Source organism: Pseudobacillus sp. 179-B 2D1 NHS (assembly GCF_045370945.1).
In the GTDB taxonomy this organism is placed as follows: domain Bacteria; phylum Bacillota; class Bacilli; order Bacillales; family Domibacillaceae; genus Pseudobacillus.
In genome coordinates this window covers 1-56,824 of sequence record NZ_JBIQDP010000025.1, presented here as the reverse complement: position 1 = coordinate 56,824, position 56,824 = coordinate 1, and the positions used below count along the sequence as shown (strand labels likewise).

Annotated in this window: 61 protein-coding genes and 1 pseudogene (1 of these 62 cut by a window edge); 42 read left to right on the top strand and 20 right to left on the bottom strand. The window is 41.9% G+C overall.

Annotated elements, in window-relative coordinates:
* Both ACH0BF_RS20060 and ACH0BF_RS20055 read left to right on the top strand, forming a co-directional pair.
* Positions 1–305, top strand: partial view of a GerAB/ArcD/ProY family transporter gene (locus tag ACH0BF_RS20060; protein ID WP_340852524.1) — the 3' end only. It extends 790 nt beyond the left edge of the window; only the last 305 of its 1,095 coding nucleotides appear in the window; its start codon lies off the left edge, out of view; its stop codon occupies positions 303–305.
* Entirely contained in the window at positions 302–1,411 is a 1,110-nt protein-coding gene (locus tag ACH0BF_RS20055; RefSeq protein WP_340852526.1) for a Ger(x)C family spore germination protein, read from the top strand. Before ACH0BF_RS20060 ends, ACH0BF_RS20055 begins: the two co-directional genes overlap by 4 nt.
* 43 nt (positions 1,412–1,454) lie before the next feature.
* On the opposite strand, the gene ACH0BF_RS20050 is transcribed toward ACH0BF_RS20055, so the two are convergent.
* On the bottom strand, positions 1,455–1,901 hold the full coding sequence (locus ACH0BF_RS20050; RefSeq protein ID WP_340852528.1) for a universal stress protein: 447 nt from the start codon (positions 1,899–1,901) through the stop codon (positions 1,455–1,457).
* Positions 1,902–2,276: 375 nt separating this feature from the next.
* The gene (locus ACH0BF_RS20045) at positions 2,277–3,314 is read right to left on the bottom strand and encodes a YeiH family protein (protein WP_406910136.1); all 1,038 of its coding nucleotides are present in this window, start codon (positions 3,312–3,314) and stop codon (positions 2,277–2,279) included.
* A gap of 133 nt (positions 3,315–3,447) precedes the next feature.
* On the opposite strand from ACH0BF_RS20045, the gene ACH0BF_RS20040 reads away from it, so the two are divergent.
* Complete coding sequence (locus tag ACH0BF_RS20040) at positions 3,448–4,353, top strand: LysR family transcriptional regulator (RefSeq protein WP_340852529.1); 906 nt, start codon at positions 3,448–3,450, stop codon at positions 4,351–4,353.
* Positions 4,354–4,421: 68 nt separating this feature from the next.
* Here ACH0BF_RS20040 and ACH0BF_RS20035 read toward each other — a convergent pair whose 3' ends face one another.
* Positions 4,422–4,964, bottom strand: coding sequence for a recombinase family protein (locus ACH0BF_RS20035; RefSeq protein ID WP_120034478.1), 543 nt, complete (start codon positions 4,962–4,964; stop codon positions 4,422–4,424).
* Positions 4,965–5,195: 231 nt separating this feature from the next.
* Between ACH0BF_RS20035 and ACH0BF_RS20030 the strand changes: the two genes are divergently transcribed.
* From ACH0BF_RS20030 to ACH0BF_RS19990, 9 genes are all read left to right on the top strand, one after another.
* Complete coding sequence (locus ACH0BF_RS20030; protein WP_340852530.1) at positions 5,196–6,653, top strand: SulP family inorganic anion transporter; 1,458 nt, start codon at positions 5,196–5,198, stop codon at positions 6,651–6,653.
* A 21-nt stretch (positions 6,654–6,674) separates the two neighbouring features.
* A complete protein-coding gene (locus ACH0BF_RS20025) occupies positions 6,675–7,094 on the top strand; it encodes a universal stress protein (RefSeq protein ID WP_340852532.1) in 420 nt (139 codons plus the stop codon).
* 265 nt (positions 7,095–7,359) lie between these two features.
* A complete protein-coding gene (locus ACH0BF_RS20020) occupies positions 7,360–7,683 on the top strand; it encodes a YnfA family protein (RefSeq protein WP_120034472.1) in 324 nt (107 codons plus the stop codon).
* Positions 7,684–7,766: 83 nt separating this feature from the next.
* Positions 7,767–7,904 (top strand): YfhE family protein, encoded by a 138-nt coding sequence (locus ACH0BF_RS20015; RefSeq protein WP_259455603.1) that lies wholly within the window; start codon positions 7,767–7,769, stop codon positions 7,902–7,904.
* A 236-nt stretch (positions 7,905–8,140) separates the two neighbouring features.
* Entirely contained in the window at positions 8,141–8,884 is a 744-nt protein-coding gene (locus ACH0BF_RS20010) for a sensor histidine kinase (protein WP_340852535.1), read from the top strand.
* Positions 8,885–8,925: 41 nt separating this feature from the next.
* Positions 8,926–9,582, top strand: coding sequence for a response regulator transcription factor (locus ACH0BF_RS20005; protein WP_406910134.1), 657 nt, complete (start codon positions 8,926–8,928; stop codon positions 9,580–9,582).
* Entirely contained in the window at positions 9,575–10,930 is a 1,356-nt protein-coding gene (locus tag ACH0BF_RS20000) for a hypothetical protein (RefSeq protein ID WP_340852536.1), read from the top strand. The genes ACH0BF_RS20005 and ACH0BF_RS20000 overlap by 8 nt, the downstream gene beginning before the upstream one ends.
* A 71-nt stretch (positions 10,931–11,001) precedes the next feature.
* Entirely contained in the window at positions 11,002–11,916 is a 915-nt protein-coding gene (locus ACH0BF_RS19995; protein ID WP_406910133.1) for an acetamidase/formamidase family protein, read from the top strand.
* 3 nt (positions 11,917–11,919) lie between these two features.
* The gene (locus tag ACH0BF_RS19990; protein WP_340852538.1) at positions 11,920–13,281 is read left to right on the top strand and encodes an APC family permease; all 1,362 of its coding nucleotides are present in this window, start codon (positions 11,920–11,922) and stop codon (positions 13,279–13,281) included.
* A 68-nt stretch (positions 13,282–13,349) separates the two neighbouring features.
* On the opposite strand, the gene ACH0BF_RS19985 is transcribed toward ACH0BF_RS19990, so the two are convergent.
* Together ACH0BF_RS19985 and ACH0BF_RS19980 are read right to left on the bottom strand one after the other, a co-directional pair.
* Positions 13,350–14,243, bottom strand: coding sequence for an alpha/beta fold hydrolase (locus ACH0BF_RS19985; protein WP_340852539.1), 894 nt, complete (start codon positions 14,241–14,243; stop codon positions 13,350–13,352).
* An 85-nt stretch (positions 14,244–14,328) separates the two neighbouring features.
* Complete coding sequence (locus tag ACH0BF_RS19980) at positions 14,329–15,207, bottom strand: alpha/beta fold hydrolase (protein ID WP_120034449.1); 879 nt, start codon at positions 15,205–15,207, stop codon at positions 14,329–14,331.
* 117 nt (positions 15,208–15,324) lie between these two features.
* On the opposite strand from ACH0BF_RS19980, the gene ACH0BF_RS19975 reads away from it, so the two are divergent.
* Positions 15,325–15,702 (top strand): hypothetical protein, encoded by a 378-nt coding sequence (locus ACH0BF_RS19975; protein ID WP_406910132.1) that lies wholly within the window; start codon positions 15,325–15,327, stop codon positions 15,700–15,702.
* Between the two features lie 284 nt (positions 15,703–15,986).
* Here the strand turns inward: ACH0BF_RS19975 and ACH0BF_RS19970 are convergent, their stop codons facing one another.
* Positions 15,987–16,445, bottom strand: coding sequence for an OsmC family protein (locus tag ACH0BF_RS19970; protein WP_340852540.1), 459 nt, complete (start codon positions 16,443–16,445; stop codon positions 15,987–15,989).
* Between the two features lie 543 nt (positions 16,446–16,988).
* Between ACH0BF_RS19970 and ACH0BF_RS19965 the strand changes: the two genes are divergently transcribed.
* Complete coding sequence (locus tag ACH0BF_RS19965; RefSeq protein ID WP_120034442.1) at positions 16,989–17,123, top strand: FbpB family small basic protein; 135 nt, start codon at positions 16,989–16,991, stop codon at positions 17,121–17,123.
* 21 nt (positions 17,124–17,144) lie between these two features.
* Here ACH0BF_RS19965 and ACH0BF_RS19960 read toward each other — a convergent pair whose 3' ends face one another.
* Positions 17,145–17,597 carry a nucleoside deaminase gene (locus ACH0BF_RS19960; RefSeq protein ID WP_340852541.1) on the bottom strand — a complete coding sequence of 151 codons (453 nt, stop codon included), beginning with the start codon at positions 17,595–17,597 and terminating at the stop codon, positions 17,145–17,147.
* A 175-nt stretch (positions 17,598–17,772) separates the two neighbouring features.
* Here ACH0BF_RS19960 and ACH0BF_RS19955 point away from each other — a divergent pair, with 175 nt between their 5' ends.
* Positions 17,773–19,059 carry a glycoside hydrolase family 18 protein gene (locus ACH0BF_RS19955; protein ID WP_120034438.1) on the top strand — a complete coding sequence of 429 codons (1,287 nt, stop codon included), beginning with the start codon at positions 17,773–17,775 and terminating at the stop codon, positions 19,057–19,059.
* 50 nt (positions 19,060–19,109) lie between these two features.
* On the opposite strand, the gene ACH0BF_RS19950 is transcribed toward ACH0BF_RS19955, so the two are convergent.
* Positions 19,110–19,736, bottom strand: coding sequence for an FMN-dependent NADH-azoreductase (locus ACH0BF_RS19950; protein WP_120034436.1), 627 nt, complete (start codon positions 19,734–19,736; stop codon positions 19,110–19,112).
* A 216-nt stretch (positions 19,737–19,952) separates the two neighbouring features.
* Positions 19,953–20,171: a helix-turn-helix domain-containing protein gene (locus ACH0BF_RS19945; protein WP_120034434.1), complete on the bottom strand. Its 219-nt coding sequence runs from the start codon at positions 20,169–20,171 to the stop codon at positions 19,953–19,955.
* A 165-nt stretch (positions 20,172–20,336) separates the two neighbouring features.
* Between ACH0BF_RS19945 and ACH0BF_RS19940 the strand changes: the two genes are divergently transcribed.
* From ACH0BF_RS19940 to ACH0BF_RS19920, 5 genes are read left to right on the top strand one after another with little or no spacing between them, the layout of a single operon-like run.
* Positions 20,337–21,140 carry a formate/nitrite transporter family protein gene (locus ACH0BF_RS19940; RefSeq protein WP_340852543.1) on the top strand — a complete coding sequence of 268 codons (804 nt, stop codon included), beginning with the start codon at positions 20,337–20,339 and terminating at the stop codon, positions 21,138–21,140.
* 3 nt (positions 21,141–21,143) lie between these two features.
* Positions 21,144–24,125, top strand: a complete 2,982-nt coding sequence (gene fdhF, locus ACH0BF_RS19935; RefSeq protein ID WP_406910131.1) for a formate dehydrogenase subunit alpha — start codon at positions 21,144–21,146, stop codon at positions 24,123–24,125.
* Positions 24,100–24,597, top strand: coding sequence for a helical membrane plugin domain-containing protein (locus tag ACH0BF_RS19930; protein ID WP_182917013.1), 498 nt, complete (start codon positions 24,100–24,102; stop codon positions 24,595–24,597). Before fdhF ends, ACH0BF_RS19930 begins: the two co-directional genes overlap by 26 nt.
* A gap of 18 nt (positions 24,598–24,615) precedes the next feature.
* A complete protein-coding gene (locus ACH0BF_RS19925) occupies positions 24,616–24,837 on the top strand; it encodes a heavy-metal-associated domain-containing protein (protein WP_120034428.1) in 222 nt (73 codons plus the stop codon).
* Between the two features lie 47 nt (positions 24,838–24,884).
* Entirely contained in the window at positions 24,885–25,025 is a 141-nt protein-coding gene (locus ACH0BF_RS19920) for a hypothetical protein (protein ID WP_182917012.1), read from the top strand.
* Between the two features lie 186 nt (positions 25,026–25,211).
* On the opposite strand, the gene ACH0BF_RS19915 is transcribed toward ACH0BF_RS19920, so the two are convergent.
* A complete protein-coding gene (locus ACH0BF_RS19915; protein ID WP_406910130.1) occupies positions 25,212–25,994 on the bottom strand; it encodes a DUF7225 domain-containing protein in 783 nt (260 codons plus the stop codon).
* 177 nt (positions 25,995–26,171) lie between these two features.
* Between ACH0BF_RS19915 and ACH0BF_RS19910 the strand changes: the two genes are divergently transcribed.
* The 5 genes from ACH0BF_RS19910 (at position 26,172) to ACH0BF_RS19890 (ending at position 30,222) form a co-directional block, all read left to right on the top strand.
* A complete protein-coding gene (locus tag ACH0BF_RS19910; RefSeq protein WP_406910129.1) occupies positions 26,172–26,915 on the top strand; it encodes an NADPH-dependent oxidoreductase in 744 nt (247 codons plus the stop codon).
* Positions 26,916–26,950: 35 nt separating this feature from the next.
* Positions 26,951–27,346 (top strand): secondary thiamine-phosphate synthase enzyme YjbQ, encoded by a 396-nt coding sequence (locus tag ACH0BF_RS19905; RefSeq protein ID WP_340852550.1) that lies wholly within the window; start codon positions 26,951–26,953, stop codon positions 27,344–27,346.
* A gap of 593 nt (positions 27,347–27,939) precedes the next feature.
* A complete protein-coding gene (locus ACH0BF_RS19900) occupies positions 27,940–28,233 on the top strand; it encodes an SAV0927 family protein (protein ID WP_120034424.1) in 294 nt (97 codons plus the stop codon).
* 330 nt (positions 28,234–28,563) lie between these two features.
* Positions 28,564–29,244 carry a type 1 glutamine amidotransferase domain-containing protein gene (locus tag ACH0BF_RS19895; protein WP_120034421.1) on the top strand — a complete coding sequence of 227 codons (681 nt, stop codon included), beginning with the start codon at positions 28,564–28,566 and terminating at the stop codon, positions 29,242–29,244.
* 45 nt (positions 29,245–29,289) lie between these two features.
* On the top strand, positions 29,290–30,222 hold the full coding sequence (locus ACH0BF_RS19890; protein WP_406910128.1) for an NADP-dependent oxidoreductase: 933 nt from the start codon (positions 29,290–29,292) through the stop codon (positions 30,220–30,222).
* Between the two features lie 57 nt (positions 30,223–30,279).
* On the opposite strand, the gene ACH0BF_RS19885 is transcribed toward ACH0BF_RS19890, so the two are convergent.
* Genes ACH0BF_RS19885 through ACH0BF_RS19865 form a run of 5 tightly spaced genes read right to left on the bottom strand, consistent with a single transcriptional unit; the run spans position 30,280 to position 33,792 of the window.
* Positions 30,280–30,627, bottom strand: coding sequence for an antibiotic biosynthesis monooxygenase (locus tag ACH0BF_RS19885; RefSeq protein ID WP_259455602.1), 348 nt, complete (start codon positions 30,625–30,627; stop codon positions 30,280–30,282).
* A complete protein-coding gene (locus tag ACH0BF_RS19880; RefSeq protein WP_406910127.1) occupies positions 30,624–31,034 on the bottom strand; it encodes an ankyrin repeat domain-containing protein in 411 nt (136 codons plus the stop codon). Before ACH0BF_RS19880 ends, ACH0BF_RS19885 begins: the two co-directional genes overlap by 4 nt.
* Positions 31,031–31,816 carry an ABC transporter ATP-binding protein gene (locus tag ACH0BF_RS19875; RefSeq protein ID WP_120034415.1) on the bottom strand — a complete coding sequence of 262 codons (786 nt, stop codon included), beginning with the start codon at positions 31,814–31,816 and terminating at the stop codon, positions 31,031–31,033. Before ACH0BF_RS19875 ends, ACH0BF_RS19880 begins: the two co-directional genes overlap by 4 nt.
* Positions 31,803–32,837 (bottom strand): FecCD family ABC transporter permease, encoded by a 1,035-nt coding sequence (locus tag ACH0BF_RS19870; protein WP_340852564.1) that lies wholly within the window; start codon positions 32,835–32,837, stop codon positions 31,803–31,805. Before ACH0BF_RS19870 ends, ACH0BF_RS19875 begins: the two co-directional genes overlap by 14 nt.
* Position 32,838: 1 nt before the next feature.
* Positions 32,839–33,792, bottom strand: coding sequence for an ABC transporter substrate-binding protein (locus ACH0BF_RS19865; protein WP_340852567.1), 954 nt, complete (start codon positions 33,790–33,792; stop codon positions 32,839–32,841).
* Between the two features lie 469 nt (positions 33,793–34,261).
* Here ACH0BF_RS19865 and ACH0BF_RS19860 point away from each other — a divergent pair, with 469 nt between their 5' ends.
* A complete protein-coding gene (locus ACH0BF_RS19860) occupies positions 34,262–34,717 on the top strand; it encodes a GNAT family N-acetyltransferase (protein WP_120034409.1) in 456 nt (151 codons plus the stop codon).
* A gap of 140 nt (positions 34,718–34,857) precedes the next feature.
* The gene (locus ACH0BF_RS19855) at positions 34,858–35,298 is read left to right on the top strand and encodes a GNAT family N-acetyltransferase (protein ID WP_340852570.1); all 441 of its coding nucleotides are present in this window, start codon (positions 34,858–34,860) and stop codon (positions 35,296–35,298) included.
* 7 nt (positions 35,299–35,305) lie between these two features.
* On the opposite strand, the gene ACH0BF_RS19850 is transcribed toward ACH0BF_RS19855, so the two are convergent.
* The 4 genes from ACH0BF_RS19850 to hutG all read right to left on the bottom strand — a co-directional run bounded on the left by ACH0BF_RS19850 (position 35,306) and on the right by hutG (position 38,446).
* Positions 35,306–35,710: a (deoxy)nucleoside triphosphate pyrophosphohydrolase gene (locus tag ACH0BF_RS19850; RefSeq protein ID WP_340852572.1), complete on the bottom strand. Its 405-nt coding sequence runs from the start codon at positions 35,708–35,710 to the stop codon at positions 35,306–35,308.
* Positions 35,711–35,890: 180 nt separating this feature from the next.
* Positions 35,891–36,019 carry a protein YhfH gene (gene yhfH / locus ACH0BF_RS19845; protein WP_120034405.1) on the bottom strand — a complete coding sequence of 43 codons (129 nt, stop codon included), beginning with the start codon at positions 36,017–36,019 and terminating at the stop codon, positions 35,891–35,893.
* A gap of 265 nt (positions 36,020–36,284) precedes the next feature.
* Positions 36,285–37,481 carry a sodium/glutamate symporter gene (gene gltS, locus ACH0BF_RS19840; RefSeq protein WP_120034403.1) on the bottom strand — a complete coding sequence of 399 codons (1,197 nt, stop codon included), beginning with the start codon at positions 37,479–37,481 and terminating at the stop codon, positions 36,285–36,287.
* A 14-nt stretch (positions 37,482–37,495) separates the two neighbouring features.
* Positions 37,496–38,446 carry a formimidoylglutamase gene (gene hutG, locus ACH0BF_RS19835; RefSeq protein ID WP_120037903.1) on the bottom strand — a complete coding sequence of 317 codons (951 nt, stop codon included), beginning with the start codon at positions 38,444–38,446 and terminating at the stop codon, positions 37,496–37,498.
* Positions 38,447–38,578: 132 nt separating this feature from the next.
* Between hutG and ACH0BF_RS19830 the strand changes: the two genes are divergently transcribed.
* The gene (locus ACH0BF_RS19830) at positions 38,579–39,466 is read left to right on the top strand and encodes a LysR family transcriptional regulator (RefSeq protein ID WP_120034401.1); all 888 of its coding nucleotides are present in this window, start codon (positions 38,579–38,581) and stop codon (positions 39,464–39,466) included.
* A gap of 132 nt (positions 39,467–39,598) precedes the next feature.
* Here ACH0BF_RS19830 and ACH0BF_RS19825 read toward each other — a convergent pair whose 3' ends face one another.
* Positions 39,599–40,663 (bottom strand): TDT family transporter, encoded by a 1,065-nt coding sequence (locus tag ACH0BF_RS19825; protein WP_406910126.1) that lies wholly within the window; start codon positions 40,661–40,663, stop codon positions 39,599–39,601.
* Between the two features lie 209 nt (positions 40,664–40,872).
* Between ACH0BF_RS19825 and ACH0BF_RS19820 the strand changes: the two genes are divergently transcribed.
* The 14 genes and pseudogenes from ACH0BF_RS19820 to ACH0BF_RS19755 all read left to right on the top strand — a co-directional run.
* On the top strand, positions 40,873–41,754 hold the full coding sequence (locus ACH0BF_RS19820) for a DUF6612 family protein (protein ID WP_120034397.1): 882 nt from the start codon (positions 40,873–40,875) through the stop codon (positions 41,752–41,754).
* Between the two features lie 346 nt (positions 41,755–42,100).
* Positions 42,101–42,487 (top strand): fluoride efflux transporter CrcB, encoded by a 387-nt coding sequence (crcB, locus tag ACH0BF_RS19815; protein WP_120037901.1) that lies wholly within the window; start codon positions 42,101–42,103, stop codon positions 42,485–42,487.
* Positions 42,484–42,831 carry a fluoride efflux transporter CrcB gene (crcB, locus tag ACH0BF_RS19810; RefSeq protein WP_406910125.1) on the top strand — a complete coding sequence of 116 codons (348 nt, stop codon included), beginning with the start codon at positions 42,484–42,486 and terminating at the stop codon, positions 42,829–42,831. The genes crcB (ACH0BF_RS19815) and crcB (ACH0BF_RS19810) overlap by 4 nt, the downstream gene beginning before the upstream one ends.
* Before the next feature lie 567 nt (positions 42,832–43,398).
* Positions 43,399–44,598 carry an MFS transporter gene (locus tag ACH0BF_RS19805; protein ID WP_406910124.1) on the top strand — a complete coding sequence of 400 codons (1,200 nt, stop codon included), beginning with the start codon at positions 43,399–43,401 and terminating at the stop codon, positions 44,596–44,598.
* A gap of 88 nt (positions 44,599–44,686) precedes the next feature.
* Positions 44,687–46,618 carry a sigma 54-interacting transcriptional regulator gene (locus ACH0BF_RS19800; RefSeq protein WP_406910123.1) on the top strand — a complete coding sequence of 644 codons (1,932 nt, stop codon included), beginning with the start codon at positions 44,687–44,689 and terminating at the stop codon, positions 46,616–46,618.
* 199 nt (positions 46,619–46,817) lie between these two features.
* Complete coding sequence (locus ACH0BF_RS19795; protein WP_120034387.1) at positions 46,818–47,792, top strand: hydroxyacid dehydrogenase; 975 nt, start codon at positions 46,818–46,820, stop codon at positions 47,790–47,792.
* A 67-nt stretch (positions 47,793–47,859) separates the two neighbouring features.
* The gene (locus ACH0BF_RS19790; RefSeq protein WP_120037899.1) at positions 47,860–48,048 is read left to right on the top strand and encodes a DUF3311 domain-containing protein; all 189 of its coding nucleotides are present in this window, start codon (positions 47,860–47,862) and stop codon (positions 48,046–48,048) included.
* A 2-nt stretch (positions 48,049–48,050) separates the two neighbouring features.
* Positions 48,051–49,535, top strand: a complete 1,485-nt coding sequence (locus ACH0BF_RS19785) for a sodium:solute symporter family protein (protein ID WP_406910122.1) — start codon at positions 48,051–48,053, stop codon at positions 49,533–49,535.
* A 62-nt stretch (positions 49,536–49,597) separates the two neighbouring features.
* Positions 49,598–51,262, top strand: a complete 1,665-nt coding sequence (locus tag ACH0BF_RS19780) for a thiamine pyrophosphate-dependent enzyme (RefSeq protein ID WP_406910121.1) — start codon at positions 49,598–49,600, stop codon at positions 51,260–51,262.
* 66 nt (positions 51,263–51,328) lie between these two features.
* The gene (locus ACH0BF_RS19775; protein ID WP_406910120.1) at positions 51,329–52,507 is read left to right on the top strand and encodes a Glu/Leu/Phe/Val family dehydrogenase; all 1,179 of its coding nucleotides are present in this window, start codon (positions 51,329–51,331) and stop codon (positions 52,505–52,507) included.
* Between the two features lie 92 nt (positions 52,508–52,599).
* On the top strand, positions 52,600–54,033 hold the full coding sequence (locus tag ACH0BF_RS19770) for an amino acid permease (RefSeq protein ID WP_120034381.1): 1,434 nt from the start codon (positions 52,600–52,602) through the stop codon (positions 54,031–54,033).
* Positions 54,034–54,134: 101 nt separating this feature from the next.
* On the top strand, positions 54,135–55,577 hold the full coding sequence (locus ACH0BF_RS19765) for an aldehyde dehydrogenase family protein (RefSeq protein WP_406910119.1): 1,443 nt from the start codon (positions 54,135–54,137) through the stop codon (positions 55,575–55,577).
* A gap of 56 nt (positions 55,578–55,633) precedes the next feature.
* Complete coding sequence (locus ACH0BF_RS19760) at positions 55,634–56,671, top strand: aromatic ring-hydroxylating oxygenase subunit alpha (RefSeq protein ID WP_406910118.1); 1,038 nt, start codon at positions 55,634–55,636, stop codon at positions 56,669–56,671.
* Positions 56,672–56,714: 43 nt separating this feature from the next.
* Positions 56,715–56,824, top strand: a pseudogene (locus ACH0BF_RS19755) (ferredoxin--NADP(+) reductase); the annotation flags it as partial.

Genomic DNA, 56,824 nt, shown 5'->3' with positions numbered 1-56,824 from the left:
GCGTTCTTTTTATGTTCGCCCTATTAAGCTTATCGATTGCCTTTTTAAGTATACTCATTCATTGGCATGTCGCCATAGAGTTACTCAAAAATATTATTTGGTTTAAGAAATTGCAATGGAAAGGTTACAATCTTACTCCTTGGCTGTTTGTGGCTGTTTTTTGGGTTTGCAGTCTGATTGTTATTCCTTATTTAACGGAATTCCAACTGTATACGTATACAGAATACGCGCTTGACTTGGTCTTTCCTTTTATCTTTGTCCTATTGCTTAGTCTTCTGTGGATAAGAAGGAGGGCGAAGGCATGAGCAGAAAAACACTTTTTCTTGTTATTTCTATGCTTGCCTGTCTGGCAATCTTATCGGGGTGTGGATTTAAAGACATTGATAAGAGGGGGTTTGTTGTTGCGGTTGGTGTAGATGGGACAAAAGACAAAAAGAAACCCTATCGTATTACCTTAAAGTTAGTAGTGCCGACAGGAGCATTCAAGCAAGCTCCAAAACCAACGTATGATTATTTGTCTATCGAGTCCGCTACTCTGGCAGAAGGGGTTCGAATGTTAAAAACACATACCGATAAAGAATTGGACTTTTCGCATGCAAAAGTAATTCTCTTAGGAAAAAACATCCTTGAACATGACGCGAGACAAACATTTGATATTTTCTTAAGAAGAAGAGATTTTCAGGGAATTGCCTGGGTAGCGGTCGGCGACCCTTCAGCGGAAAAAGTTTTAAAAACAAATCCGACTACTGACGTGCCGGGCTCCAACGCCTTGTTCAACATCTTCTCTGATGAAGGGACAGAAAGCGTCTATATTGTGACAACCTACGTGTACGACTTTGCCCGCCGGCTATTTGAGACTGGTCTTGATCCGATTTTGCCGATTATTCGAGCAACAGATAAGGGGCAAGAATATCGAACGAACGAGACCATTGTTTTCAAGGAGGGCAGGAAAAAGGTAAAGTTAACCCCAGAAAAAACGAAATACTACAACCTTATATCGGGCAGGGAGGAAAGGGCAGACATTGTTGTAAAAAAGAAGGGAGTGCATATTACGATTGCAGCTGGCAAAGTACAGGCAAAGTATAAAATACTGACACCCGCCAATCAAGCACCTGTTTTAAAAATGACCGTGGATATTGACGGGATCATAGAAGAATCACAACATCCCGTACCGCCTGAAAAGCTAAGCCTTTACAGTAAATACGCGAGCGAGGCAGTGAAGAGGCGAGCGCTTCATCTCCTGGAATTCTTGCAAGAAAATGAGGTGGATCCTTTAGGATTTGGTCTTCGTTATAAGGCTACAAGGCTTCATAACCGAGATCTTGAAGCAGAATGGCAACGGATTTATCCGCGGCTAAAATTTGATGTAGAGGCTAAAGTGACGATAAAAAGCACCGGGGTTATTAAATAAAAATCCAGCCAGGAAAACGTGTGGCTGGATTTTTCATTTAGTGTTAATGTACGTCGTTACTGCGAATGATAAGAACGTCACATTTAGCTGTGCGGGTAATACGCTCAGAAACACTCCCGAGGAAAAGACGTTCTACTCCGTGAATGCCGGTTGCTCCACAAATAATCAAATCCGCTTCCACCTGATCGGCAATCTGATTTGGAATCAATGACTTTGGCGAGCCGACTTCCATTACTGTATAAACTTTCGGAGCGCCTGCTGCTTCTGCTGCTTGCTTGCACCTAGCGAGAAGCTCCTGCCCTTGTTTTTCATTATAATCAGGAATAGAAGCATGGGCCAGTGCTTCCACTGAAGCGAAATAGCCATTATCAACAATATGTACAATATGAAGGGAGGACTCGTTACGCTTGGCAATTTCTATCGCTTTTTGAAGCCCTTGTTCTGCTTCATCCGAACCGTCTACTGCAATTAAAATATTTTTATAATTCATCGTTATTCTTCCTCCTTTTCTTTATTGTACCTAATCGATGGAAGAGAATCAGTAGAAAATAGACAAGATTTGCGAATAATTTCCAAACAAATAGAAAATATATAGCATTTCAGAGCATTTTGAATGAAATTGTTCAATCAGTCAGCAAGCATAAGAGATCCATTTTAAGAAATATGAATAAAAGCCTTTTTAGTGACGGGGTTAGCGGAAGAACATCTGCGGGTTAGTATAGAAATTGCCCTGGGCGAGTCAGTTTTTCGTACAGGGCAGTTTCTGAGTGAGAATAAGCTGTTAGCTAAAGAAGCAGAATAAACTGCATCATGTGATGAATGAAAAAAGATACAGATGACGAATATACGAACATGAGCGGCTTCACTAAATGATAAAGTAAGCAAGGATGGATAAGCAAACAGAGGTAAGGACCATAGCGATTAAAGGCCTGAACGCTTTTGTACGTAAGTCCCGCAGATTCACATTTAACCCGAGACCCACCATAGCTGCTGTCAGAAGCCAAGTTGTCATATTAGCTACTCCGTTCATTGTCTCGTCTGAAACGTGAATAGAGTGGCCGAGAATATAGCTCCCAAAAAGGCTCATCACAAGAAATCCAATTAAAAACCACGGGAATTCCACTTTTGCTTCGGAGTGATTCTCCGCTGATTTGCGCTTCATCAAATACATAGCAATAAAGCATAACGGAACGAGTAGAAAGACACGCCCCAATTTGGCGAGCAAGGCCATAGCTAACCCTTCTTGGCCGGCCAGTGCTCCTGCTAAGGCTACATGGGCAATTTCATGCAGGCTGATGCCTGACCAGATGCCATAGTCAACCGCTGATAAAGGAAGAAACGGCCGTAAGATGGTATAGGCAATAGCAAATATTGTGCCGACCAATGCAATGATTCCGACACTAATGGCCGTATCGTCATCGTCTGATTTGACGATAGGAGCCACCGCTGCAATAGCAGCTGCTCCGCAAACACCCGTACCGACACCGAGAAGGAGAGAAATCATTTGATCAGCTTTAAGCAATTTAGCGATTCCTAACGTTAAGAAGATAGCAAAAATGATGACTCCCGCATCCCGTACGAGCAGCCCAAGACCCTCATGCAGAACCATACTAATATTTAGTTTCAATCCATATAAAATAATTGCCAGTCTTAGCAGTCTTTTAGAGGAGAAAGCAATACCGGAACGAATGACTTCTGGATATCCGAGTAATTGCCGATACGCAACAGCAATTATGATAGCGCAGGCTAACTGGCCGACATGATCAAACCCAGGCACCTGAGCTAATAAGTATCCCAGCAAAGCAATCAGAAACGTAAAGGAGATCCCGCCGATCCATGGAAGAAGAAAAGCTGTCTTGCCCTTTGGCTGGACAAGCTTTTTTTTGAGTTGAACATTCTGCATAGACATTTCAATCCCTCCACAAAAATAGATTGTAATTTTATCTTAAAGGATGATTTGCTATAAGAAAAATAAATCATTATGATAGTGATAATAAGCAAAATGCATAATAAAATGAGAAAGGAGAAACATATGTATGGATCAACTTTTGCTTGTTTTTATTACAGTGGCAGAAAAAAAGAATTTTTCTCGGGCAGCAGAGGAATTGCATATGACGCAGCCAGCGATCAGCCAGTGCATCCAAGCGCTTGAGCGTGCAGTTGGATCGCGGCTGTTAGATCGCACGAATAAATATGTCCGCTTAAATAAAGCAGGGGAGATCGTTTACCATCACGCGAAGGAAATCACAGGGTTATATACTAAAATGAAGTGTTTAGTAGACGATTTAACGAACAAGGCAAGCGGGGAGTTATCGATAGGGGCCAGTTATTCATTTGGTGAATATGTGCTGCCTCATATTATTGCTTATTTGAGTAAGTATTATCCGCTCATTAAGCCAGCTATTAAGATTGGCAATACAAAGGAAATTGAACATTTAGTCGCCAGGCATCAATTAGATGTTGGGATTGTAGAAGGAGAATTCAAGCATGAAAGGCTGAATTTTGAACCATTCGCTGAAGACAAAATGTATGTGGTGGCCGCTGCTCAACATAAACTCGCTCGTAGAAAGTCCATTAAGCTGGCCGAGTTAGAGAAGGAGACATGGATTGTTCGAGAAAAGGGATCAGGTACACGGGAAGCAACAGAAAAAATGTTTCAGCTATTTGAACAACCGCCTGAACAATTAATGGAGTTTGGCAGCACACAAATTATAAAAGAATCCGTTGAAGCCGGTTTGGGCATCTCATTGTTGTCACAATGGGCAATCAGAAAAGAAGCAATGGCTGGTTCACTTGTCATTTTAAAAGTAAAAGAAGCGCCGGTAAAAAGAAAATTTTCCTTAGTGACAACAACGGACCCATTCCAGCCGAAGGTCGTTGAAATCTTGAGCCAGTTGCTACGAGAGGATTTAGCCAATGCTATCCCAAAGGTAGAGATATAACCATTCGAATAGGGGAAAAGGGCGGCCGTCTTATTGTTTGGGCCGCCCTTTTGAGGATAGGAAAGCCGCTAGCTTTCCAAGTATCGATATAATGTGGATTTGCTAATCCCTGTTTCTTCCTTTATATCACTTAGGCTATATTTTTTGCTTTGATACATTCGGATAGCCTTCTTGACATTTTCATCCGGCTTTCTCGGTCTCCCGGTTGCAATCCCTTTTTGCCTCGCTTCATGGACACCGCTTTTAGTCTTTTCGCTTATCACATCACTTTGAAACTCAACAAGGTGCTTAACAATATCACTGAACCGGTAGCCGCTTTCGTGGCTAGTATCAATTTCCTCTTTTAGTGATTGAATAAATGCTCCCTTCATCTCCAATGTCTCCAAGAGCTCAACTAAATGGCGAGTGGAGTCAGCTAATGCAAAAAGTTTTGCCACGATAATTTTATCTCCGGGATGAAGTTCCTTAATCATCTGCTCAAGGGCCTTTCTCTTTTTGGCAGATGAATGTTCTTCTTTAATGATTTTTTCACATGACCAGTCTGCTAAAAGCTGTGCTTGGCTGTCGCAATTTTGATCTTCATAATATGGCCTCATATATCCGATTAACATAACGATTCCCCTAACTAGTGTAAAAGTTTCAGGCTGTTTACCTGAGAGTATGTAAAGTAACTTTTGCCTGCATTTTTACTTCCTCTATAACCAGGTTGGTGTGCAAAAAAAGGCACCAAAAGGGTTCCTTTTTGGGAAGAAAGATGATAGACTGTTTTTTGTTCCTATCGGCCCGGCTTTCATGAGAGTGAAAAGCCAAAACATCCTACTATAAATGAGGGGTAAAACAAGATGATAGAAAAAATAAAAAAAGATTGGTTTTCTAATATAAGAGCAGATGTTCTTGCCGGTATCGTTGTGGCATTAGCGCTTATTCCAGAGGCGATTGCTTTCTCCATTATCGCTGGAGTGGATCCGATGATAGGACTATATGCTTCCTTTACGATGGCTGTTGTTATCTCATTTGCTGGCGGCCGTCCGGCTATGATTTCAGCAGCAACTGGGGCCATGGCGCTATTAATGGGGCCGCTCGTGAGAGAATACGGGCTTAATTATTTGCTGGCCGCCACGATTTTGACAGGTATCATTCAGATATTATTTGGTGTATTTAAAATCGCGAGGCTCATGAAGTTTATTCCACGAGCCGTGATGATCGGATTTGTTAATGCGCTGGCTATTTTAATTTTTATGGCCCAAGTGCCGAATTTCATTGGCATTTCAACTCTAACGTATATTTTTGTTGCTATTACTTTAGTTATTGTGTATGTTGTTCCTCGATTTGTCAAAATCATTCCGGCACCATTAATCGCGATCCTCGTTTTGACGGTGGCAGCTATTTATACACAAGCAGATGTGCGAACAGTAGGAGACTTGGGAAACATTAGTCAACAACTGCCGCAGTTTCTCATTCCAGATGTGCCTTTCACATTTGAAACATTCGCTATTATCTTTCCTTATTCTATTGCTCTTGCCATCGTTGGCCTACTCGAATCATTGTTAACTGCTTCGATTGTTGATGATATGACAGGAACCGAAAGCAGCAAAAATCGGGAAGCGAGAGGCCAGGGAGTAGCCAATATTGTAACAGGCTTCTTTGGCGGAATGGCTGGCTGTGCGATGATTGGCCAGTCTGTTATCAATGTCAAATCAGGCGGCCGCGGCCGGTTATCTACTTTAGTGGCAGGATCATTTTTAATGTTTCTAATTATAGTATTAGGGGATCTTGTTGTACAGATTCCGATGCCGGTCCTTGTGGGAATTATGATTATGGTATCTGTCGGAACGTTTGATTGGTCATCGTTCTCTTACTTAAGGAAAGCACCGAAAACAGATGCAGTTGTGATGCTCGTCACTGTGGCGATTGTTGTTACAACTCATGACTTATCTAAGGGAGTAATTGCTGGAGTGATCTTAAGCGCAATCTTTTTTACAGCTAAAATCTCTAAAATAAAAATCAATAAACAAGCAGAAAAAGAGCATACATTGTTTACAGTGGAAGGTCAATTATTCTTTGCCTCTGCGGATAACTTTGTAGATATTTTTGATTTTACGGTGGAGAATAAAAAGATTGTCATTGATTTTTCAGGTGCTCATATTTGGGATGACTCCGCCGTTGGAGCAATTGATAAGGTCATGATGAAATACAATGAGAGAAATAATAAAGTGGCGATTAAAGGATTGAACTCGTCCAGTCAAAGAATCGTTGACAAGCTAGCTGTACACAAAAACGCTAGATTAATGCCTCATTAATTTAGCGAATGAGGTGACAATATGTATAAAAAGATTTTACTAGCTGCAGATGGGTCAGAGAATTCCCTGCGAGCAGCGCGGGAAGCTGCTACAATTGCTTTCCTCGTAAAAGATTGCAAAATTGAGGTTGTTTATGTGGCTGACTATTCAAAATCAAAAAGCGCTATCCTTCATTCCCAAGGAAAAGAAGAGCTGGAGCTCTCCCGGCGGGAAAAGCTTCGTCAGGTGGAAAAAGAATTACAATCACAGCATATAGCGTATGAAGTGAAAATTTTGCATGGAGAGCCAGGACCCGTTATTGTTGAATATGCAAATAAAGAGAACTTTGACCTCGTCATTATTGGCAGCCGCGGGCTTAATTCATTCCAAGAGATGGTGTTAGGTAGCGTCAGTCATAAAGTCATGAAAAGAGTAAATTGCCCGGCATTAATCGTCAAATAGTTTCCCTGTTTAAACAGCTTGCTTGAAGAGTGGCTATTCTCCAAGCAAGCTATTTTATTTGCATAAAAGAGAAAGAAGAGTAACGAATGAAAAAGTGAAGCATTGTACATAGAAGTATATTGTTATAAGCTAATGAGAAAATTGGTAGCCTGTTAAAAAGCCGCTGGTTTGAAGGGGGCAAGCGAAAAAATTGGAGAGAATCAAGCGAGTGGAAAATAATCTGGACTTAACATTATAGATACCTATTCGAGAAGGAGTTATGTAAGTGATAAAAGCAATAGTTTTATTTATTTTAGCAGGTGTAGCTGAAATCGGGGGAGGATATTTAATATGGCAGTGGCTGCGCGAAGGGCGTCCAGGATGGTTCGGTTTTCTCGGGGGAACAGCGCTGTTTTTATATGGAATAATTGCGACTTGGCAACTGTTTCCTAGCTTCGGTCGAGTATATGCTGCCTATGGTGGAATATTTGTGGTATTAAGTCTGTTATGGGGCTGGTGGATAGATAAGAAAACGCCGGATTCCTTTGATTGGATTGGCGGTTTGATTTGCCTAGCGGGTGTAATTGTAATTTTATGGCCGCGTGGCTGACACAAACCGTTCGTTTAAAGCACCTCTCCTCTGGGAACAGTAATGAATAGAACATGACCTAAAAGAGGAAGGGAGAATAAACAGTGGCTAGAAAAGAACCGCATGAGAAAATGACGGATAAAAGCAATGGGCTAAGCAACACACAAGAGGTGCTGTACCAGAGTGAATTTAACCGTGCAGACGCTGCAAACAAAGAGAAAAATAAGAAAAATAAGAAGTAAAACGAGTGGAGCTGTTTTGAAAGTCAGTGTGATGCTGATCTTCGAAACAGCTCTTTATTTGTGATAGCTCCCTTGCGCTACGTTCGTTTGAATGTAAGAGCGCCATAAATTTTTCAAGGGGAAGCGATCTTAAGCTCTGATGGCTTCAAAAATTATTCATAGAAGGGGCTCTAGAAAAAGTGTTAAACTAAATTAAAACGTTACTAAACAGGAAATTAAAAATGGAGGGCTTCAAGGTGAGCTCATTGCTATTCACTTCCATCGTCTTTCTTTGCCTCGGGTTGCCCATTGCCAGCCTTGTTATTTTACTTTTACTTGGATTTTTTGAGAGGGAATTTGACTATTTACAGCTGGAGAATAAACAGATTCGTATGGAGAAGGAACTGCAAAGCATGGAATATTTGCAGTTGAGCCAGCAAATTCAGCCTCACTTTCTGTTCAACTCTTTGAATGCGATGTTGTCGCTCGGGCGTTTAGGACGAACAAAAGATATAGTGGAGGCGATGGAGCAATTTTCTCAATTTTTGCGCTACAAATATATCGAGAAAGATGCGCTCGTCTCATTTGAAAAGGAACTAGAATACACCAATCACTATTTGTCTGTACAGAAGATTAGATTTGGTGAAAAGTTAAGTGTTGAATTTGATCTTGATGACCGAGCCTTGCCAACTTATCTTCCGCCCTATATGCTGCAAACATTTGTAGAAAATGCTTTTAAACATGGCCTTGAAAAAAAGGCAGGGGAGAAGACATTGTTGATTCGCTTAAAAAGAGAAGGAAGCTGGGTCGTCCTAACGGTCATAGATAATGGCCCAGAAACGATGGTAAAGACCCATGAACAGAAAGGAATCGGCTTGGATAATATAAGGAAGCGCCTTCGCTTATTATTTGATTTACATACAGATGTCAACATAAGGAGATATCAAGACAGAACCGTTGTGACTGCGCAGTGGCCATATACACCAGGGGGGAGAGCATGAACATATTACTGGTAGATGATGAACCGTTAGAATTAGAGTAATTGGCGTTTCTCATTGGTGAAAGGTATCCGCTATGGTCGGTTTTTACAGCAGAAGACGCCGCTCAAGCGAGGAAAGTTTTAATCAGCCAATCTATCCATTTGGCTTTAGTCGATATTCATATGCCGGGAGAATCAGGACTTGATCTTTGCGCATATATACGCAACGAACACGAGGCTGAATGCATATTAATCACAGCATTCCAAGAGTTTGATTATGCTAAGCAGGCGATCCGCTTGCAGGTGCTTGACTATATTGTTAAACCAGTGATCAGCAAAGAGCTTTATCATGTGTTGGATGCTTTCAAAGAAAAGCACCGTTACCTAGAAGGTTCACCGCCCATCCAAGAAGCGCTCGCTATTATTCATCAACATTATCAGACCAAGTTAAATTTATCTGAGTTGGCAGAGAGGATTCATGTAGCGCCAACCTACTTAAGTCGTAAATTCTCCGAAGAGCTAGGTGTCAGCTTTCAGGAATATCTGGTCAAGTATCGAATTGAAAAAGCCAAAAAGCTTTTAAAAGAGGAGCCTCATTGGAGCATGAGTAAAATTGCAGAAGAGACCGGGTTTTCGAGCCAAAACCACTTCAATTATACATTTAAAAAACTCGTCCATTTTTCGCCGAGGCAATACAAGGAGAGTTTGATCGATGATTGACTGGTATGTCATCTTATTTTTAGGGACAGCTATTGTGATGGCTAACATTGATCGGGTAGCTGAACATCAAAGTGCATGGGATTACCTTTCTACGGGGAAAGCTCTTGGCATTCAAAAAGGCACGGTTTTACTGTGGCTTTCTTTTTTTAGTAGCTGGGCTGTATGGTTGCCGATCTTTCTTACTTATCATTTTGGGATATTTATCGGGATAGCTCTTCTTGCAGGAACAATAATAGCCCTGTACTTCTTTTTAAAAGAGATAATAAAAAGAATTAGCCACCAGCTTGACCACAAATCAGGAATTTTGTCTTACTATCAAAAAAAGTTTTCTGCAAATGGGTATCGTTTCTTTCTATTATTAATGGTTATCGCAAATTTAGAAGGGGCGTTGCTGGAGCCAGCATTTGCAAATATTCTGCTGAATGAAGGCTTCGGGAAGAATGCTTTTTTCTTTATCATGTTGCTTTTTATGTTTGGCCTAATTATAGCAGGACTTGGCGGGATGACTACCATTTATAAGGCGGGAACGCAGCTTCTATGGATAAGCAGTGCATCGGTGATCCTTATTTCCCTGCTTCTTTACTTAGGGGAGGGCACAAATGCGATATTCAATGATTACAAAAGAGTGGCCCAATCATTGACCTATGAAAGAAAATGGCTATGGATAACAGCCTGTGTGATAGCTTTTGCCGGAAAGCTTTCTATGAACGTCTTCTTTTGGCAGGTTATTTCTTCAATTAAAGAGAAGCATTTAGCCTCCTCTATTAAGCTTTCCCTCTTTTGTTCAGCAGCTGTTCCTTTTTCGTTATGTTTGTATGCGGTTTATCTATTGGGAAAGGGGGTAACACCTACTTTTCCGGTGATTTTAAATAAGATAATGGAAGCTCACAATGAAGCCGCTTCTATACTGATGATTATTATTTGGCTAGTAGGTCTCGTACACTCTGTTGGTCTCTCTCTTTTCTCGGTGACAGCTATTTTTATTCATTGGATGGAAACGGCAGACAAACAGGTAACAACAAAGAAAATCTATTATTTTGCCATCGGGATAGCTGTTGCTTGTCTAAGTCTGCAAGTTCTCTTGCCAAGCTTCTTTTTTTGGTTTCTGTTCATGTATATCTTATTTTATTTATCTTTTTCTATCCCGCTATGGGCGTCTTTAAGAAAGAGCGGGCGTATAAATATCAGCGCTCCTTTGGCGATGGCTTTCATTTGGGCCGTAGGGGTTACTGTTTATACTCTGACGAAGAGTACGAGCCTTTCGCTTCAATGGGGGATTATTCTGGCCTTTACGTTGGGAGGAAGCATCTTTTTATCTAATTTTTCAGAAAAGGATAACTTTTCATAAAATATGGGCAAGATTTCGAAAATCAACCTCCTTCGCTTTTTTTATAATGAATAAAAAGGAGGATGACAATCGTGGCTGAAACACTTACACGTCAAAAGTATATTTATGAAATGAGTCATACACATGCGCCTGTTTTAAGAGTAGCCTCTGGCACAGAGGTAGTGATTGACACTTATGACTGTTTTCTTAATCAAATTACTTCTGCTGATACTGCATTCAATGCAATTGATTGGTCGCAAATTAATCCAGCGACAGGTCCTATTTATATAGAAGATGCAGAGCCGGGAGATATTTTGTCCGTGACAATCCATAAGATTGAGCTTGAAAAACAGGGAGTGATGGCAACGGGACCGCAATTAGGAACTATGGGTCACCGTATAGAAGAGTTTTCTGTGAAAGTGGTGCCGATTGAAAATGGAAAAGCCATTTTTAATAAAGATATAGCACTGCCTTTGAACCCGATGATTGGGGTCATCGGTGTGGCTCCTAAAGAGGGAGAGGTGCCCTGCGGAACACCAGGGGATCATGGAGGCAACATGGATACAACGTTAATCGCCGAGGGGGCAACGGTTTATTTTCCTGTTTTCCATCCAGGAGCTCTCTTTTCTTTGGGGGATGTCCATGCGGCTATGGGAGACGGAGAAGTTGGCGTATCAGGGATAGAAATTCCCGCAAAGGTCACAGTAACCTTACGAGTCATTAAAGGTTCATCGATCGAGACGCCCCTTGTTGAAAATGAGGAAGGAATTGCTTTTCTCGTTTCTAAAGAAACACTTGATGAAGCTGCTGATCAATCAGTAGAACACCTAGTTGATTATTTATTGCAACGTACAAGTATGAAGATTGACGAAGTGACGATGCTGTTAAGCGCGACTGGCCATGTGCAGGTAAGCCAGATTGTTGATCCGTTAAAAACAGCTCGTTGTTTTCTTTCTAAAGATATTTTGAAGAAGCTTGGCATCAAAGAAATTTTTCAGGAGGGATAAGGGATGGCACTTAAAGCGGCACAATCATCATTACCTCCAAACTCGGGTAAGCCAGGTCTGAAGCGTTCTTTGTCCTTTTGGGATTTATTGATTTACGGAATGGTTTTTATGGTCCCCATTGCGCCTTTTGGAATCTATGGTGTGGTGGCTCAAGGGTCGAATGGGATGGTGGCCCTTGCTTATCTAATCGGAATGGCTGGCATGATTTTTACTGCATTTAGTTATGCTCGCATGTCAGAAGCTTTTCCGATTGCCGGATCTGTCTATGCTTATGCCCAGCGAGGAATCAACGAATCGGTAGGATTTATCGCTGGCTGGCTCATTCTTCTAGATTACGTTTTCATTCCGTCTTTGCTCTATTTAGTCAGCGCAGCAGCCTTGAGCGATGTTGTTCCGCAAGTTCCGATGCTCGTATGGGTAGTAGCCTTTATTGCGATTAATACATTAATCAATATTTTAGGCATTGAATTCACCGCTAAGGCAAATAAAATTATTGTTGTGATTGAGTTGCTCATCTTAGCTATCTTTATCACAGTAGGTGTACTCGCTATTGTAAAAGGAGTCAACGGGGCGGAGTTCAACATTAAACCGCTTTACGATGAGAGTAAATTTAGTATGAGCGTAGTTATGGGGGCTGTTTCAATCGCCGTGTTGAGCTTTCTCGGCTTTGATGGTATTTCTACCCTTGCGGAAGAATCAAAAGAAGGAAGCAAGGCAATTGGCAAAGCATGTGTGTATGCTCTGTTAACCGTCGGCATTCTATTCATTATTCAAACATGGGTTGCAGCATTAATTTGGCCTGATTATGAAACATTTAAAAATCCGGACGTCGCTTTTTACCAAGTTGCCGAAGTTGTCGGCGGACCCTGGCTGAAAATGTTGACTTTGTTGGCCACAGTCTTTTCCTGGGGAATCGCCAATGCACTTGTGGCCCAAGCCGCCATTTCGCGCATTCTTTATAGCATGGCGCGTGACCGCAAGCTGCCGGTATTCTTAGCGAAAATTCACCCTAAATATAATACACCTTACACGAGCACCATAGTCATTGCAGTTATTTCTATTATTGTAACATTCTTTTTCTCTTCGCAGCTGGATAAGCTGGCGTCTGTAGTAAACTTTGGGGCATTGTCATCTTTCTTGTTTTTGCATCTATCTGTGATCAACTATTACATGGGTAAGCAGAAGAGCAGAGATTATGTGCGCCATCTAATTTTACCTTTGATTGGGTTCATTATTATTGGCTATGTGTGGTTCAATCTCGATCCGCTTTCCAAGCAACTTGGCTTTTCTTGGCTTGGCATCGGTATCCTTTATCTGCTTTTTTTAAAGATCAAGAAGAGAGACATGTCACTGGATATTGAATGATAAAACTAAGAAGGCAGCCTGAGAATGGGCTGCCTTCTTAGCTTATGGACGTAAGAATCAGTAGCACCTCAGTTCTCGACAGATGAATAGTGTGCAGCCAGAAAAGCGACGATATCACGGTTGATGATCTCAATATGTGAAGAGGAAGGGAAATGCCCCATATCATACGCCCGCCACTCCAGCAGGTTCCCAAAAAGGGGAACCGCTTTTTTTAATAAGGCATCCTCCGGGAAGAAAATATCAGTCTTTCCGGCAATCAGCAAAGTCGGAGAATGGTAATGCTTTAATTCACTTTTCGTTGTTAATTTTGGCATGTCCTGCTCAAGAGAAACATACTTAAAAATCATCCCAATGATCTTTCTATCCATTGCTTTCATGCTGCCCCAAGACATCGTATTGGCAATGGAGGCAAGGTGTTTTTTTGAACCGCTCATTTTGTAAAGAAGTAAAGGCATCATAATCTCTTTGATCATTTTTGTTTTTGAACCAAGGCTGATGCCTGCTGGAGCAGCAAGTATAGCACAGGCAATTCGTTGGGGACGAAAAGCTGCCAGCCGCAAAATAACCCCGCCCCCATATGAAGGGCCGATAAAGGCACAGCGCTCAATGTGGTAATGATCAAGAAGATCAGTGATCCACAACGCGAAGCTCTCATCTTTGGCTGATATCCTCGTTTCATCACTATAACCTGGATGTCCGATTGTATCGGGAGCATATACTTTATATTTACTGAGCAAGTGTTCAAACCAGGACAAGGTGACCGGGTTAATACAATTGCCACCTTGAAGGATAAATAATGGTTTTCCATCTTCTTTTCCCATCGTTAAGACATGTGTCCGGCCGAATCTTGTCGGCACATATTCTCTCTGTATTTTACAGCTGAATGATTGCAGGTACTCTTCATACTTTCCAAGAATAAGCTGTTTTCCTCGCTCACTCCTGTAGATGGATTTATTTTTCATGCATCCCGCCCCTGTATAAAATAACTGTTTTGTAATCAGTATTTTAACAGAAAACACCATAAAAATATGAAAATCCAGGGAGGGATCAGTCGGTTAAATGGTAATGACGAACTAAAAAATCAGACATGTCCTTATTCATTCTCTCGATATGTTTTCTTGAAGGAAAATGTCCCATGTTGTAAGCTCGCCATTCAAGAAGGTCTCCAAAGAGAGGGGCTGCCCTCTGAAATAGCTTATTCTCAGGAAAGAAAACATCCTGCATGCCGGCAATCACCATTGTGGGTGAGTGATAACGTTGAAGTTCTTGTGTTGTCGTTAATTTGGGCAAATCATGCTCAAGCTTGACATGTTGAAAGATTGTGGCGATGATTTCTCTGTCTATCGTTTTCATTTCACCCGCAGACATGGCATCAGCCACCGCTTCAATTTGCTTCGTTGAATCGTTCAATTGGTAAAGTGTAAATGGAAGGAGCATTTTCTTTATCGTCCACCATTTAGAGAAAGGGCTGATCCCGGCCGGAACAACGAGGATAGCGCAGTTTATTTTCTCCGGATAAAAAGCGGCAAGCCGTAAAACGATGCCGCCTCCGTAAGACACACCGGCAAAGGCACAGGATTCAATCCCATAATAGTCCAACAAGTCGTTCGCCCATAAGGCAAAGCTGTCATCTTCAGGATTGATTCGTCTTTCATCGCTGAAACCGGGATGACCGACTGTATCCGGCGCATAAATTTTATAATCAGCAAACAATCCCTCAAACCAGGAAAGTGTCATGGGATTCAGGCAATTGGCGCCGTGGAAAATGAATAACGGTTTGCCGTCCTCTTTGCCGAGTTTCAATACATGTGTTCGTCCAAACCTTGTCTGTACGTATTCTCTTTCTACTTTATCTTTAAATAACCGCAAGTAATCCTCATATTGTTGCATTACGTGGTGTTTAATATGAGAGTGCTCATAAATCATGTGTCCGCCTCCTATCCGTCTTTCTTTTAGAATAGCCACACTTTGCAAGTGGTATAAGTTAACGCTTATGAATAGAAACCATTAGGGAAAGTTAAAGAAGAAAGAAAGGTGAGTCTCTTGAAAAAAATAGCTTATTCTCTGTCTTTGTTTGTTGTTATCTTCTTAGGCAGCAGCATGATGAATGTAACTGCTCAAGGCGTCAGTAATGAGGACATGGAGGAAGTGCTGGTTGCCCAATTTCATGCCCAAATATCGCAATCCATAAAAAGTGCCTACAATGTTAGGTTCCCGCAATTTGAACATGCACGTATTCTTTCAATAAAAAAAGCGGCTTTACCCGAGCCATCAGAAGAAATGAAGCCGGGGGTAGAGTATGAAATTATCCTCAAAGTAAAAGTGCTGAATGTTCCGAGAGAGACAAATTCACTTATTATTACCATTGATAACAGTCAGTCAAACGGGGAATTTGTTGTGAAAGATGTAAAGAAGGAGTAAGCAAAGTGATCTCAACATATACGTGACGCATATTTGGAATCAACTGGTTCGCCCGTAAACGATAAAATTACAGCCATCATCGACAAAACTCTGCTCGCAACAGGCTTATGTCTGCTTATAAATAAGGCTCTGTTAAAGAGTTGGTTGTAGCGATAGACGGGTGAACCCGGCAATTCTGGTGAGACCCCGCAGGAGCGCATGCAACGAGGAGGCTTGGACCGCCCCCAGCAGACATCAACAACCGAGTATAACATAGTCTCATAAATAAAAAAACTGTCCGATAGCTAGCTATCGGACAGTCCCAATTCAATAGAGGGTTCCAGTTGGATATCAACATTTCCTTTAAGCGCTCGACTGATCATGCAAGATTTTTCCGCTTTTTCAGCAAGTTTTTTTGCTAATGACACCTCTCTGTCGGTAGCCTGGGAATTCAATACAATAATTGGACGATGAATGATTGTTTTGTAGGTAATGATCCCATTTATAACTTCCACTATGCCTTCCGACTCCATCGTCAAGCTGTCTTTTTCGAGATGGCTGCGCTCCATCATGGCAGCTAAGGTAATAATGTAGCAGGTAGCTGCAGCACCAAGCAGCATCTCATCCGGGTTTGTGCCGATACCGGGGCCGTCCATTTCGGGTGGAATGGATACTTTTGTTTGTAAATTGCCCGTTTCAATTTTGCCTACATCATTGCGCAGGCCGGGCCAGTGTGCTTTTAAATGAAAACTGTGTAATGTCATCGATTTTCTCTCCTTTTTTATAAGGTAAAATAACCACTCAAAGCCATTCAACCATTTCTTATTCTTTTATAAAATGGTGATTTGCATAAGCGGCAAAAGGTGTGTACAAACCTGGCTTTATTAAAGTACTTCGTTAAATTGGTCCGCTTGCTCGCAATGGCTGTTATTTTAGAAATTTTTCTTTTCTCAATTAGCGGTGATTTGGAAGAGTGAATGAAATCATCAACTATAACAATGTGAACAGCAAACGTGTGAAAAATAGTTAGGCTTCTTTTTTCTTGAAAAAGAGGTTCTTGTTTTTCTTTTGTTTAGTGAAAAAAAGAAATGGCCAAGAAGGCTCTTTTTCTTTAGGACAAAGCCTCTGTTTCGCAGGAAATAATTTTACATAAAAATCCTTCATATAATTGTCAAAATCCGAACGTTTATTAAGATGTGATGTGGTATATATTAAGGGTAGATGGAATTTTTCAGAAAATTCTATTACAAATAATTTTTCTAATTAAAGTCTATGGAGACAAATGACATATAAAGGAGTGTAAAATTATGCGCATCAAGCACAAGAAATCTCTTGAAGAGCTTATTCAAGAGAATAAGGAACAATTGCTTAATGATAAACAAGCGATTGAAAAGATTGAAAAGCGTATCGAAGAGCGCCATGAGTTAAAAAAGCTAGCTTAACAAAAGCTAGCTTTTGTTACTTTAGGAACGCTTTCCCCACAGTTCCATAGGATTGGCTTGTCCCTCATTAAGGGGCATGTGAACCATCGAAAGGGTTCGTTCTTCTCTCGATTTTTTTAAATCGTCATAAATCTTTCCAGAGGTGGTCAGTCCGACTGCTGCTGCTTCCTCAACAGCCGCGCAATAAAAAACTTCTTTAATGCCCGCAAAATACATAGCTGCAAAGCACATCGGACAAGGCTCCCCACTTGCGTATATCGTATAACCCGATAAGTCATTTGTCTGTAGCTGTTCTTGTGCACGCCGGATTGCCAGCATTTCCGCATGACCGCTCACATCATATTTTTTATGGAGTTCATTGACTCCCTCAGAGATGATGCTGCCGTCTTTCACGAGTACTGCTCCAAATGGCTGGCCACCGCTTTGAACATTTTCCACAGCTAATTCTAACGCTCGCTTCATAAATGAATCCAATCTAACAACCTCCTCTGAAAACTCTTCACCATCATTATAAGGCATTTATCATTATTTTTCCTAAATGGACCACAGTATACTAAGAGAGAAGAAGTGATTTTGCTGAATAATAGGCTTGAACGGCAAATATATTGGATTGTGAAGGAGTCTTTTATTCAGAAAGGCGGTGTTTATTGTGCAGATCCATGTTGTCCAGCAGGGCCAAAGTGTATACCGGATTGCTCAAATTTACGGAACTACTGTGCAAGCGATTGCTCAGGCAAATGAATTGCCTGATCCTTCACGTCTCGTTGTCGGGCAGGCATTGGTTATTCCGGTTACAGGGCGATACCATCGGGTAAGGCAAGGAGAGTCGCTCTCCGTCATCGCAAGAACGTATGGCACAACTGTTAGCGAGCTTGCGCGTGTTAATAATATATCCGTGTCCGCTCCTCTTCAGATAGGGCAACGTCTATATATCCCTCCCCGGCCGAAGTCTACAATTGATGTGCTGCTTTATGTTGAACCACAAGCATCGGTGAGCGAAGCGATCATCAATGAAGTGCGCAATCGAGTTGGCTCTTTAACATATCTCGCCATGTTCAGCTATCAGGTCAATCGCGACGGATCGCTCAATGCCCCTACAATTGACAACATCCCTGCCATTGCTCGCGCTGCAAGGACGATCAATGCAATGGTTATCAGTAATATAGAAGAGTTCCAGTTTAGTGCTGATCTCGCGCATGCTATATTTACGAATGATGCCGCTCAAAATCAGCTATTTGGAAATATTATCCAAGTGGCTAATGATGTTGGTTATGAAGACATCCATTTTGACTTTGAATTGATGAGGCCTGAAGATCGCGAACTGTATAATACATTTTTGCGAAAAGCGAGAGACAGGCTTCACGCGGCCGGTTTAATGATATCGGCCGCTGTTGCACCGAAAGCGAGCGATGTGACAACTGGGATTTACGGCGCTCATGACTATGAAGCCATTGGGCAAATTGTTGATTTTGTGGCTCTGATGACTTATGAATGGGGATACACGTACAGTGAACCGCAAGCGGTTAGCCCGATTGGGCCAGTTAGAAATGTTGTGCGCTATGCCGTGAGCGTTATTCCGAGGAATAAAATATTGTTGGGGCAAAATTTGTATGGCTATAATTGGGCAGCTCCTTATCCACCAGCAGGAGGTCCGCCAGCAAGAGCTGTCAGTCCCCAGCAGGCAATCGCCATCGCATTAAGGGAAAATGCTCAAATTCAATATGATTACCAGGCGCAAGCGCCTTTCTTTCAGTACATCGATGATGCCGGAGTACAGCATGAAGTATGGTTTGAAGATGCGCGCAGCATTCAGGCAAAATTTGACCTGATCAAGCAATTTGGCTTAAGGGGGATTATGTATTGGAAACTTGGTCTCTCTTTTCCACAAAATTGGCTGCTGTTGGAGGATAACTTTACTATTAGAAAAAGAGCATAAAGACGATCAGATAAGGGGCTTCCGACAGGAAAGCCCCTTGTGATGTTTATTTAAAATGTGTTGGCCGCTGTTGCGGCCTTCCTTACGCCTTCTTCAATAATTTCTTCGGCTCTGTCAGGGAATTGATTATGGCCTTCAACAATAACGGTTGTGATATCATTTACTCCCCAGAAGCCAAGAATGGTTCTTACATAATTCATGGACATTTCTGTTGCTTGTGCAGGTCCTTCAGAGTAAACACCACCACGTGCTTGCAGAAGGGCCACTTTTTTATCAGTGAGTAAACCAACTGGACCTTCAGGTGTATACTTGAACGTTTTGCCAGCTTGCGACAAATAATCTAAATACGTATGTAGCGCTGCAGGCACAGTAAAGTTCCAGAGTGGGAAGGCGATGACGACTTTGTCTGCTTCCAGAAATGGATTCAAGTATTTATTGACAGTAACGGTAGCTGCTTCTTCCTCAGTTGTTAATTCTAAGCCTTTTGCTAATTTAAACATGCCGTTAATCATATCTGTGCCATAGTACGGCAAGTTTTCTTGAAACAAATCAAGCTCAGTGATTTCATCGTGCGGATGAGTTTCTTTGTAGCTCTCAAGGAACGCATAATATAACTTTACACTTACAGACTGATCGATTGGTCGTGGATTAGCTTTGATAAATAAAACTTTAGACATGCAAATTCCTCCATAATATGTAATTTATTATATTTATAAGATAAGGCGGTATTGTAGTCATTGTCTTTACTAGTTTAAAGTAAGAAAAAAGTTATTGTCAATCATTGACCCTCCTGGCTTTTAATAAGGAAGCCTGATAGAAAGGAGGGGGATAAGCTGTCAACAGAGGCTGTCCGGCCTTTTTGCCTGACAGCCTTTCTTTCGTATGTTGACGATTTAAGGCAATGAATAAATTTCACTATTCGGCGCTTCCTCTATCTTTGATCTGATTAGTTTGCCTTCATGAACCAGTTTCTGTAATCCCTGTTCGACATCAGCAGGTTTTACGCCTAATATTTCTGCAACTTTTACTGTTGATATAGCCATATATTTCGGCTTCTTGGATGAAGATAAAATCATCCCCTTGACCCTCTCAAATAATGGATCTCTCTCCATGTCTAATGACCTCCTTACCATAGAGTCCTTTAAAGTATTTCTTATGTAAAAAGGTATCCTACCTTTCTTCTTTATATACCAAATCCATTAGAAGAAAATTTATTGTTGAAATCTCCATTATTAGGGAAGGTATATAAAAGAATGTCAGCAAAGGAGGAGAGAGAATTGGCTTATCACAGTCCACAGCAAATTGCACAACTAGCAGTAGAGACTGGAGCGAGAAAAGTTCATTTGCCACTTCACAGTATGTTGTTATTGGGTTTTTTGGGAGGAGCCTTTATCTCACTCGGCTATCTTTTAGATATACGAGTAGTTGCCAGTTTGCCTCACGAGTGGGGATCATTTTCAGCCTTTTTAGGCGCCGCTGTATTTCCTGTGGGATTAATGCTAATTATTATCGCGGGAGGAGAATTATTAACGGGGAACATGATGGCTGTTTCGATGGCCTGCTTAGCTAAGAGGGTTACTGCAGCTCAGCTTGCCAAAAACTGGTTTTGGATCACCATTAGCAATTTTATTGGAGCACTCTTCGTCGCTTATTTTTTCGGCCACGTAGCCGAACTGACGGCATCTGGCCCTTATCTCGAAAAAACGGTTGCAACAGCACAAGCTAAGCTGGAAGCTAATCCGCTGGCAGCGATATTTTCTGCTATCGGGTGTAACTGGCTCGTTGGATTGGCTGTTTGGATGGCCTATGGAGCAGAGGATATCGGTGGGAAAATATTAGCGATCTGGTTCCCTATTATGGCATTCGTTGCTATCGGGTTTCAGCACGTGGTCGCCAATATGTTTGTTATTCCTGCAGCTATCTTTGCAGGCTATTTTAATTGGGGAGATTATTTTTATAATTTTATTCTTGTATTTATTGGGAATGCTATAGGAGGAAGTCTATTTGTTTCAGCTTTTTATTGGATTGCTTACCGGCGGGAACTTGCGCCAGTCAGCAATACTGAAAGCAAGGAGGAATAAAGAATGGAAGAATCCGCATTCTCAATCCGGATAAATGACAAGGAATTCACGGCAAAGCCGGGACAGACTATCCTGCAGGCTGCTCAATCAGGGGGATTTTTCATCCCTAGTATCTGCTATCATCCAAATCTAGGAACAATTCAAACATGTGACACCTGTTTCGTCAATGTAGGAGGAGAAATGGTACGAGCCTGCTCTACAAAAGCGGAAGCAGGTATGCAGGTAGACACGCTGTCATCACCTGTACGGGAAGCCCAATACGAAGCGATGTCACGAATATTGAAAAACCATGAGCTTTATTGTACGGTTTGTGACAATAATAACGGCAATTGTACCGTTCACAATACGGCAGAGTATTTGGAGATTGAGCATCAAAAGTATGAATTCAAAGCTAAGCCGTATCCTCCTGATCATTCCCATCCTTTTTACCGATATGAGCCTGATCAGTGCATATTATGTGGAAGATGCGTGGAGGCTTGCCAAGACTTACAGGTGAACGAAACGTTAACAATCGATTGGAGCAGGGAAGCCCCTCGGGTCATCTGGGATAACGATGTTCCGATTGATGATTCTTCATGTGTATCATGCGGACATTGTGTTACTGTTTGTCCATGCAACGCCTTAATGGAGAAATCCATGCTCGGGGAAGCTGGCTATTTAACATCCATTCCTCCAAAAATTTTGGAGCCGATGATTGACTTAACGAAAGAAGTAGAACCTGGCTATAAAGAGATTTTTGCTATTTCAGAAGTAGAGGCAGCCATGAGAAAATCACGCATTAAGCGGACGAAAACGGTTTGTACATATTGTGGTGTTGGCTGCAGCTTTGAGATGTGGACAAAGGGCCGTGAAATTTTAAAAATTGAACCTACAGAGGAGGCACCTGTCAACGGCATTTCAACCTGCGTGAAAGGAAAATGGGGGTGGGATTTCGTGAACAGCGAGAAGCGGTTAACGACCCCTCTAATCCGCAAGGGAGATGAGTTTATAGAAGCAACATGGGAGGAAGCGCTAAACCTTGTTGCCAGCAAACTCACAGCTATTAAAGAACAGCATGGTCCACACTCTATCGGCTATATTGCCTCCTCTAAATGTACGAATGAAGAAAACTTCTTATTTCAAAAACTGGCACGCGCTGTGATGGGGACCAACAATGTAGATAATTGTTCACGGTATTGTCAGTCTCCAGCTACTGCGGGGCTTATGCGGACGGTTGGCATCGGCGGGGACTCAGGAACGATGAGAGACATTGAGCAATCAGAATTAGTCATCGTGATCGGAGCAAATGCAGCCGAGTCTCATCCAGTGCTTGCGACAAGGGTAAAAAGGGCGCATAAATTACATGGCCAAAAGCTGATCGTAGCTGATTTAAGAGAAAATGAGCTGGCACAACGAGCTAATCTTTTTCTGCATCCAAAGCCGAGCTCGGATCTGATTTGGATCTCTGCCGTGACCAAATATATATTGGATCAAGGTTGGGAGGATAAAGAGTTTTTAAACAAGCGAGTGAATGGATTAGATGAATATATCACTTCTTTAGAAAAATTCACATTGGATTATGCAGAGGAAGCAACCGGGCTCACGAAAGAACAGCTGATTGAGACAGCGACAATGATTCATGAAGCTAAATCAGTGTGTGCGCTGTGGGCGATGGGAATTACCCAGCATACAGGAGCGACTGATGCCAGTACAGCTATTGCTAATTTATTATTGATTACCGGGAATTTTGGTCGTCCCGGAACAGGAGCTTATCCGCTGAGAGGGCATAACAACGTACAGGGAGCTTGTGATTTTGGAACAATGCCAGCTTGGTTGCCTGGATACGAACCTGTCCAAGATCAAGAAGCCAGAGAGCGCTATGAAAAAGAATGGGGTGTGACTCTGCCGGCAGAACCAGGATTCAACAATCACCAAATGGTGGAAGGTATTCAGACGGGGCAAATCAAAGCGATGTACCTTTTCGGAGAAGAAATGGCGCTTGTCGATTCAAATTCAAACCATGTAGAAGCGCACTTTGAAAAGCTTGATTTCTTCGTTGTTCAGGACATTTTCTTCAGCAGAACGGCTCAGTATGCAGATGTGATCTTGCCAGCTGCTCCAAGTCCTGAAAAAGAAGGGACGTTCACGAACACAGAACGGAGAATTCAAAGGTTCTATCAGGTAATGGAACCGCTTGGAGATTCTAAACCGGACTGGATGATTTTTCAAGAGTTGGCCAACAGGCTGGGTGCCAATTGGGATTATAAACATCCGAGCGAGATCATGGATGAAGCAGCCCGGCTTGCACCTATCTTTGCAGGGGTCAGCTATGATCGTCTGGAAGAGTGGAACAGTCTCATATGGCCGGTCGCTGCCGATGGAACAGATACGCCCCTTCTATACAAAGACCGTTTTGCGTTTCCGGACGGAAAGGCAAGGCTTTATCCAGTTGACTTCACACCGCCGTATGAAGCAGGGGAAGAATATGACTTGCATTTAAATAATGGCCGGTTGTTGGAGCATTTCCATGAAGGAAACATGACTTACCGGTCGGAGGGATTAACTCATAAAGTTCCACACCCGTGGCTTGAAATATCGCCAGAGCTTGCTAGCCAAAGGAGCATTGAAGATGGATCTTTGGTACGGTTGACTTCTCCTTATGGCCATGTGGAAGTAAGAACGATTGTCACGGAACGTGTAAGAGGCAACGAGCTGTATTTAACTATGAACACGACTGAGGAAATCGAAGCGGTAAACCGTTTAACGAGCAGCTATCATGACAAGATTACTCATACGCCAAACTATAAGGAAATGGGCGTCAAGATGGAAGTTCTTGAAGAAAAAGGTGAACCTCCACTTCCACCGGTGAATCACCGGTTTGGAAACCGTGTTCCTCAGATCAGCGTGAGAGTAGAGGAAAAATGGAAACGGCCGGATTTCATACCGATTGAAGAAATTATTGAAATAAGGGGGGATGAGTATGGCCAAGGCAGTCAGGCAAATTAGCAGAAACATTCCAAATCAGCAGGAAGAACAAACTGAGGCAGTAACAGCCATCATCAAAGAGCTAGCCGATAATCGGGAAGCGATCGTCAGCACCATCGCAATTTTAAAGAACCTTCATGAAATGGGAGTTTTGAACATCGTTAAAGGCTTGCTTGAGCAGCGCACGGATGTGGGGGCCATTGCTATCCAGCAGATGAATCAGCCAGCGATGTACAACATTATTAAAAATGGAATGAATACGGCCAAATTTTTAGGAGCTGTAAATCCAGAGCAGTTGGCGAATATTCTAGAAGGTGTAAATCAAGGGATGCAAAGGGTCTCAGAAAGTGTAGAAAGAAAAGAAGATCCAGGGATTTGGAAGCTAGGAAAGAGCATTCGTACTCCTGAAGCCCGGGCCTCGTTGGCAGTCATGACGGAATTTCTACAAGGAATGGGCCAGGCATTTCAGCAGGATAAAAGGGAGACTCATTAATAGAAGGAGGAGTTTGCCGTGCCAAAGGGAGTCATCAGGTTGAAAAATAAGCTGACCCAGCAGGAGGCAGAAAAAGCTTCACAAGCATTGGAATCCGTGTGGGGAGTGCGAAGAACAGAAGTAAACCCGGCCAGCGGAGAAGCCGTCTTCAGCTACAATGAAGAGGCGGCTTCTTATACGGACTTTCAACAAGCTCTACTGGATAGCGGGTTTGAAATAGAAGAAGATCAAAATCATTAAAAAAGTATCGTTAGAAAGCATTTCTCTTGAGAAAAGGAGGAATAGAGATGAAAGTTTGCGAAGTGTGCGGAAGCGAGGAAGAAATGGAAATGAGCCAAAATGGAGAATGGCAATTGCAGGCGGGGTTACTGCACGTTTGTGAAAAATGCCGAACGGACCGTCAATTGCCCTCCTTCGATGAGGAATAACAAATAATCTGATGCTTGAAGGAACACCGTGCAAAGCGGACGAGCTGCAATCGTCTTTTGTCCGGTGTTTTTTGTTAAGTGGAAAAGGAATATGAAGCTATGAAAAAGAATCGATTAGTTGTATGTTAAAAAGGGCCTATATGGAATAAAAAGCTAGTCGATTCTATCTAAACAGCAGGATAGCCACTAACGAACAGATACCGTCTTTAATTTCTTTATGTCGATTTCATATTTATTTTCATATCTTCTCGCTACGTCAAGTATCCCTTCCTTTGGCCCGTAATAGATAACTTTAAATTCATCATGGATATATTGAACAACGAAGAAGTCATCAAATTCTGCAAATGTGTTCTGATTAACGGTAATAAATCCGCTCGTTTGTGCAGTGGTTTTAACGCTGATTCTCCTTCCCTTACTTATGACATCAAAGCCGTGCTGGTTCGTTTGTCTGGCTAGACTTCCATTTGTGTGGATCGCGCAAAGGAATTCGCCAATCCTTCCGATTAGATGCCGGAGTTCTGTCGGCTTACAATTTAGTAAGCTCATTTCATACTTTAGCATTTGGTTGTACTCTTCATAAAGTTTGCTGATCTGCTCTTTGCCAATGGAGGGAATCTGACTTCGGTTACCAATGGGAAAGTCCTCTTTTTTTTCATAAAAGCTGCTTACTCCGTTTCTCCACTCTCCGATCACTATTTCTTCATCAGATCCTTTAGGTTTGTGAAAAATAAGGCCAGTATACGGATAATGTTCTTCTAAGTATTTATACGTATTTCTATTTATGTATAGAAATAAATGCTTATTAAAGGGGGTTCCATTATTAAAGCGGTTATAACAGTAATCAGAAAGGATCACGCTGTCCGGATTCGTCCCAAATTGATTCATTAAAGCAGATTTCACATGTGAAGAGGTGATCAGTTCATTTAACTTACCTTGTAAGACAATCTTCATTTGTTCATAAATAGTCATTTTATGGCTGCTCTCCTTCTATTGTGCACTCAGCTATTCTATCGGCCAAATGTGGGTAAAGTGAATGCTAGCTGATGCATCTCTCTGCTGTGGAGTGTGTTTTTTGAAATCTTCAGACCATTGCGTTACGATGAAAAAGAAGAAATGTAAAAGAGAATTATGAGGAGGCAACCATTGGTGAATGAAGTAATTCAAACATTATTATCCCATCGCTCGTTCCGGTCGTTTGAAAACAAACCGGTAGATGAGGAACAATTAGATCAAATTATTCAGGCCGTGCAGGCCGCTCCAAACTGGATTAACGGACAGCAGCTATCTATTATCGCAATCAAGGATACGGAGCGCAAGAAACGATTTGCCGAGCTGTGCGGCGGACAGAAACATGTAGAGGAAGCAGCCGTCTTTCTCATATTCTGTGCAGATTTTTATCGGACACATTTGGCAAGCGAGATGGAAGGTATGCCGATGGAGGCTATTGAAGATATTGATACATTAATTGTTGGAGTGACAGATGTCGGGATTGCTCTTGGAACGGCTGTGGCTGCAGCTGAATCCTTTGGGCTTGGTACGGTACCGATCGGAGGCATCCGCCGCCATTCTTTAGAGGTGGTAAAAGAGCTCGCTCTTCCGCCTTATGTGATCCCGATCACCGGTCTATGTATTGGTCATCCCGGAAAGGACACCGGACAAAAGCCGCGCTTGCCGAAAGAAGCAGTCTATCACGAGAATACTTATCAGCAAGAACAAAAGCCGTTGCTTGAAAAGTATAATGACGATTACGCTAATTATTTAGCTGAAAGAAGCGGAGCGCAGCGGGCGGGCACGTGGACAAAAACAGTGGCCTCTTTTTACCGCCAGCCTTATTATGAGGGCATTGCTGACATGCTGAAGCAGCAGAAATTTCCTGGAGGAAAAGAATAGAAGCTATCATTCAATTTTTTTTAGGAGAGGAAGCCATGCTCAAAAAATTTACATTAAACACGAACAGTCGTGATCAAATGATCGACGTGACTCAGGAAGTGAAGAATTTCATTAAGGAGCAGGGGATACAGGATGGGGCTGTTGTTGTGTATTGTCCCCATACAACAGCAGGCATAACGATCAATGAAAATGCAGATCCAGATGTAAAGCGGGATATGATTCGGCGCTTTGATGAAGTGTATCCGTGGGAGCACTCATTGGATCGGCATGCGGAGGGCAATACAGCGGCCCATATGAAATCTAGCACAGTCGGGTCATCCCAGCATGTCATTGTTGCGGAAGGCCGTCTGCTTCTTGGAACGTGGCAGGGCATTTATTTTTGTGAGTTTGATGGGCCACGCACACGTAATTTTTACGTAAAAACTCTGTAGCTAGCAACTTGTAGAACGCTTAAGGATATTTTTTATCCATCCCGAGCCTTGGGTATGGAGATTACCAAAGAACGGAAGCTGTATAACACAGCTTCCGTTTTTTGTATGCATTTATCGGAAAAGTACAGGGATGGGAGGGATTCAGCCGGTTCCTAAGCACTATCGTCTGCTTTGTATGATAAAAAGAGGCAAGGTTATAGGATGCAAGGTGATTCAGCCGGCATCGTGTCTCTGTGAGAAGAGAAGACAGACCGGGTGACGGTTAGGAGAAGTTTTTTAGATTGATACCAAGTAACAATAGTTGTTCATTCAATCGTTCTACCAAGAGAAAAGAGGGCTCCTTTATTCAAAATAGAGTTAAGAACCCAAAAATGAATAAAAGTTTGGTCGCCTTGTTCTCTTTCTTATTCCGGAATGGTTCATCCAGGCTATTTGCGCTGTGTTGTATCGGGGCTCTATTTTATTTCGATCGCATTTTAAAGGTGGCATGAATCTTGCTTTTCTATTATTAAAAGGAAAAAAGAGCGATTCTTGAGCTAAGGAATAGTATTTAATTCTTTAGGCCGCTAAATCGAGTGAAAGGATGGGGTAAAATGGATATAACTTTTTTGTTAGATGAGACTGAACTGCAATCCAATCGTTTCGTATGTTGTATTACGGATCACCATCGTTACGACTTAGCGATTATTGATACAAAGCAGTTTTTAGGTAACAGCATTGTTCTTTCTCTTCAAAACGGCCAAATGGTACTCATGTGTGAAGAGGACATTGAAAACAGCCCATACTGGGCCCAGAGGCTAGGGGTTGAAGAAGAAGACATAAAAGCCATCCAAGATTTTCTTTATACGGCGTTAGGAACATACGAACCAGCTAAGCCTTCTTATTAAATAGGAAGTCTGCTTTCTTATTGGTTTACTGAGATGTACTAGAAATGTAAGAGATAAATAACGGCCTTTTCTTGATCATTAATCAGGGAAAGGCCGTTAAATTTTTCCTCGAATGTGGAACAGCAATGAAATGAATCGACCTGCTTGAGAAAGCAGCAAGCTCTTGGATACAAGAAATGTAGAGAATATCTTGTCAAGCTTGGTGCAAACTAGAAATAGTTTTGCCCAATCCTTGAAAGGGTACTTTTCAATAGCTGGTGGAAACCGGGTGAATGATGACGATCCGTGCAGGGTTGACTTGTTTTAAATGTAAATAAAGGAGAGATGGAAATGGGAAAAGTATTAGCAGTTTTGTCTAGCGGATATAAAGATGAAAAAAATAATTACGAAACAGGCTGGTGGGGGGAAGAATTATTTGCTCCATTGCAGATTTTAGAAAACGCTGGCCATCACGTAGACCTTGCTTCTCCATTAGGTGGTAAGCCAACTGTTGATCTGGCAAGCCTTTCTCCGGAGTATGATCCCGAAGGAACGTATAAAGCCCTGTATGAATCTGGAAGAGCAGATGATACAAAAAAGCTCTCAGATGTACAGGCGAATGACTATGATGTCATTTTGATTGTTGGCGGGCATGGAGCGATGTATGACTTGGCAAAAAATGAAGATTTACACCGTATTATTAATCAAGTGTATGATCAGGGCGGCATTGTTGCTGCAGAGTGTCATGGCCCGGCTCCGCTTATTTGGACATTGCGTCCTAATGGAAAAAGTATTATTGCCGGCAAGAGAGTAACGGGATACCCGGATGAAATTGAACCGGAAGGCTTGTTGGATATTTTGCCGTTTAGTCTGGAGCAGGAACTCACTCACATTGCTTCATATGATAAAGGGAATTTAAGCGAAAAAGCGCATGCTGTCTGGGCGAGTGAGCAAATTGTTACGAGCCGTGATCCATTCTCTTCTGAACGAATGGGAGAAGAGCTAGTTAAAGCGCTTGAAAAAAGAAAATAAAGGCCAGTGTAAGAAAAATGATATTGGAAAAGAGGGTGAGCGACTGTGAAGGCAATTGTCATTGAGCAATATGGCGGCAGCGAGCAATTAAAGGAAATGAACATCCAAAAGCCGAGCGCCGGGAAGAATGAGGTCATTGTGAAGCTCCATGCAACTTCGATTAACCCGATTGACTGGAAGCTCCGGGAAGGCTATCTACAAACAATGATGCCATTTGAATTCCCGATTATTTTAGGATGGGATGCTTCAGGCATAATCGAAGAAGTTGGTGAAAACGTTGAAGGGTTCAAAGCGGGTGACAGAGTGTTTGCACGTCCAGAAACAACGAATAGAGGAACATATGCAGAATACACTGCGGTCGATTCACACTTGCTTGCCAAGATTCCGGATAATATTAGCTTTGAAGAAGCAGCCTGTGTGCCTCTTGCTGGACTGACCGCATGGCAATGTTTGTTCGATTTTGGAGAAGTGAAAGCGGGAGATAAAGTGCTTATTCACGCAGGGGCCGGCGGAGTCGGAACCTTTGCTATTCAGCTGGCTAAACATGCTGGTGCCTATGTCGCTGCGACAGCGAGTACCCACAACGTTGAATTACTGCAATCTCTTGGAGCCGATCAGGTGATTGATTATAAGAAACAAGATTTCGAAACAGCCCTTGCCGATTTCGATTTTGTGCTCGATTCATTGGGAGGAGAAAATCAAGAAAAGAGCTTTACAGTTTTGAGAGAGGGAGGCAGAATGGCGTCTATCGTTTCTGAACCGGATCAAGAAAAAGCAGCGCTTAGGAATATTAAAGCGAAGAACATTTGGCTCGTTCCAAATGGAGAGCAGCTGGCAAAAATGGCCGATCTTTTAGCGCAAGGTAAATTAAAGGTCATAATCGGACACCGGTTTCCGCTGACGGCTGAAGGGATAAAAGAAGCCCATGCCTTAAGTGAAACCCACCATGCAAAGGGAAAAATCGTGATTGAAATGTAAGCGGACTGTTTCATATCAAGAAAAAGGCGAGCAGATAAAAGGCTCGCCTTTGATTTTTTATAAGCTTTGGCTCGCTTCTGCAGCCGGCTTATGCTGGTAGATGACTTCAAAGGTTATTAGGTGGGAGCCAATGATTGGACTATCCTCAGGATTTTGCTCGCGGCTTTGCTGATGGGCATTCTTTGCTCCTCTTCCTTCTACCCAGTTATCAAAGAATTGACGGTCTTCCCATGTAGTGCAGATCTTTAACTCATCATAATCGGACAAGCTTTCTGTTTTTAGTACTTCCATCAATACAAATCCCTCAAATGTATGAACAGCTTTCGGCCTGGCGAAACGGGATAAAACCTCTTCTGCTCTTCCTTTTTTGATTTTAATCGTATTCACAGCTTTCATCATTCTCATAGAACTGCCTCCTCAGACAATAATTTATCTATATATTCATACACAGGAAAAGCCGGCTCTCCGCCCATCTCTGCATGGCGGAGTAGTGGAATGCCGTGTGCCCCTTTAGCATGAAGCAAAGAGGGGCAAGCACTAAGCATGGCCTGAATGATAGGCAGCTCGCCAAGCATAGCGGCGGCAAAAATGTCCATTCGCGCTCCTCGGTCAAGAAGAAATTGGGCAATATCTCTTCTGCCTGTGTGTGCTGCTGCGCCGAGCGCACTTTCCCAATCATCGCCTCCCCAGTTGATAGAGGAGTGAAGAAGTGCAGGTTCGGCTGCTAACAGCTTCTTTACCTCATCGAAATTCCCATGGGCCGCCACAATAAATTCTCTCACTGAATCCTGATTAAGAGGTTCTCTTTTCATGCATACTCTTCCTTTCTTAATTTAATCGGAGTAAAAAAGGCTTTGCCATTTTCCTGATATATATGGGCATCAATTTCAAAGATCGAGCGGAACATTTCCTTGCATAATACGCATTGGGGAAGGCCTTCATATTCGATTTTGCCATTTTTTAAAACAATTAGCCGATCGCTGTAGCGCGCTGCCTGATTGATATCATGCAGCACCATGACCACAGTCATATTAAATTGATCATTAAGCTCTTTCACCAGTTCCATGACTTCCAGCTGGTGAGAGATATCAAGGAAAGTAGTGGGCTCATCTAACAACAAAACATCTGGACGCTGGGCAATCGCCATCGCAATCCAAGCTCTTTGTCGCTCGCCGCCGGAAAGTGTCTGCAGCATACGGTTTTGTAGAGGGCCAAGTTGTGTAACATCAAGGGCCCATTGAATAATATGCTTGTCCTCTTCTTTCAGTTTGCTGTAAGCTCCCCGATAGGGATATCGACCAAATTCAACGAGTTCTCCTACGGTTAAATCTAGTTGATGATCCTGCATTTGCGGAAGCATGGCTAGTTTTTTGGCTACCTCCATGCTTTTCATTGACCGGATGTTTTTACCGTCAAGGATCACTTCACCGCTTTTGGGAGAAATAAGCCGGGAAATGATGCGCAGAAGTGTAGATTTCCCTGAACCGTTTGGGCCGATTAAGCTGACAATTTCACCTTTTTCAATATGAATATCTGTATCTTTCAATTGAAAGGAAGAAGCATGCTCGAATGACAGATCTTTAGTGAGAAGCAAATGAATCCCTCCGTCTTTGAATCATATATAAGAAAAATGGCCCGCCTAGAAAGGCAAGTAAAATGCCGACAGGTAGCTCAATCGGATTAAAAGCACTCCGGGCCACTGTATCAGCGACAACAACAAGCAGACCGCCGCCAAGTGCTGAGGCAGGGAGTAAGTACCGATAATCACCGCCGATAGTGGTTCTTAGTATATGAGGGACGACCAATCCGACAAAACCGATGAGCCCTGATACGCTGACAGCAATACCAGCAAGGAGCGTGCTAAGCACAATCAGCAGAAACCGGCTCCATTCTACATTGTGTCCAAGCAGTTTGGCCACTTCATCGCCAAGCCGCAAAATACGAATATGCTTAATTGAAAACAGAGATAAAATCAGAGCGGCAGCTGTATAATAAACAATCATGTTGAACTGTACCCAGCCGGTTCCGCCAATTCCCCCGGCAAGCCAGGGAAGAACAGATTGCACCCGATCGCTATACAGGATCATGAGCGCGCTCATGATGGCGCCAAGAATAGCGTTAATAGCAACACCGACCAAAATGATCCGGACAGGGGACGTGCCGCCTTTCCACGACAAAATGTAAATAACGAGTGCTGTAATAAGGGCTCCGAGAAAAGCGGCGAGTGGCAGAAACATAAGATAAGCCGGGAAAATAATCATAGTAGTTACTGCAGCTAAGCCAGCCCCTGATGAAACTCCAATAATTCCCGGATCAGCGAGCGGATTCTTCATCACTCCCTGCAAAATGGCTCCCGAGGCGGAGAGACACATGCCAACCATCATGCCAACAAGCATCCGCGGAAGTCGAAGCTCCCATACAATCCTTCTTTCAAGCGTGTCAGCTGTATGAAAAATGCCATTCCAGATGTCACTAACTGAAAAAGAAACCGTTCCAATCATCAAGCTTGATAAACAAGATAGACACAGCAATAAGCCAAGAGTCCAGATGAACCAGGTTCTTTTCTTGGAGAATGGGTGGGCCTTTGCAAATTCTTTTACTTCTATGGCTTCCACTTTATTTCACCTTTTCGAGACTTTCCTTCATTACTTCCAACGCTTCGGTTACTTTTGTTCCAGGGTTAGTGCCAAATAAGTGAGAAGGCAGAACAACAACATTGCCGTTTTTCACTGCATCAAGGTTTTTCCAGGCAGCACTTTTCATCATTTCTTTTTCAAACGCTGATTTGACTGCTTCAGGATCGCCATGGGTAATGAGCATAACAGCCTGTGGGTTTCTTTCGATGATCTTTTCTACACTTAAGCTGGCATACTGAGGGAACTTTTCCTCCTTTGGAAAGTCAGAGGCGATGTTTTTTCCGCCGGCTTTTTCTAGTAAATCTCCAGAAAGGGAGTTTGGCAAGGCAGCGAGATAGGTGCCAGGAGCTCCATACACTAGGAGCGTATCGACCGGGTTGCTTTGACTTTTTTCCACACTTTCTTTCTTTTCGTCAATAACTTTATTCAACTCTTTCGCTTCAGCTTCTTTTTGCAATAGCTTTCCGTACATCGTAATGGTTTCTTGAATGTCTTTTACCGAGTTGGCTTGTGTGTAAAGAACCTTTGTTCCTTGCTGTTCAATATTTGCTGCCTGTTGTTTGAAACTTACAGGAGCGGCTAAAACAGCGGGATGGACTTCACTAATTTTTTCAAAATTCGGCTGGTGTAAATTACCAATTTCAGGAATGTTTTTCATTTCTTTAACTACATGTCCATTGGCTGTCGGCCGTCCCGTTACATTCGCGCCTAAAGCTAACAAAATATCTAAATCTCCTGAACTCAGGGTAGCGACAGACTCGGGAGCGGAATCAAATGTAATCGTCTGTCCAGAGTCATCCGTTATTTCGATTCCAGCTGATTCTTTCGCTTGTGCTTCGCTATCCTTTCCAGCTGATTGCTGTTCACTGGCACTGCAGGCAGCTAACATAAACAGCAAGGTCAAGCCAGTAAAAAATAGAAATGCTTTTCTCATTATGCAATCCTCCTAAATAAAAATGATAATCATTATCATTAGTTTTAATAATATTGATAATGATTATCAATGTCAATGATGTTTTGGAAAATAAAACTAATTTTTCGTCTATCTGGGAGGTTAAAATAGGAAAAATATCTTGCTGAAAGGGACGGAATACAGCAAGATTTGACCGTTATTCATTGAAGAGAGGCGGCAAAAGATCGGTTTCTGCAGCTTTAGGATAGCTAAGTATTCAGATATAATCTTGATCTTCAAAGGTGTCTGATTTTCCGAGTGGTAAAGTCAAAAAGTTTTTCCTCTAATTTCAAAACACTGTATCTTTTTCTTCATTTATGAGTGCTTCAACTGCCTGGCTAACATAAGAAATACAAAAAATAACGTCTTCCATATAAGAGGAATTCTATCCTTGACGGCATACAACTTGCATAAAGTACAATGACATTTCATAAATTGGGGGGAAGGAAATATGGAACATATAAGCATTCGACCTGTTGTTGAAAGTGACATACCACAGCTGATGGATTTGATGTATGAATACATCGTCGATTTTTATAACTGTGATCGTCCGGATGAAGGCTCACTTGAAAAATTAATTGTACATTTAATTGCCAATCCTTATGAGGGCATTCAATTTGTGGCAGAAAAAAGTCCTCGCCAAATCGTCGGGTTTTCTACGCTATACTTCACTTTTAACACACTGGAAGTAAAGCGTATGGCTATCCTCTACGATTTATATGTAACATCGGCCGCAAGGGGACAACAAATTGGCGAAAAGCTGCTTCAGCATAGCATTGATTATATAAGAGAAAATAATTATTCCCATATGATTTGGGAAACAGCACACGATAACCTGGCGGCTCAGGCCTTGTATGATAAGGTAGGAGCGGATAAGGCTGTGTGGCTGAACTATGAAATCAAATAACAGAACAAAATGATTATGCAAGCATGAATAATCTATTTAAAATAAATTAGAAATAGAAAGAAAAATGCGAAAAATTTTTTTGTTTTCCGCAAAGATGATATATTCTGTAATTATAAAGAAACTGGAATGGGGGAAGCGAGATGGAGATTTATCAGGCAACACAAGAGGATATCAATGGAGTGGCTAATCTGTTTAACTCATACAGAGTTTTTTACAAACAGGCCTCAAACATACAGGCAGCAGAGGACTTCGTACGCGAACGAATGGAAAAGAAGGAATCTGTTATTTTTACAGCAGTTGAAAATGGCGAGTATATTGGATTCACTCAATTGTATCCCGCTTTTTCGTCTGTTTCAATGAAGCGGATCTGGATTTTAAATGATCTATTCGTAACAGCGGAAAGTAGAAATAAAGGTGCAGGGAGACAGCTGTTACACGCTGCCAAACAATTTGCAAAAGAAACAGATGCGAAAGGATTGAAGCTACAAACAGCAGTAGACAATATCTCCGCACAACATTTATATGAATCAGATGGATGGATAAAGGATGAGCAGTTTTTCTATTACGAGCTAAACGTCTAATAAGATCTTAAACGCTCAGTTCGTCTGTCAGAAGCTTATCCACTGTCGGAATATCAGCGGGTGCCCATTTTAACGAGCGTAGCTCTTGAAGGGGCACCCATTTGATTTGTGCATGTTCTTTTGCTTTTGGAGCTCCTTCTACGATGGTTGCTCGATAGGTAAGCAAGTTCACAATAACATGAGGATACTCATGAGACACATCTTCGATCAATTCATGAACTTGTACTAGGCAGCCTAGTTCCTCCTGAATTTCTCTCACGAGTGATTCCTCAGGAGTTTCTCCCTTTTCAACTTTTCCTCCTGCAAATTCCCATAAATTCGGTAAAGGCATGATCGGTGAGCGTAAAGCGCATAATACACAATCATGTTCATCAATACAGACAGCAGCGACGACTTTGATCGTTTTTCTCATTAGAGCCCCCTTAGCAGATCCAACTTTTAATAATGGCTGATAAGTATATTTGATATTCTGCCGACAGATTGATTTGTTATGCGTTAGCAGTCAACCATTCCAAACAGTTTTTATATAAGGTTATAAAAGAATCCGCTCTGTTGTTCTTCATAACAGGCGGATTCATACAAAATGAACGGCTTATTCTTCTATCTTACTTAGACAATATTCACATTCATTATGATAAGACTCATGTTGTTCAATGATTTGTGCTCCGCACTGGCAGCATTCTTTTCCTGGAATATTGCGATAAAATTCTAATGGCATCATAATGACGACCTCCTATTTTTTAATTATTCTGACTTATTTATCTTTGAAACCATTGTATTATAACAGATTTTAAAAGTCAACATCTGTTATACAATTGTTTCGCTTTTTTTACAAGTAGCTTTACTAAAAAGAAATGTTGTTTTTTCAATCTGGATTATAGCGAAAAACGTCCGTCTGCAGTGAAAATCAACAAACAAATATAACAGGGCCTTACGAATAAAAAACTGTTGCTAAAGCCTACTATTCTAGACTTTAGCAACAGTTTCTAGCTAAACATATTTATGGTTGTAATAATAATTGGCATGGCAAATACATCAATTAAGAAGGCGCCAACAATCGGAACAATCAAGAAAGCTTTTTGAGAAGGGCCAAATTTGTTTACAACAGCGCTCATATTAGCGATGGCATTAGGGGTGGCCCCGAGACCGTGCCCCGTAAATCCGGCGACCATAACAGCTGCATCATAATCCTTGCCCAGTAGCTTGAAGAGAACGAAGATGCCAAACAGTGCGATGAATAATACTTGAATAAGTACAATAATGATCAGAGGAAGAGCAAGGTCGGCGATCTCCCACAGCTTGATGCTCATTAGGGCCATGGACAAAAAGACACCCAGTGTAATGTCGCCAATGAGCGAGATGCTTTTCATTTGGATAATGCCTTTATCGAATTGATCAAGAATATTACGTACAATAACAGCAACAAACATCGCACTTACGTAATCAGGTAGAGAAAAATCGGTGAGGCTTGTGAATAAATTCCCGAGATAGGACCCTAAAGCCATACATAACGTAATGATGAATACCTGCATCATAAACGATTGGGATGTGACAGGTGATTCTGCTGCTTCCTCCAAGCCGGTTGATGTTGGATTCAGCTCTGTTTCGGAAGGCTTTAAATGATATTTACTTACTAAATATTTAACAATTGGTCCGCCGACTAAGCCGCCAGCAACCAGTCCCAGGGTAGCAGCGGCAAGGCCAACGGATAAAGCGGAGTCGATGCCCGACTTTTCAATGGTTGTGCCGAATGCTGTGGCGGCCCCATGGCCACCTTCCATTGATACAGAGCCGACCATGACACCAATGAGCGGATGGATATCGAGTAATTTCGCGAAGGAGACACCGATCACATTCTGCATAAGTGCTAAAAAGCCGCATGACAGCCAGTAGATAATGAGTAATTTTCCACCGAGCTTAATTAAAGCGAAACTCGCTCCCAAGCCTACAGTTGTAAAGAAAGTCAGCATGAAAAGTCCTTGAAGGGAAGTATCTAAATTAATGCTTAAAAGATTGGTGCTTTTTAATACGGTTGCAATGATGGCAAATAAAAGCCCGCCGACTACCGGGGCAGGAATACAAAACCTATCCAGGAATGTAAGTTTTTTATTTAAAAATGTTCCAATCATAAAGACAGCGACCGCTAAGAAGATCGTAGTTACCTGGTTGATTTCGACTGTCATAGTTTCACTCCTTATTATGTGTGATTCTGGTTGAAATGACGCATGACTTCTGCGATAAGATAAGCAGCAAGCCGGACGGTTCGGTCTCCTTCATCGTATAACGGATTGACTTCTGAGATGTCGAAGCTAAGCAAGTTGTTTTTTGCAGCTATGTATCTCAAAAGTGTTTTAACTGTTTTCGGGTCCAACCCAAAAGGGGAAGGAGCGCTGACTCCAGGAGCTGCATATGAAATAATGGAGTCTGTACACAAAGTTAAAATAAGAAAATCATGTTGGGCAGCAAACTGATCAATTTTTTTAAAGGTTTGCAGAAAATCATTAGCCGCCACGTCTTCCTCGTAAATATAAGTGCAGCCTAGCTTGTCCGCCGTTTGGAAAAGGGCTTCTGTATTTCCAAGCTCTTGGATGCCAATACATAAATAGCCTGCATTTGTATCATGTTCAAGAATTTGTCTGAACATTGTACCGGAGGAAGGGAGAGGATCCTCTCTCATATCAAAGTGAGCATCAATATTGATTATGCCTAATGAAGCATCTGGTCCGATATGGCCCCGGGCTCCTAAATAGTGTCCATATAAGGTTTCATGCCCTCCTCCTAAAATGATCGGAACAGAGGAGCTGTTATATAGCTTGCCGATAGATTCGCCAAGCTCTTTCTGGGCTTTTTCGAGTGCTTCTCCCTCACAAGAAATGTTTCCTATGTCTATTATTTTTTTTTCTAGACGGTATGGAAGGCTTGATAAAAATTGTCTGATCTTATTAGGAGCAAGAGCCGCTCCAAGCCTGCCTTTATTGCGTCTAACTCCTTCCTCACACTCAAAGCCAACAAATCCAAAAGCGCTTTCATTTTCCGCTAATTTTTGGGCATCTTTTAGCGCCACTATCTGATGAAGACGAAAAGAATTCTGATCCTTCTCACTATCAATTCTGCCGTCCCAATATTTTTTATCTGGCAACGTGTAAATAATAATCACCTCATATCTGTATTATCGTTAAATTCTGAAATTATTTACTTTTTTATTATAAAGCAGGCCTATATATAATTACTAATATAGAAAATGTATGTTTCTATAGTTTTTGTCTATAGGAGGATAGAAATGGAAATTCGCCATCTTCAATATTTTATTGCAGTTGCTGAAAAAAACACGTTTACTCATGCAGCCTCCGCTTTGCATATCTCTCAGCCCTCGTTAAGTGCCGCCATAAAAAAATTGGAAAACGAGCTGGGTTTAGTTTTATTGGATCGCAGCAGCAGAGAGGTACAGCTGACGAAAGAGGGGAGAGTGCTGTATCAGGAAGCGAAAAAACTCGTTAATCATTTTGAACATGTGACTGGTGAAATGGAAAGGCTGAAAGAGCATGGCCCTCTTGAATTATCTATTGGGGTGATCGAGTCAACTAAGTATTGGGTACCTAAAGTGCTATCACGTTTTAAAGCGGAGCAGAAAGATGTACGCATTAAATTAATGGACACGTTAAGCCTAACGGATGTCGAAAAAGCTTTAAATAACTTTGATATTCATTTAGCGATAACGAATCAGTACATTAATAATGACGAGATTGAAATGGTGCCTATATATGAAGAAAAGCTGGTTGCATTGCTGCCGGAAAAACACCCTTTGCGGCATCAGTCTTCTCTTGCTGTCGAGAACTTGGACAAACAACCTTTCATTGTGTGCAAAGAAGGATTTCAGACAAGGACGGATGTTTTGCATGCTTTTCAAAAAGCCGGAATTCGGCCGAATATACAATTTGAAATTGAGCGTTTTGAAACAGCTTGTCGGCTCGTTGAAGAAGGATTGGGGATGACGGTTCTTCCAGAGAATTATGTAAAACATTCAGAGAAAACTCTTTTTCATATTAAGCCGTTGGAGGACACGGATTTGTCACGAACCGTCTACTTGGCGTTCGATAAAAATAGATATTTGCCCCCTTTAGTCCTGCAGTTTATTTCTTTAGTGAAAGAGTTTTTTGCAAAGGATTGATTCCATTCTCAAGTAATAGAGCCACCAGTAAGTATCTATTTTTGTCTTTAGTTATGTATTTACGGTTATACAAAAGTAGGAGAACAAAAATTAGATTGGTTATAGAAAAGCTGCCTTTTTAGAGGCAGCTTCTTACAACCGTTGGCCTTGTGGCTGTTTTAAAATTTGAAGAAGAAAGGAGCTATAAAGCAATAGTTCAATAATAAATAATGCAAAGATTAGCGGTGCACCTGCTGTAAGAATCGCAGTTTTCGCATTGACAAGCCAATTCGTCTGCGGCTTCACGAGAGAAGTAAACGTATAAAACATACCAAAGGTGAACAACCTGCTCCATTGGGTGACATGATATGTCCAGATCCCCTTCTTGACTCCATCATATCTTAAGCGTTGAACAAGCCTGCAAATTTCAAGGGATTCAACGAAAAGAAAAACGATACTGACGAATATCCACCATAAGACAGCCGAACCTCCGTTAATAGCACCTGAGGAAATACCGGCAAATCCGGTAATAGATAAAGCGCCATGTAAGATGCAATTAGTATTAGCCCAGTGCTCTTTCATATTCCAGCCAGCTGTGAAAAGATGCCGGATGATCAAGAAGGTGCCAACAGCATAAAAAACAATTCCAATAATAAGGAGCGTCCAGTTAAACAATGAAGGAATCTCCCTGTAGATTTCATTCAACAACAAGACGAGAGATTGAGTGCTAACGGTAGTGAGCAGTAAAATCCCGTGTATATTTACTTTTTGGCTTCCTCTTAATTCGTAAAAAGACCGGCTGGCCTGCCATAGATAGTAGGGCCAAAGGAAAATGGAAATATATAAAAGAAGCCATGTAGCCCATTGCCAATAGCTGAATTGCTCAAAAATAAGAATGGCGCAGATGGAAGTACCAGCGATCCAGGTACCAATACCGAACCGGTTCAACGGGTCGACGATATGCAAAGGGATAAATCGCTTATAAATAAACGATAGAATAATGGAAAAAGAAAATGTGAGCCATAGAGCGATGATCACTGCGCTTAGCAGCTGAACAAGGAAAGAATGGGAACCTGCCATGTGAGAAAGCACGCCGCGGATTATAATGCCAAGAGCCATAACGATTGCTGGGGTAGAGGTCTTAATGAAAATTTTTTTGAGAAAAATAAAAGTCATTAAACAAATAGAAATGACTATAAATAATATCAAGTAGAACATTGCTTTCACCACTTTTATAGAGTATTTTCATAGAATAACATGACCTCTAAAGAAAAGGGAGAGGATAAATAGTAGGGAATTACTCCTCCTTCTATAGTATTTCCTAGGATTTTACTACCAAAAATAACAAAAAAACCTATTTATCGAAACTTTTCGACCTGCAATTCGTATAGAATAGGTAGAAGACATATATAAGGGAGGAACCATCTATGAAGAAATGGACAGGATGGATAGCAGCAGGAGTATTGACTCTTGGTCTTGCTGCTTGTGGAGAAACGGCAAAGCCAACGCCGGAAACACCAAAGGAAGAGACGAGCGAGAAGACGTTAGGAGAAGTGTTTAATGAGGCGGTTAAAGTTTCTAATGAAACAAAAAGTGTAAGCGCCAAGATGGATATGAAGCAAAAGATCAGTTATCCAAAAGAAGAACAATCCATGGATACAGCGATGAATATGGATATGAACATAACGATGAAGCCGCTTGCAGTTTATCAAAAGGGTACGATGGCAGTTCCAGGTGAAGGCGGCGAGCAAGCAAAGCCGATGAATATTGAGTCATATATGACAGAAGAAGGATTTTACATAAACGAGCCTGAGAGCGGGCAATGGATTAAGATGCCAAAAGAAATGTACGATCAAATGATGAATATGTCTCAGCAGCAAGTGGAGCCTGCAGAACAGCTGAAGCAGCTCGAACAGTTTAAGGATGATTTTAAATTCGAGCAGACGAAAGATGAGTACGTATTAAAACTAGATGCTGCAGGAGAAAAGTTTAATAAACTCATAGAAACACAAATGTCTCAAATGACGCAAGGGGCAAACGGTGAAGAAGCAAAGGCAATGATGGAGCAAATGATGAAGGCAATGAAAGTTGAAAAGGTAAATTACACTATTTATATTGATAAAGACTCGTTCCAGACGAACAAAATGGATGTAGACATGGATATGTCTATGGATATAGAAGGAAATGCAATGAAAACGTCTCAAGTGATGCATATTGTTTATAGCGATTACAATAAGGTAGCACCAATTACAGTTCCAGAAGAGGTTAAGAATAAAGCTCAGGAAATGCCAATGCCAGCTATGGAATAATAATGGGGCCCTGCTTTTATAAGCGGGGTTTTTTTATGTACAAGTAGGTAACACTATCTAGCCCATGATTTACATGCTTATTTTTTATGATAAAGAAGATTCTTTTCAGATAAACTACTAGTGATTCAAGATAACCTGCTTTTCATTCATGATAGAATCCTAAATCTCATGAAAAATACGGCCTGGTTTCAAATCGTCCTTCAATCATATTTTTGAGTGAAGGACTTTTACTTGCAGCTAATAGCCATGGATCATGATTATAAAAATGCATACGTATACCGCATGGTATCTGTCTAGACGGCAGTGTAAAATGATAGGAAGCTTAAATGAAAGAAAGGTGATTTTGATGAATGTATTATTCGTCATGATCGGCGGGTTTTTAGGCGCTATATGCAGATACTTATTGGGAGAATGGATTCATACAGCGCATGGTTTTCCGGTGGGTACTTTATTGATTAATCTGATTGGCTGTTTATTTCTTGGTTGGTTTCTAACGTATGTCAGTCAAAACAAGAAAATAAAGCCTGAAATTACTTTATTAATAGGAACAGGTTTTGTCGGCTCCTTCACTACTTTTTCGACATTTTCAGTGGAAGTGATGCAATTATTTGGGGAGGGGCGCTTTCTTATCGCATTGTTTTATATTCTATCCAGCCTGTTACTTGGCTTACTGTTGGCTGGAGTGGGGCGCAGATGGGCATTATCCAATGAAAAAGAAGGTGTAAAAAGATGATTTGGCTAATTGGGTTGGGTGGGGCTTTAGGTGCGGCTGCTAGGTTTTTTATAGGTGGGATTCTCAATAAAAAATCATTATTTCCAATCGGCACGTTGCTGATAAACCTTATTGGTTCTTTCCTGCTTGGCTGGCTCGCTGGCCTTCATTCATCCAGCCGTATTAGTGATGAACTGTGGTTTTTAGGAGGTGTCGGCTTTTGTGGAGCGTATACAACCTTCTCTACATTTGGTTATGAAACGATTACGCTGGCTGAAGCAGGGAGAACTAAATCAGCCGCTGTTTATGTAGCTGTTTCTGTGATAGGTGGCTGTATCGCAGCGGCGATCGGATTGATCATGTAAAGAGAAATGACAAAGTACAAATCATTCCAATAGCTCATTGAGGTATTGTCACGTGTCTTTATAAAGACATTAATAAACAAAGCCGGTTAACACCAGTTATTAAAAAGGGGTTAACTGGCTTTTTTGATTGCTTCGGAATAAAAGAGAGTCAAGAACAGAGGGTGAGCATAATTTTATGATGGATAATCTAGAGTGACAATCAAATCGTTACATATTGTCATAATTCATGAGCTGTATTCATACCGTACCATTTGGTGGGAAAAGCATGATTTTTTTCACGTGAACGCAAAAGAGAGGCAGATGTCTTAGGAAGATACTGAATGGGGGAAAGAGAAGTTAGGCATTGTCGATGAAGACGTTGAAGAGGTTTAGGCTCTGTATGAGGAGAACCAGAGTAAGTGAGTGCAGGTTGCTGCCAGCTAGTAAAGGGTGGTTTAGCCAGGTCATTTTTTTATAAGGGAAAGGTAAGACAGAAGAAAAATTGCTATTAGACACAGAGACCTATTGGCTCTTATAATTAAAATTAAAATATTTTAAATAATTTAACAATAGGTAAAGGAGAATTTAATGGAACAGTTGGCAGCGGAAACAAATAAGGGAATGCCAAAAAAGAGTTATTCGCTTATGACGCTTGTCTTTTTTTGCAGCGGGCTATTCATTGTATCAGCTCTTTTTGTAACCATCCCACTTAATCCGGTGTTTATGGCTGAATTTCATCTTACGGCAGAAAGAGCCGCATTAGCGACGAGTGTGTGTTCGTTATGCTATGCACTTGGGACAGTTTTCTTCGCGCCTTTTTCTGATCGGTACGGGCGAAAACGAGTGATTTTGTTTGGCTTATTTGCACTGGTGATTATTTCACCAGTGATAGGCCTGCTAAATAACTATGAAAGTATTCTTTTATTTCGAGGCATTCAAGGGTTTATGGCTGCTTCGTTTGCACCAACTGCGTTAACTTTCATTACAGAGCTGTATCCTTCTAAAAAAAGGGTAACGGCTATTGGTTTTATCAGTGCTGGATTTTTAATGGCAGGAATTATCGGGCAAATATACAGTAGCGTGATCAATGACCTGTTTAGCTGGAATTACGTGTTTTATATATTTGGATTAGTGTATGTCGTAATGGCGCTGGCATTTTATACGGTTGTTCCAGAAGGCACTGCTTTCCCATCTGGGAAAAAGAAATCTATTGGCGGGGCTTTTGCTAGTGTATTATCTCAACACTTCTTTCGTCTTTGCTATTTTATTACCATTCTGTTGTTATTAAGCTTTGTAGGGATGTATACCACACTGGAGAACTATTTGCGCGAAGCTTATGCGCTGGAGGCTACACAGATTTTACTCGTTAGGTCAGCTGGAGTCATCGGCATGATGCTCGCGCCGTTTGGTGGCAGACTTGCTTCGCGATTCGGAACGTTTCCATTGATGCGGAGCGGTCTCATTTCAGCAGCGCTAGGCCTTTTTTGTATGGGGATTTCAGGAAATCTCTTCCTGATGATAATAATGAGCATTGTCTTTACAGCAGGAATTTCCGTTACCGTTCCTGCACTGATTTCGCTGCTCGGCCAACATGGAGGCAGAGAAAAGGCAGCGGCCATGTCATTATATTCTTTCTTTTTATTTATCGGATCAACGATCGGGCCGATAATTGCCGTGTTGCTTATGAAAACAGAGAATTACGTGCTGGCATTTGAAATGCTAGCTGTTTTACTAGCCAGTGGTTTTTGTATTACATTTCCGCTTGCTAAACAGGCAGCAAAGCGATAGGGACTGCTTGTTTTGCTGTTACAAAAATAAACAGTTTCGCGCAGGCCTTGTAGTGTGCCTGCGCGAAGCTTTTTTAGGGGGGAGTATTTTGATTAAAATAAAACTGGTTGTTCCGCGTAAAGGCTACATTAAAGAGGCATTTGAGCGATTTGAGGAATTTAACCAGCTGGAGGAAAGAGAAAATCAACATGGGAAAATGGCAGAAATTGAGCTGGAAGAGGTAGTAGTGGCTGCCCACAAGATTGCAGAATTAGAATTGGATGCTGATGTTATCATATCAAGGGGATTAATGACAAAGCTTTTAAAAGAACATAATGAATTTATGCCAATTGTGGACATTCCAGTGCAAGGGATCGACTTGATTCGCTGTTTGTCCGACTGCAAGGCACGCTTCGGGAGAAAGAAAGTGGCTGTGATCGGTGCTCTTAATATGATTTACGGAGTGGAAAATCTGGCGGATATCGTTGACTTGCCGATTCAGTCTTATATTTTGGAAGACATAGAAAAATCAGCGAGTTTAGTAGACTTAGCTGTCAATGAAGGCTGTGAGATCGTAGTGAGCGGATTGAGCACTACTGAATATGCAGAAGCCATTGGTTTGGGGGCCGCTATTGTAGAGACAGGAAAGGAGTCCTTCCGGCAGGCTTTAATTGAGGCAAAGAGGCTGGCACTCGTCAGTTTGAGGGAGCAGGAAAAAGCTGAACGCTACCAGACCATTCTTAACCATGCATATGAAGGGGTAGTAGCCATCGATTTAAAAGGAGAAATTTCTGTTTTCAACACGGCAGCCCGTGAAATTCTGGCCATCTCCGAGAAAAATTTAATTGGACAGTCTATCTACGAGGTTTTGCAGAAAGGAAAGTTCAGGGATTTGCTGCTCAATGAAGGCGATTATCATGAGGAGATTGTTTCTTATCAGTCTGTACAATTGTCGGTAAAAAAAGTTGGAAACTTTCTAAAAGGAAAGAAAGTCGGTAATATGGTTGCTTTTCAAGACGTGACCGGCATTCAGGAAATGGAAGGGAAAATCCGTAAAAAAATTTATTCCCGTGGACACGTAGCAAAGTACACATTTGCAGATATTCTGTTTTGCAGCACGGAAATTGAAAAAACAATTGAGACGGCGAAGCGTTACAGTGAAGTGGACTCCAATATTTTAATCATCGGGGAAACAGGTACAGGAAAAGAAATATTTGCTCAAAGTATCCATAATCACAGCAGGCGGAAGGGCAATCCGTTTGTAGCGATTAACTGTGCAGCTCTCCCTGAAGATTTGCTGGAAAGTGAGCTGTTTGGTTATGCAGAGGGTGCTTTTACAGGAGCAATGAAAGGCGGAAAGCAAGGTTTTTTTGAACTGGCCCATCGGGGAACGATCTTTTTGGATGAGATTGGAGAAATTTCCCCAAAGCTTCAAAGCCGGCTGCTCCGCGTGCTTCAGGAAAGGGAGATTATGCGTATCGGAGACGACAAAATTATTCCGGTCGATGTGAGGATCATTGCAGCTACGAATAAAAATCTTATTCATATGGTCAAAGCTAGTGACTTTCGCGAAGACCTCTATTATCGCTTAAGTGTATTGGATCTTAACCTTCCGCCTCTTCGAGAGCGCAGGGAAGATATTCCGGTGCTAGTCAATGCTTTTATCGGCAAATCCTTTCCAGGTCATACACATCCTATGATCACTGAGGCAGCTTGTCAAAGGTTAAGCGAAGCAAGCTGGGAAGGAAACGTGCGCCAATTGCAAAACTTTTGTGAGAGGTTAATGGTTCTTTGCAAAGGAAGAATCATTGATATATACGACATTGAAAAATACCTGCCGGATACAAATGAGGAAAGAGAACGTCCATTCCAGGAATCAAAGAGAAATGTTGCGAGGGCATCCTCGGTGTCTGAGCGTGAACAAATTATGCAGGTATTGAAAAATTGTCATTATAACAAAGGGAAAGCGGCAGACGAATTGGGAATGAGCCGTACAACTTTGTGGAGAAAGATAAAACAGTGGAACATTGAAACGAAATGAAACATTTTGAAACGAAATGATTCGCAGTGAAACATTTTGTTAAAAAGTTATATGAGGCATCAATCATACAAAACGGCTTTCTATCAAAAAAAATGGATTTTTGAAAATTGGCACAATTTTTGCAAATACATATATAAAAGGGTGAACAAGATGTTAATAAAAAAATGAATCATCATCTCAACATGAAAGAGGGGAAAATGTGAGCTATCTAGTGTATATTCCTCAAGATATTGAAGAAGCGGGAAAAAATTATTTACTCGAAAGGGGATACAAGCTTAGAATAGGTTCTAATTTGTCACAACAAACCCTTGAAGAAGAAATTAAAGATTGTGATGCCTTGTTAACAAGATCAATCGCTATCATTAACAAAGAGGTCATTCAGTCAGGGAAGAAGTTGAAAGTGATTGCTAAGTATGGAGTAGGCTTGGACAATATTGACGTAAAGACAGCTACAGAGAGAGGGATTTATGTAACGAATACTCCAGAGGCAAATGCAAATACAGTTGCTGAGCATGTGATGGCATTTATTCTAACTCTGTCCAAACAATTGTTATCAGCCGATAAAGAATTAAGAACTGGCAACTATGGAGTTCGTCATCTGCTGTCCAGCATGGATCTTGAGGGGAAGACATTAGGGATTATTGGCTTGGGAAGAATAGGAAAACTATTGGCACAAAAGGCAGCCAAAGGTTTTGGCATGAAGGTTATCGGTTATGATCCTTATTTAGCTGCAAGTACGAGTTCGGATTTGGACATTGTGACAGACTTGGAATGGGTATTTCGAAATGCTGATGTGATTAGCTTACACCTGCCATTAAGTGAAACAACAAAAGAAACGATAGGAAGCCGGGAGTTTTCCTGGATGAAGCCGTCTGCTTATTTTGTTAACGCTTCCAGAGGAGGCATCGTAAGGGAGAAGGACTTAATCGAGGCTTTAACAACTGGTAAGATTGCCGGAGCAGGAATAGACGTATTTGAAATAGAACCGCCTGATAGAGACAATCCGCTTTTTCAGCTGGAAAATGTAATTGTGAGCCCGCATAGCGCGGCACTGACGAAAGAAGCCTCTGTACGGATGGCCGTTCATGCGGCAATGCAAGTAGATCAAGTACTTAGAGGAGAAAGGCCCGACTGGGCCGTTAATGATTTACTAAATAAGGAGATATCAATATAACGGACGAAAATAGTTTCTTCGCAGCGGCTAAGTAAATAATTTTATGGACAATAAGGACGGTGAGCAGATGAAAAAGCTGGTTTATTTAACAAGTACGATACCGGCACTTGGTTCGCTTGTTGTAATTAATCGGGTAGAACCCTACGTACTTGGAATGCCGTTTGTACTTTTTTGGGCCATTTGCTGGGTCTGCCTGACATCGTTGTTCTTAATTATTACGAACAAACTGGATCCTGCCAATAAGGAGGAAGAATAAATATGAATACAGCCCTTTTGGTTATTCTTTTCTTTCTCATTTTATGTATCTGGCTGGGGCTTCGAGCGCGTAAGGGAAAGAATATGAGCCTAGAGCAGTGGGCTGTCGGCGGACGCGGCTTTGGAGGCATTATCGTTTTTTTCTTAATAGCAGGCGAAATGTTTACAACCTATACATTTTTAGGAGCGAGCGGCGGTGCTTATAGGTCAGGTATTCCACCCGCTTTATATGCTTTCAATTGTTTTTACTTTGTAATCGCTTACTGGTTGCTGCCGCCAATCTGGAAATATGCTAAGGAAAATAATGTGATATCCCAATCTGATTTTTACGACAAAAAGTACACCAGTCCGGCATTAGGTGTTCTTGTAGCCATCATTAGTGTAATTTCTATCATTCCTTATTTAATTATGCAACTAAAAGGATTAGGGATTATTGTATCGGAAACTTCTTATGGCTCTATCTCCCCGAATATGGCCATCATGGTAGGCGTGATTGCGATCACGATTTATGTCACCGCTTCAGGTATGCATGGTGTAGCCTGGACGGCCGTTATCAAGGATATTATGATTTTGGCAGTTGTGGTCTTTATGGGAGTGTACTTTCCGCTTCATTATTACGGAGGCTTGCAGCCAATGTTTGAAGCGATCGATACAGCTAAAGATGGGTTTCTAGTCTTTCCAGAGGAAGGGTTGAGCGTTTCGTGGTTTATTTCTGCCACGATCATGACGGCGCTGGCATTCTATATGTTTCCTCATATGCTGGCGGGAGTGTTTTCTGCCAAAAGTCCAAAATCACTTCGCTGGAATGCCGGAATCATGCCAATTTATCAGGTAATCATCATTTTTTCACTACTTATCGGTTTTTCAGCCATTCTGCAAGCTCCAAATCTGCAGGGGGCCGAAGCAGACTTGGCTTTATTTAAAATGGCAAAGATGTCGTTTGATCCCTGGTTTGTCGGTGTCATTGGAGCTTCGGGAGCAATGGCAGCGCTAATTCCAAGCTCGTTAGTACTAACAGCAACAGCTACTATTCTTTCTAAAAATATTTATAAAGTATGGAAGCCGGATACATCGGATGTCCAGCTGGCAAGGTTAAGTCGAATATTGGTGCCGATCATTGCATTGGTGACTCTTTACTTTACCTTTAATGGCGGAAACTCAATTTTTACATTGTATTTAATGGCTTACAGCTTCATGGCACAATTATTCCCGGCATTGTTTTTCAGTTTGTGGAAAAAGAACCCGGTTACTGTACAAGGAGCTTTTGCTGGAATGATTGTTGGGATTTTGATTGTCGTCTATTCCACAATCTCGGGCACAACGCTAGCTACACTATTTCCAACATCCCCGCAAGTAATTAAAGATCTTGACGTAGGATTGGCTGTGCTGCTCATTAATGTCGCGATTACACTTGGGGTAAGCGCTATCACAAGAAAGCCCTTCATTAAGAAAGAAACAAATAACGATGTAACTGATGTAGCAAACTGATCAACTACCTTTAAAAATTTAATCATTATCATTTACTAGAGATAGAAACAGGAGGAGTACCTATGAAAGTTAGTGGAGGCAAAGCAGTTGTAGATGTCATGGTGAAAGAAGGAGTAAAGAAAGCTTTTTGTGTACCGGGAGAAAGTTATCTCGGTGTTATGGATGCACTATATGAGCATCCTGAAATTGAGCTGATCTCCACTCGTCACGAGGGAGGGGCCTCTTTCATGGCAGAAGGGTATGCCAAAGCATCCGGCACGATAGGCGTTTGTATGGCAACAAGAGGAGTAGGAGCTACAAATTTGGCGATTGGCATTCATACAGCTGCCCAAGACTCTACACCATTAGTGGCACTTATTGGCCAGGTAGAACGGCCTTTTAAAGAAAAGGAAGCTTTTCAAGAGGTGGATCTGGCCGGTTTTTTCAGTCACCTATGCAAATGGACAGTAGAGATTGACCGAGTGGAAAGAATTCCTGAATTGCTGCACCGGGCATTTCATATGGCACGCTCAGGACGACCAGGGCCGGTTTTAGTGGCGCTGCCGCATGATATGTTGGAAGACGAAGCCATCATGGCTGAATATTCAACTTACCTTTCCAGCCGACCGCGTGCACATGTAGATGAAGTGGAACGAGTAGTAGAAGAAATAAGCCAAGCAAAGCGACCGATTTTAATGGCAGGAGGCGGTGTTATCCATGCCAAAGCACAGTCGCTGCTCGTACAGTTTGCTGAAAAAATGAATCTTCCTGTAGTAACGGCTTTCCGCCGATTTGATGCCTTTCCTAATACGAATGCCTGCTATGCAGGATGGCTCGGATTCGGAACACCAAGCAGCTTGCTTGATGAAATACGGGATGCGGATGTGGTCATCGCTTTAGGAACACGCTTTTCTCAGGTAGGCACTCAGGATTATACATTGCTGTCAGAACAGACAAAATTGATTCATATCGATATTTGTCCGGATATCTTTGGAAAGGTGTATCTTCCTTCTATAGCCATCGAAGCAGATGCAAAAAGCTTCCTGGAGATAGCATTAGAGGCTGCTGAATCAAAAACGATCCGTACAGATAAAGAAAGAGTTGAACAATTGCATGTGGCCTATATGGACTTTTCGGAAACAAAAGCAGATTATACAGAGAAGTTTACAGATATGGATGGATTTATGCATGATATTGTTGCCCAGCTTCCAAAGGATACAATTATTACAAATGATGCTGGAAACTTCTTTGGCTGGCTTTCCCGTTACTACCGGTTTGAAAAGGAAAATACGTATGTCGGACCAACATCCGGAGCAATGGGATACGGACTGCCTGCAGCCATTGGGGCGAAATTGGCCCATCCTGACAGGCCTGTTGTATCCTTCTCGGGAGACGGCGGTTTTATGATGACGATGCAAGAGATTGAAACGGCTGTGCGATATAAAATTCCTGTGATAGCGATTGTCGTGAACAATAACATTTACGGAACGATTCGCGCTCATCAGGAACTCCATTTCCCGGATCGAATGATTGGGACGGATTTAACAAATCCGGATTTCGCTGAAATGGCCCGTTTATTTGGAGCCCATGGAGAAAAAGTGGAAAAGAACACTGAATTCGTACCAGCATTGCAGCGAGCCATGGCTTCTGGAATGCCTGCTGTAATAGAAGTAGTTACTAACCCTGAAATTATTTCTGTAAGCCAGGACAAGACAAAAGTACAAGAGAAACTCGTATCTAGTAATTAATCCAAACAGGAACGTTGCCTTTCAAACGATTATCACTTTTTAAAAAGACATTTAGGGGGTTTCATAATGACAAAACCATATTTAGTTGTAGAGTGGAATGATACAGAAACAGATGCAAAAGGATGGCTTGTTGTCCATAATTTTGTAAAAGGCTATACCGGCGGCGGTACGAGAATGCATCCAACGGTAACAAAAGAAGAGGTTGAAAGATTAGCTGAAGCGATGGCTTATAAATATGTAGCCTGTGAATGTGGAACAACGGGCGGTTGTAAAGCCGGCATTGCTTATGATTACAAAGCACCGGATGCCTATGCAGTATTAAGAAGATTCTTGATTGCGATGATGCCTTATATTGATATCGGTGTATCTTTGGGAAGTGATTTAGGCACTAAATATGAAGACGTGCTTAAAGTATTCAATGAATTCGGCATTGATATTCCTCTTACAAAATCAATGAAGAGAAATCCAGATGTTCTGCAAGGAATAAAGGACTTTGATGAACTATTAGGAACAAGAATTGAGGGGTTGCTTCTAAATGATGTAGTAACGGGGTATGGTGTGGCATTTTCCGCAGATGAAGCTTGGAAGTTTAAAAATGGAAAAGAAGATGCAAAAGTTGTCATCCAGGGATTTGGCTGTGTAGGAGCAAGCTGTGCGTTGAAAATGTCTCAGCTAGGCTATAAAGTCGTTGGAATTTCCGATGCAAATTTGCTAGTAACATGTGAAGAGGGATTGGATATCCAGAAGCTGATTGACCATAAAAACATTTACGGTGAAATGGATCAAGCTTATTTCGAGCCAAACTACGCTGTAAGACCGAATACAGAATGGCTAAATGTAGATTGTGATATATTGATTCCTTCCGCTCTGGAAGATGTTATCAACGCATCTAATGCTGAAAATGTAAAAGCAAGCCTGATTGTCGAAGCGGCAAACATTCCGATTTCTGCCGAGGGAGACGAAATCGTCAAGCAAAGAGGGATTGATATCGTAAATGACTTCGTCGCCAACCTGGGAGCAATCCGATTTTACGATGCAGTTATTTTTGGCCTCGTTGACCCAAATCCGCAAGCTGTCATTGATGATATTGAAAAGCTGTGCCGCAAAAATACGAATCGCTTGTTTACGGAAGCAAAAAATCAAAACAGATATCAAAGAGAAGTGGCTTATGAAATTTTTAAACCAACGATTAGCGATTTATTAGAGTATGAAGAGCCGAGCGAAACAGTAGCTGCCCAGAAGTGAAGATTAATTTCCGAATAATGTAAATATTGAAAATAATGATTCATTTTCCAGAGTGTGGGAGCACGCTAACGGTTAGAAACGGGGGGAATATAATGCACACAGAACAAGGGAACCAACCAAAAGAATTACAGCGTTCGATGAAGAGCCGGCATTTATTTATGCTTTCCTTAGGTGGGGTCATTGGCACTGGTCTTTTTCTAGGATCGGGTTATGCCATCGGTGAAGCAGGCCCTGCAGGGGCCATCGTAGCTTATTTAGTCGGTGGTTTATTAATGTACCTAGTAATGGTCTGTCTCGGCGAATTATCAGTCATCATGCCGGTATCAGGTTCTTTTCAAGCCCATGCTGCTCGGTTTATCGGACCGGCTACCGGATTTGTTATCGGCTGGACGTATTGGATGAGTTGGGCCCTTTACGTCGGTCTGGAGTTTATAGCGGCAGGTTTGCTCATGTCCAGATGGTTCCCTGATACGCCCGTGTGGGTATGGTGTACAGTTTTTGCCTTACTCTTATTTGGTATCAACGCTTTGACAACGAGAAGCTTTGCAGAAACAGAATATTGGTTCTCAGGAATTAAAGTGCTTACCGTTATTTTATTCATTGTTATTGGCGGGGCTGCCATGTTTGGGATCATCCCGATGGAAGGAAATCCTGCGCCATTCCTGACTAACTTTGTCGGTGACGGATTATTCCCTACCGGATTTACCGGCATATTTATTTCGATGATGACAGTTGTGTATGCCTTCCAAGGATCAGAAATCATGGGGGTGGCAGCCGGGGAAACAGAAGAACCGGAGAAAAACATTCCGCGGGCGATACGGAGCATCGTTATCCGCATATTGCTTTTCTACGTTCTTGCTACTTTTGTTCTTTCCGCCATTGTTCCATGGAAAGAAGCAGGTGTATTGGAAAGTCCCTTCGTTACTGTATTCGAAATGACAGGCATTCCTTATGCGGCTGACATTATGAACTTTGTTATCTTAACAGCAGTTCTTTCAGTAGGAAACACAGGATTGTTTGCTTGTACGAGAATCCTTTTCTCACTTTCTCAAACCGGAATGGCACCGGCTGCATTTGGAAAGGTTAATCGCCGCGGTGTTCCGATGAACGCTTTGCTTGTCACTCTTGTTTTTGCCTTGTTGTCTTTGCTTACTAGTGTAGTAGCAGAAGAAACATTGTTTGTGGTGCTGCTTGCCATCAGCGGGGTTGGAGGAGTACTTACTTGGATGGCCATCGCTTTTGCCCAGTATCGATTCCGCAAGCAATACATTAGAGAAGGTGGAAGGGTTGAGGATTTAAAGTTTAAAGTTCCTTTCTTCCCGTTCGTACCGATTCTTTGTCTGATCATGTGTACAGGTATTTTTGTGTTCACTGCTTATGATCCGACACAGCGCACTTCGTTATATTGGGGCTTCGGCTTTGTTGCTGTTTGTTATCTCTTCTACTATTTCAAATTTACGAGAAAAAAGGCGGAAGCACCTGCCTTAACAACGACAGCCGAACAGCCTGATAAATTAGCTCCATAAAAAGCAGGTGTGAGGGGACTCTTCAGCCTCATGATAAAAGGAGTCCCTTTCAAAAGAATGATAATTTAGCAGCAGAAAAATAGATTATGGGAGGAGAACACATGCGTTATTTAAACTACATTAATGGTCAATGGAAAGAACCATCTACAGGAGAATATAGAGAAGATCTTAGTCCGCATAACGGAGAGAAGCTTGGGGAGTTTCCTTCCAGTGCAGCATCGGATTTACATGAGGCAGCAGTTGCTGCAAAAGAGGCGTTTCCTGCCTGGAAAAAGCTTTCGTTTCAACAACGCGCTTCTTATTTGCAAAAAGCGGCCGCTATTTTAAAAGCCAATATACAGGAAGTAGGGCGGGACCTTATAAAAGAAGAAGGAAAAACATATACGGAAGGAATGGGCGAGGCTAATCGTGCAGTCAGCATTCTTGAGTACTTCGCGGCAGAAGCAAAGCAGCCGCTAGGGCAGGTCATTCCTTCAGCCAATGCAGAGACCTTTTTATACACATCACGCACACCGCTCGGGCCAGTTGGGCTGATTACACCATGGAACTTTCCAATTGCTATTCCTGTGTGGAAAATGGCACCGGCTCTCATTTACGGAAACACAGTAGTTATTAAACCAGCTGATTTGACACCAAAATCAGTCTACCACGTGATGAAAGCATTCGATGAAGCTGGCCTTCCAGCGGGCGTTGTAAACTGTGTGTTTGGCAGAGGTTCTGTGATCGGTAATGAACTAGTGAAGCATCCGGCTATAAAAGCTATTTCTTTCACTGGGTCTAATCAGGTGGGCCGGGAAATTCAAAGGCAAGCTATTGAAAGCGGAAAGAAAGTACAGATGGAAATGGGCGGAAAAAACCCGCTTATTGTTTTAGAAGATGCTGATCTAGAGAGAGCGGTCGAAATTGCTGTGGGCGGTGCTTTTAAATCGACAGGACAAAAGTGTACAGCAACGAGCCGGGTCATTGTGGAAGAAGGAATTTATGAAGCGTTCCGTGATCGTCTTATCGAGCGAACAAAACAGTTAAAAATCGGCGATCCTCTCGATGAAACAAATTATATCGGGCCTGCTGTGTCAAAAGCACAGCGCGATGGAGTCATGGAAATGATTGAAGCGGGGAAAGCAGAAGCTTCACTTTTATGTGGGGGAGAAATCCCGGCTGAAGAGGAGTTACAGAACGGCTTCTATGTTCAGCCGACCGTATTTGAAAACGTTCCGCAAGATGCCCGCATTGCCCGTGAAGAGATTTTTGGACCGGTCATCGCTTTGTTTAAAGTGAAAAATTACGAAGAAGCAGTAGAAATGGCCAATGATACTGAATATGGCTTGAGTGCGGCAATCTGTACAAATAATTTAACACTAGCACAGCGCTTTGTTGAAGACGCCGAGGTGGGGCTGGTACACGTGAATTCTGAAACGGCCGGAACCGAACCGCAATTGCCGTTTGGCGGCAACAAAAACTCAAGCACCGGAAGCCGTGAGCAAGGGAAAAGTGCGATTGAATTTTATACCGAAGTAAAGACAGTTTATATGGATCGTATGTAGTCCGCAAGAGAAATAAACATTTTAATTGATTATAAATGATGAGAGGGGCCTTTATTATGACAGCAACAGAAAAATTAGAGTTTAATTCTACACAACCTTATTCACGTTATGTGGATCCAGCGGTGTTCAAAGAAGAAAGAGAAAAGATATTTTCTAAGAATTGGATTTTCATTGGTCATGCGAGCCAGCTGGCAAAGCCGGGTGACTTTCTGACGATGGATGTGGCGGGAGAGCCAATCATTGTAACACATGATAAAGATGGTGAATTGCGTGCTTTTTATAATATTTGTCCACACCGTGGAATGAAAGTGGAGCAGAAGGATCAGGGCAACAAAAAAATATTGCAATGTAAGTATCACGGCTGGACATTTAAATTAGATGGGAGTGTCAACCGAGCACCTAACTTTAAAACAACTGAGCTGGGAGCACACAGCTGTATGAAGTCAGTTCGTTTGGAGGTACATCATTCCTTAGTTTTCGTTAATTTGGATGAGCAAGCACCATCGATGTCAGAAGCTTATCAAGAGTTTTTAGGAGAGATGGCGAAGTTCTCCTTCTTTGATTCAGTGAAGCTGATTAGAGAAACACGCCGTGTTGTAAAGGCAAACTGGAAGGCCGTTGTTGACAATTATCTTGAGTGCGATCACTGTGCCATCGCTCACCCGGGATTTGCTAAGTCCTACGACTTATCGAATTTCTGTACAACGGCACACGATAAATTTACTCATCAATATATGGCAGCCAGTAAAGGTGCTGACGAAAGTGAGCTTGCTCGCTTTTACTGGATCTGGCCGAATATGATGATCAATGTCTATCCGGGAGATGGCAATGTTAACACGATTCAAGTTGTTCCTTTGGATGAAGGCACTTCACTTGGAATCTACCGGGATTATTCAATTGATGAAACGGCTACAGCAGAGAAAGAAGAATATTTCAAATTTGTGGATCAAGTAAGGCTGGAAGACTTTGAACTAGTGGAAGAGCTACAGAAAGGCTTGGGCTCCAAAGCATTTGCAAACGGAATCTTTTCTCCAACTGAAAATGCGGAGGAATATTTTCATCAACTTGTTGACGTAGCCTTGAAGAGCGAATAATCGACTAATAGTTGAGATTGATTAAATCGGAGGATAAGAACATATGGACCAAGGTAATAAAATGTATGACATCACAATTATCGGGGGAGGGCCAGTAGGATTATTCACCGCTTTCTATGCGGGAATGAGACAGATGTCTTGCAAGATCATTGA

What these genes read in the sequence shown, in the direction of transcription:
- ACH0BF_RS20055 (WP_340852526.1), top strand. Translation starts at nt 302, where the DNA reads ATGAGCAGAAAAACACTTTTTCTTGTTATTTCTATGCTTGCCTGTCTG.
- ACH0BF_RS20050 (WP_340852528.1), bottom strand. Translation starts at nt 1,901, where the DNA reads ATGAATTATAAAAATATTTTAATTGCAGTAGACGGTTCGGATGAAGCA.
- ACH0BF_RS20045 (WP_406910136.1), bottom strand. Translation starts at nt 3,314, where the DNA reads ATGCAGAATGTTCAACTCAAAAAAAAGCTTGTCCAGCCAAAGGGCAAG.
- ACH0BF_RS20040 (WP_340852529.1), top strand. Translation starts at nt 3,448, where the DNA reads ATGGATCAACTTTTGCTTGTTTTTATTACAGTGGCAGAAAAAAAGAAT.
- ACH0BF_RS20035 (WP_120034478.1), bottom strand. Translation starts at nt 4,964, where the DNA reads ATGTTAATCGGATATATGAGGCCATATTATGAAGATCAAAATTGCGAC.
- ACH0BF_RS20030 (WP_340852530.1), top strand. Translation starts at nt 5,196, where the DNA reads ATGATAGAAAAAATAAAAAAAGATTGGTTTTCTAATATAAGAGCAGAT.
- ACH0BF_RS20025 (WP_340852532.1), top strand. Translation starts at nt 6,675, where the DNA reads ATGTATAAAAAGATTTTACTAGCTGCAGATGGGTCAGAGAATTCCCTG.
- ACH0BF_RS20000 (WP_340852536.1), top strand. Translation starts at nt 9,575, where the DNA reads ATGATTGACTGGTATGTCATCTTATTTTTAGGGACAGCTATTGTGATG.
- ACH0BF_RS19990 (WP_340852538.1), top strand. Translation starts at nt 11,920, where the DNA reads ATGGCACTTAAAGCGGCACAATCATCATTACCTCCAAACTCGGGTAAG.
- ACH0BF_RS19985 (WP_340852539.1), bottom strand. Translation starts at nt 14,243, where the DNA reads ATGAAAAATAAATCCATCTACAGGAGTGAGCGAGGAAAACAGCTTATT.
- ACH0BF_RS19980 (WP_120034449.1), bottom strand. Translation starts at nt 15,207, where the DNA reads ATGATTTATGAGCACTCTCATATTAAACACCACGTAATGCAACAATAT.
- ACH0BF_RS19970 (WP_340852540.1), bottom strand. Translation starts at nt 16,445, where the DNA reads ATGACATTACACAGTTTTCATTTAAAAGCACACTGGCCCGGCCTGCGC.
- ACH0BF_RS19965 (WP_120034442.1), top strand. Translation starts at nt 16,989, where the DNA reads ATGCGCATCAAGCACAAGAAATCTCTTGAAGAGCTTATTCAAGAGAAT.
- ACH0BF_RS19950 (WP_120034436.1), bottom strand. Translation starts at nt 19,736, where the DNA reads ATGTCTAAAGTTTTATTTATCAAAGCTAATCCACGACCAATCGATCAG.
- ACH0BF_RS19945 (WP_120034434.1), bottom strand. Translation starts at nt 20,171, where the DNA reads ATGGAGAGAGATCCATTATTTGAGAGGGTCAAGGGGATGATTTTATCT.
- fdhF (WP_406910131.1), top strand. Translation starts at nt 21,144, where the DNA reads ATGGAAGAATCCGCATTCTCAATCCGGATAAATGACAAGGAATTCACG.
- ACH0BF_RS19930 (WP_182917013.1), top strand. Translation starts at nt 24,100, where the DNA reads ATGGCCAAGGCAGTCAGGCAAATTAGCAGAAACATTCCAAATCAGCAG.
- ACH0BF_RS19920 (WP_182917012.1), top strand. Translation starts at nt 24,885, where the DNA reads ATGAAAGTTTGCGAAGTGTGCGGAAGCGAGGAAGAAATGGAAATGAGC.
- ACH0BF_RS19915 (WP_406910130.1), bottom strand. Translation starts at nt 25,994, where the DNA reads ATGACTATTTATGAACAAATGAAGATTGTCTTACAAGGTAAGTTAAAT.
- ACH0BF_RS19905 (WP_340852550.1), top strand. Translation starts at nt 26,951, where the DNA reads ATGCTCAAAAAATTTACATTAAACACGAACAGTCGTGATCAAATGATC.
- ACH0BF_RS19900 (WP_120034424.1), top strand. Translation starts at nt 27,940, where the DNA reads ATGGATATAACTTTTTTGTTAGATGAGACTGAACTGCAATCCAATCGT.
- ACH0BF_RS19895 (WP_120034421.1), top strand. Translation starts at nt 28,564, where the DNA reads ATGGGAAAAGTATTAGCAGTTTTGTCTAGCGGATATAAAGATGAAAAA.
- ACH0BF_RS19885 (WP_259455602.1), bottom strand. Translation starts at nt 30,627, where the DNA reads ATGAGAATGATGAAAGCTGTGAATACGATTAAAATCAAAAAAGGAAGA.
- ACH0BF_RS19880 (WP_406910127.1), bottom strand. Translation starts at nt 31,034, where the DNA reads ATGAAAAGAGAACCTCTTAATCAGGATTCAGTGAGAGAATTTATTGTG.
- ACH0BF_RS19865 (WP_340852567.1), bottom strand. Translation starts at nt 33,792, where the DNA reads ATGAGAAAAGCATTTCTATTTTTTACTGGCTTGACCTTGCTGTTTATG.
- ACH0BF_RS19860 (WP_120034409.1), top strand. Translation starts at nt 34,262, where the DNA reads ATGGAACATATAAGCATTCGACCTGTTGTTGAAAGTGACATACCACAG.
- ACH0BF_RS19855 (WP_340852570.1), top strand. Translation starts at nt 34,858, where the DNA reads ATGGAGATTTATCAGGCAACACAAGAGGATATCAATGGAGTGGCTAAT.
- ACH0BF_RS19850 (WP_340852572.1), bottom strand. Translation starts at nt 35,710, where the DNA reads ATGAGAAAAACGATCAAAGTCGTCGCTGCTGTCTGTATTGATGAACAT.
- yhfH (WP_120034405.1), bottom strand. Translation starts at nt 36,019, where the DNA reads ATGATGCCATTAGAATTTTATCGCAATATTCCAGGAAAAGAATGCTGC.
- gltS (WP_120034403.1), bottom strand. Translation starts at nt 37,481, where the DNA reads ATGACAGTCGAAATCAACCAGGTAACTACGATCTTCTTAGCGGTCGCT.
- ACH0BF_RS19830 (WP_120034401.1), top strand. Translation starts at nt 38,579, where the DNA reads ATGGAAATTCGCCATCTTCAATATTTTATTGCAGTTGCTGAAAAAAAC.
- ACH0BF_RS19825 (WP_406910126.1), bottom strand. Translation starts at nt 40,663, where the DNA reads ATGTTCTACTTGATATTATTTATAGTCATTTCTATTTGTTTAATGACT.
- ACH0BF_RS19820 (WP_120034397.1), top strand. Translation starts at nt 40,873, where the DNA reads ATGAAGAAATGGACAGGATGGATAGCAGCAGGAGTATTGACTCTTGGT.
- crcB (WP_120037901.1), top strand. Translation starts at nt 42,101, where the DNA reads ATGAATGTATTATTCGTCATGATCGGCGGGTTTTTAGGCGCTATATGC.
- crcB (WP_406910125.1), top strand. Translation starts at nt 42,484, where the DNA reads ATGATTTGGCTAATTGGGTTGGGTGGGGCTTTAGGTGCGGCTGCTAGG.
- ACH0BF_RS19805 (WP_406910124.1), top strand. Translation starts at nt 43,399, where the DNA reads ATGGAACAGTTGGCAGCGGAAACAAATAAGGGAATGCCAAAAAAGAGT.
- ACH0BF_RS19790 (WP_120037899.1), top strand. Translation starts at nt 47,860, where the DNA reads ATGAAAAAGCTGGTTTATTTAACAAGTACGATACCGGCACTTGGTTCG.
- ACH0BF_RS19785 (WP_406910122.1), top strand. Translation starts at nt 48,051, where the DNA reads ATGAATACAGCCCTTTTGGTTATTCTTTTCTTTCTCATTTTATGTATC.
- ACH0BF_RS19780 (WP_406910121.1), top strand. Translation starts at nt 49,598, where the DNA reads ATGAAAGTTAGTGGAGGCAAAGCAGTTGTAGATGTCATGGTGAAAGAA.
- ACH0BF_RS19775 (WP_406910120.1), top strand. Translation starts at nt 51,329, where the DNA reads ATGACAAAACCATATTTAGTTGTAGAGTGGAATGATACAGAAACAGAT.
- ACH0BF_RS19770 (WP_120034381.1), top strand. Translation starts at nt 52,600, where the DNA reads ATGCACACAGAACAAGGGAACCAACCAAAAGAATTACAGCGTTCGATG.
- ACH0BF_RS19765 (WP_406910119.1), top strand. Translation starts at nt 54,135, where the DNA reads ATGCGTTATTTAAACTACATTAATGGTCAATGGAAAGAACCATCTACA.
- ACH0BF_RS19760 (WP_406910118.1), top strand. Translation starts at nt 55,634, where the DNA reads ATGACAGCAACAGAAAAATTAGAGTTTAATTCTACACAACCTTATTCA.